Annotated in this window: 45 protein-coding genes (2 of these 45 cut by a window edge); 17 read left to right on the top strand and 28 right to left on the bottom strand. The window is 43.4% G+C overall.

The genetic code is table 11. The annotated features are described in order from the left end of the window. Both GO495_RS22110 and GO495_RS22105 read left to right on the top strand, forming a co-directional pair. On the top strand, positions 1–629 hold the 3' end of the coding sequence (locus tag GO495_RS22110; RefSeq protein ID WP_157301913.1) for a B12-binding domain-containing radical SAM protein. It extends 1,561 nt beyond the left edge of the window; 629 of the gene's 2,190 nt are visible here — the last part of the coding sequence; its start codon lies beyond the left edge, outside the window; the stop codon is at positions 627–629. A 47-nt stretch (positions 630–676) separates the two neighbouring features. Next, positions 677–1,858: a tetratricopeptide repeat protein gene (locus GO495_RS22105; RefSeq protein ID WP_157301912.1), complete on the top strand. Its 1,182-nt coding sequence runs from the start codon at positions 677–679 to the stop codon at positions 1,856–1,858. Between the two features lie 63 nt (positions 1,859–1,921). On the opposite strand, the gene GO495_RS22100 is transcribed toward GO495_RS22105, so the two are convergent. The 11 genes from GO495_RS22100 to spt form a co-directional block, all read right to left on the bottom strand. After that, positions 1,922–3,601 carry a RagB/SusD family nutrient uptake outer membrane protein gene (locus GO495_RS22100; RefSeq protein ID WP_157301910.1) on the bottom strand — a complete coding sequence of 560 codons (1,680 nt, stop codon included), beginning with the start codon at positions 3,599–3,601 and terminating at the stop codon, positions 1,922–1,924. Positions 3,602–3,622: 21 nt separating this feature from the next. Next, complete coding sequence (locus GO495_RS22095) at positions 3,623–6,907, bottom strand: SusC/RagA family TonB-linked outer membrane protein (RefSeq protein ID WP_157301909.1); 3,285 nt, start codon at positions 6,905–6,907, stop codon at positions 3,623–3,625. 646 nt (positions 6,908–7,553) lie between these two features. Beyond that, positions 7,554–8,537, bottom strand: a complete 984-nt coding sequence (locus GO495_RS22090) for a phosphatase PAP2 family protein (RefSeq protein WP_240915298.1) — start codon at positions 8,535–8,537, stop codon at positions 7,554–7,556. Positions 8,538–8,543: 6 nt separating this feature from the next. Beyond that, a complete protein-coding gene (locus GO495_RS22085) occupies positions 8,544–9,779 on the bottom strand; it encodes a DUF4833 domain-containing protein (RefSeq protein WP_157301908.1) in 1,236 nt (411 codons plus the stop codon). Between the two features lie 13 nt (positions 9,780–9,792). Further along, positions 9,793–12,348: a DUF5686 and carboxypeptidase-like regulatory domain-containing protein gene (locus GO495_RS22080; RefSeq protein WP_157301907.1), complete on the bottom strand. Its 2,556-nt coding sequence runs from the start codon at positions 12,346–12,348 to the stop codon at positions 9,793–9,795. Between the two features lie 9 nt (positions 12,349–12,357). Further along, positions 12,358–12,729 (bottom strand): GtrA family protein, encoded by a 372-nt coding sequence (locus GO495_RS22075; protein ID WP_157301906.1) that lies wholly within the window; start codon positions 12,727–12,729, stop codon positions 12,358–12,360. Continuing rightward, positions 12,730–13,188: a phosphatidylglycerophosphatase A family protein gene (locus tag GO495_RS22070; protein WP_157301904.1), complete on the bottom strand. Its 459-nt coding sequence runs from the start codon at positions 13,186–13,188 to the stop codon at positions 12,730–12,732. Then, entirely contained in the window at positions 13,172–14,509 is a 1,338-nt protein-coding gene (locus GO495_RS22065; RefSeq protein ID WP_157301903.1) for an inositol-3-phosphate synthase, read from the bottom strand. The genes GO495_RS22070 and GO495_RS22065 overlap by 17 nt, the downstream gene beginning before the upstream one ends. 19 nt (positions 14,510–14,528) lie before the next feature. Further along, on the bottom strand, positions 14,529–15,512 hold the full coding sequence (locus tag GO495_RS22060; protein ID WP_157301902.1) for an NAD-dependent epimerase/dehydratase family protein: 984 nt from the start codon (positions 15,510–15,512) through the stop codon (positions 14,529–14,531). Then, the gene (locus GO495_RS22055) at positions 15,509–16,669 is read right to left on the bottom strand and encodes a hypothetical protein (protein WP_157301901.1); all 1,161 of its coding nucleotides are present in this window, start codon (positions 16,667–16,669) and stop codon (positions 15,509–15,511) included. The genes GO495_RS22060 and GO495_RS22055 overlap by 4 nt, the downstream gene beginning before the upstream one ends. Then, positions 16,666–17,871: a serine palmitoyltransferase gene (spt, locus tag GO495_RS22050; RefSeq protein WP_157301900.1), complete on the bottom strand. Its 1,206-nt coding sequence runs from the start codon at positions 17,869–17,871 to the stop codon at positions 16,666–16,668. Before spt ends, GO495_RS22055 begins: the two co-directional genes overlap by 4 nt. A gap of 443 nt (positions 17,872–18,314) precedes the next feature. Between spt and GO495_RS22045 the strand changes: the two genes are divergently transcribed. Continuing rightward, entirely contained in the window at positions 18,315–19,355 is a 1,041-nt protein-coding gene (locus tag GO495_RS22045) for a hypothetical protein (RefSeq protein WP_157301899.1), read from the top strand. A 38-nt stretch (positions 19,356–19,393) separates the two neighbouring features. On the opposite strand, the gene GO495_RS22040 is transcribed toward GO495_RS22045, so the two are convergent. The 6 genes from GO495_RS22040 to GO495_RS22015 all read right to left on the bottom strand — a co-directional run bounded on the left by GO495_RS22040 (position 19,394) and on the right by GO495_RS22015 (position 26,808). Next, positions 19,394–20,623: a TCR/Tet family MFS transporter gene (locus GO495_RS22040; protein ID WP_157301898.1), complete on the bottom strand. Its 1,230-nt coding sequence runs from the start codon at positions 20,621–20,623 to the stop codon at positions 19,394–19,396. Further along, entirely contained in the window at positions 20,623–21,939 is a 1,317-nt protein-coding gene (locus GO495_RS22035; RefSeq protein ID WP_157301897.1) for a lysine N(6)-hydroxylase/L-ornithine N(5)-oxygenase family protein, read from the bottom strand. The genes GO495_RS22040 and GO495_RS22035 overlap by 1 nt, the downstream gene beginning before the upstream one ends. Positions 21,940–21,941: 2 nt before the next feature. Further along, positions 21,942–23,447: a pyridoxal phosphate-dependent decarboxylase family protein gene (locus GO495_RS22030; RefSeq protein WP_157301896.1), complete on the bottom strand. Its 1,506-nt coding sequence runs from the start codon at positions 23,445–23,447 to the stop codon at positions 21,942–21,944. Further along, entirely contained in the window at positions 23,448–25,253 is a 1,806-nt protein-coding gene (locus GO495_RS22025) for an IucA/IucC family protein (protein WP_157301895.1), read from the bottom strand. A 12-nt stretch (positions 25,254–25,265) separates the two neighbouring features. Further along, complete coding sequence (locus GO495_RS22020) at positions 25,266–25,886, bottom strand: GNAT family N-acetyltransferase (protein ID WP_157301894.1); 621 nt, start codon at positions 25,884–25,886, stop codon at positions 25,266–25,268. 172 nt (positions 25,887–26,058) lie between these two features. Continuing rightward, complete coding sequence (locus GO495_RS22015; protein WP_157301893.1) at positions 26,059–26,808, bottom strand: ThuA domain-containing protein; 750 nt, start codon at positions 26,806–26,808, stop codon at positions 26,059–26,061. A 220-nt stretch (positions 26,809–27,028) separates the two neighbouring features. Between GO495_RS22015 and GO495_RS22010 the strand changes: the two genes are divergently transcribed. From GO495_RS22010 to GO495_RS22000, 3 genes are read left to right on the top strand one after another with little or no spacing between them, the layout of a single operon-like run. After that, positions 27,029–27,931, top strand: coding sequence for an NAD(P)H-binding protein (locus GO495_RS22010; protein WP_157301892.1), 903 nt, complete (start codon positions 27,029–27,031; stop codon positions 27,929–27,931). Between the two features lie 12 nt (positions 27,932–27,943). Next, positions 27,944–28,681: an SDR family oxidoreductase gene (locus GO495_RS22005; RefSeq protein WP_157301891.1), complete on the top strand. Its 738-nt coding sequence runs from the start codon at positions 27,944–27,946 to the stop codon at positions 28,679–28,681. Positions 28,682–28,705: 24 nt separating this feature from the next. Beyond that, on the top strand, positions 28,706–29,620 hold the full coding sequence (locus tag GO495_RS22000) for a helix-turn-helix domain-containing protein (protein ID WP_157301890.1): 915 nt from the start codon (positions 28,706–28,708) through the stop codon (positions 29,618–29,620). Here GO495_RS22000 and GO495_RS21995 read toward each other — a convergent pair whose 3' ends face one another. Continuing rightward, entirely contained in the window at positions 29,621–32,836 is a 3,216-nt protein-coding gene (locus GO495_RS21995) for an AsmA family protein (protein WP_157301889.1), read from the bottom strand. Positions 32,837–32,970: 134 nt separating this feature from the next. Here GO495_RS21995 and GO495_RS21990 point away from each other — a divergent pair, with 134 nt between their 5' ends. From GO495_RS21990 to GO495_RS21975, 4 genes are all read left to right on the top strand, one after another. Further along, complete coding sequence (locus tag GO495_RS21990; RefSeq protein ID WP_157301888.1) at positions 32,971–33,837, top strand: AraC family transcriptional regulator; 867 nt, start codon at positions 32,971–32,973, stop codon at positions 33,835–33,837. 11 nt (positions 33,838–33,848) lie between these two features. Next, positions 33,849–34,265 carry a DUF983 domain-containing protein gene (locus tag GO495_RS21985; RefSeq protein WP_157301887.1) on the top strand — a complete coding sequence of 139 codons (417 nt, stop codon included), beginning with the start codon at positions 33,849–33,851 and terminating at the stop codon, positions 34,263–34,265. Between the two features lie 216 nt (positions 34,266–34,481). Then, positions 34,482–36,434, top strand: coding sequence for a tetratricopeptide repeat-containing sensor histidine kinase (locus GO495_RS21980; protein ID WP_170302706.1), 1,953 nt, complete (start codon positions 34,482–34,484; stop codon positions 36,432–36,434). After that, positions 36,431–37,054, top strand: a complete 624-nt coding sequence (locus GO495_RS21975; protein WP_089783733.1) for a response regulator transcription factor — start codon at positions 36,431–36,433, stop codon at positions 37,052–37,054. The genes GO495_RS21980 and GO495_RS21975 overlap by 4 nt, the downstream gene beginning before the upstream one ends. Here the strand turns inward: GO495_RS21975 and GO495_RS21970 are convergent. Together GO495_RS21970 and cobA are read right to left on the bottom strand one after the other, a co-directional pair. Continuing rightward, positions 37,049–37,735 (bottom strand): Crp/Fnr family transcriptional regulator, encoded by a 687-nt coding sequence (locus tag GO495_RS21970; protein WP_157301885.1) that lies wholly within the window; start codon positions 37,733–37,735, stop codon positions 37,049–37,051. The two genes, GO495_RS21975 and GO495_RS21970, sit on opposite strands and share 6 nt — an antisense overlap. Beyond that, on the bottom strand, positions 37,722–38,480 hold the full coding sequence (gene cobA, locus GO495_RS21965; RefSeq protein WP_157301884.1) for a uroporphyrinogen-III C-methyltransferase: 759 nt from the start codon (positions 38,478–38,480) through the stop codon (positions 37,722–37,724). The genes GO495_RS21970 and cobA overlap by 14 nt, the downstream gene beginning before the upstream one ends. A 136-nt stretch (positions 38,481–38,616) precedes the next feature. Here cobA and nirB point away from each other — a divergent pair, with 136 nt between their 5' ends. The 7 genes from nirB to GO495_RS21930 all read left to right on the top strand — a co-directional run bounded on the left by nirB (position 38,617) and on the right by GO495_RS21930 (position 50,943). After that, complete coding sequence (gene nirB / locus GO495_RS21960; protein WP_157301883.1) at positions 38,617–41,115, top strand: nitrite reductase large subunit NirB; 2,499 nt, start codon at positions 38,617–38,619, stop codon at positions 41,113–41,115. 20 nt (positions 41,116–41,135) lie between these two features. Further along, positions 41,136–41,471 (top strand): nitrite reductase small subunit NirD, encoded by a 336-nt coding sequence (nirD, locus tag GO495_RS21955; protein WP_240915297.1) that lies wholly within the window; start codon positions 41,136–41,138, stop codon positions 41,469–41,471. 100 nt (positions 41,472–41,571) lie between these two features. Continuing rightward, positions 41,572–42,930: an alginate export family protein gene (locus GO495_RS21950; RefSeq protein ID WP_240915296.1), complete on the top strand. Its 1,359-nt coding sequence runs from the start codon at positions 41,572–41,574 to the stop codon at positions 42,928–42,930. 20 nt (positions 42,931–42,950) lie between these two features. After that, on the top strand, positions 42,951–44,258 hold the full coding sequence (locus GO495_RS21945; protein ID WP_157301881.1) for an MFS transporter: 1,308 nt from the start codon (positions 42,951–42,953) through the stop codon (positions 44,256–44,258). A gap of 9 nt (positions 44,259–44,267) precedes the next feature. Continuing rightward, complete coding sequence (locus GO495_RS21940) at positions 44,268–47,792, top strand: nitrate reductase (RefSeq protein ID WP_157301880.1); 3,525 nt, start codon at positions 44,268–44,270, stop codon at positions 47,790–47,792. 1 nt (position 47,793) lies between these two features. Next, a complete protein-coding gene (locus GO495_RS21935; RefSeq protein WP_157301879.1) occupies positions 47,794–49,236 on the top strand; it encodes a rubredoxin in 1,443 nt (480 codons plus the stop codon). Positions 49,237–49,410: 174 nt separating this feature from the next. Continuing rightward, positions 49,411–50,943, top strand: a complete 1,533-nt coding sequence (locus tag GO495_RS21930; RefSeq protein ID WP_276611835.1) for a malate:quinone oxidoreductase — start codon at positions 49,411–49,413, stop codon at positions 50,941–50,943. 39 nt (positions 50,944–50,982) lie between these two features. Here the strand turns inward: GO495_RS21930 and GO495_RS21925 are convergent, their stop codons facing one another. The 8 genes from GO495_RS21925 to GO495_RS21890 all read right to left on the bottom strand — a co-directional run. Then, the gene (locus tag GO495_RS21925) at positions 50,983–52,032 is read right to left on the bottom strand and encodes an acyltransferase family protein (RefSeq protein ID WP_157301877.1); all 1,050 of its coding nucleotides are present in this window, start codon (positions 52,030–52,032) and stop codon (positions 50,983–50,985) included. Positions 52,033–52,127: 95 nt separating this feature from the next. Further along, positions 52,128–52,838: a hypothetical protein gene (locus tag GO495_RS21920; protein WP_157301876.1), complete on the bottom strand. Its 711-nt coding sequence runs from the start codon at positions 52,836–52,838 to the stop codon at positions 52,128–52,130. A 135-nt stretch (positions 52,839–52,973) separates the two neighbouring features. Next, on the bottom strand, positions 52,974–54,359 hold the full coding sequence (locus tag GO495_RS21915) for an undecaprenyl-phosphate glucose phosphotransferase (protein WP_157301875.1): 1,386 nt from the start codon (positions 54,357–54,359) through the stop codon (positions 52,974–52,976). A gap of 10 nt (positions 54,360–54,369) precedes the next feature. Next, positions 54,370–55,647 carry a WcaI family glycosyltransferase gene (locus GO495_RS21910; RefSeq protein ID WP_240915295.1) on the bottom strand — a complete coding sequence of 426 codons (1,278 nt, stop codon included), beginning with the start codon at positions 55,645–55,647 and terminating at the stop codon, positions 54,370–54,372. After that, positions 55,619–56,167, bottom strand: a complete 549-nt coding sequence (locus GO495_RS21905; RefSeq protein ID WP_157301874.1) for a WcaF family extracellular polysaccharide biosynthesis acetyltransferase — start codon at positions 56,165–56,167, stop codon at positions 55,619–55,621. Before GO495_RS21905 ends, GO495_RS21910 begins: the two co-directional genes overlap by 29 nt. Then, positions 56,164–56,589: a VanZ family protein gene (locus GO495_RS21900; RefSeq protein ID WP_157301873.1), complete on the bottom strand. Its 426-nt coding sequence runs from the start codon at positions 56,587–56,589 to the stop codon at positions 56,164–56,166. The genes GO495_RS21905 and GO495_RS21900 overlap by 4 nt, the downstream gene beginning before the upstream one ends. Continuing rightward, the gene (locus tag GO495_RS21895; RefSeq protein WP_157301872.1) at positions 56,586–57,494 is read right to left on the bottom strand and encodes a glycosyltransferase family 2 protein; all 909 of its coding nucleotides are present in this window, start codon (positions 57,492–57,494) and stop codon (positions 56,586–56,588) included. The genes GO495_RS21900 and GO495_RS21895 overlap by 4 nt, the downstream gene beginning before the upstream one ends. 4 nt (positions 57,495–57,498) lie before the next feature. Further along, on the bottom strand, positions 57,499–57,671 hold the final stretch of the coding sequence (locus tag GO495_RS21890; protein WP_157301871.1) for an XrtY-associated glycosyltransferase XYAG1. It continues 964 nt past the right edge of the window; 173 of the gene's 1,137 nt are visible here — the last part of the coding sequence; the start codon falls outside the window, past its right edge; it ends in the stop codon at positions 57,499–57,501.

The following is a 57,671-nucleotide window of genomic DNA, read 5'->3' as shown; positions in this document are numbered from 1 at the left end:
AATCTGCCTTCTGGCATCAGTTTACGATGACGGCACATAGTCCCGTAGGTATGGAACCGGAGAAGTTCAATGTGCGGAAAGAATCATTGACAATTGGCTCCTTTGCCAACAACGATATTGTTCATATTGATGAAACAGGTACAGAACATGAACTGTTCAGCTTCGGACTTAAAAAGTCCCTGCTGAATTTTATGCATGGCATCTGCTTAACAGACCCTTTACAGAAATGGTTCGATTTTAAAGTACCTAAAACAAAGATCTCTCCTGATTATATTGTGAATGCCTTAACAGAAGATCATCCTGGTACCGGTAAGCCTACAGCTAAAGTAGTATGGCTGGGTAGAACGCCTGCTGTAGAAAACTTTACCAAGTCTAAGAAAGGGAATACCTGGGAGATGGCTTCACTTACTTTTCAGAATAAAAAAGAGAAATACGCAATTAGTGTGGACCAGGCTCAGGGTAACTGGCTGGCAGGAATGCTGGAGAAATTATCTGTGGCTAACCCAAAGACTTATACGCTGAAAGAAGTTATGGATAGTTATACAGAAGCAGGGTTGGAAGACTTTGAATTATTCTGGGATAATAAACCGGTGAATACGTTGTATAAATTCGGGTTGCTGAAATTATAAACTGTTTATAACAATAATATTATAATTTTGCTGTATATTGAATATTAATGCTTTTCGACCCGTCCAATGAAATAAAAAACGCGTTATCCTATGCCAGGCAATTCTCCCTGGAAAAAGAACTCTTTTACATAGATAGCCAGATGATCCTGCTTGGGTTACTGGATTCTTTTACCAACACCCTTGAAATTGAAGATCCTGAAAAGGAAAGGATCATCACCTGGTTACAGGCACTGGACTGGGAAAGAAATACCTTTTTTAATATTCTTACGTCCATCCCTATTACACTGGAAGCGGAACGGATGTTGAAAAATGCAGCATATTATCAGAAGAAACTGAAAGATGAATACCTGCAGCCCTCCCATATTATGCTTTCCCTCCTGAGTATTGATAATCTTTGCCGGGTAAAACTGGAAACTTTAGGGATCACCTTTAGCACATATCTGTTACGGTTAGAAGCATCAAGAGGTGAGAAATTACAGGTACCATTCAGAAGTCCACGGATAAAGTCTTCCCGTAACTTCCCATATATACGCTGGTTCTATAAAGCCAGAGAAAGGATAACGCTGGCGAAAAAGCATCTCGCGGAAGCAAGGGATTTCCTCCAATACTACGACAGGAAGAGTTGCAGAAGGCTTTGCAGGTATATCCTGCAACTGGACCCAACACATACAGAAGGATTGTGGTTGATGGGAGTAGCATGGGCAGCAGACCGCCATTTTGAAAAAGCGGTCCCTTTTTATGAGAAAGTATTACAGAAGCATCCACAGCATATAGGCGTGCTTTCACAACTGGGAAATTGTTATAGTCAGACCGGCGACAAGAACCGTGCAATAGAATTGTACCTGCGTGCTTTATCTGTCAATCCATCCTCTCCCGAATTACTGAATGATGTAGCATTCGTACTGATTGATCTGCAGCAGTATGACAGGGCTATTACGTTGTTCGATCAGGCTATTGCAATTGATGACCAGCACTCCAATGCATATAGTAACAAAGGGTATGTATTAATGCGGCTCGGATATTTTTCACAGGCAAGGGAGCTGTTCAGGGAAGCGCTGGAGATGAACAAAGGGAACGCATATGCCTACAGGAATTTCGCCCTGCTCTATTTACAGGAACGGAATATTCCTGCTGCAAAGGAAATGTTGCTGAAAGCACAGTTGTACGGCTTTAAAGGTAAATATGGGAATGAGGTAGATGGATTACTCCGTAGTATCGATAACCTGTAAAAGCGAAGCAGGTCAGGACATTGCCCGACCCGCGCTCTCAACATGTCCCCCTTCTGAAGTCAATCAATAATTTGGATTTTTTGTAGCTGCACTTTCAGCAGAAGCAGGGTTTAATTCTACTTCATCAGCAGGTATATCCCAGTAATCCATGAAATTATAGTTAATTGTAACATTCTTATTCAGAACACTGGCAGAAGTGAGCAGGTTATTTCCATAGCTACCACCTCCGTTACTTATATCATAAGTCCAGCCCCATCTCCTGCTATCATAAAAAGATAATCCTCTGAAAACAAGCGCCACTCTTCTTTCCTTTACCAGCTCAGTAAGAGCCGCAACCTTTGTTAAGCCTGTTCCTGAAACAGCGGCAACGCCAGCACCTAAATATGTTCTTACTGCATCTATATAAGCCAGTCCCACATCTGTATTACCTAATCTTATATTAGCTTCTGCCAGCATCAATGCATTTTCTTCATAACTTCCGCCAATGAAGACTTCATATGCTCCTACCGTTTTACTTCCATAAACATATACACCATTTGTTCCCTTACCACCATCTATTATACTATAGCGTGTACCAAAGGTATAAACATCCTTGTAGGTAGTAGTAGTATCAAAATTGTTGGTGACGCGCTTGTCGCCGGTTTTAAAGTTCTGCATAAACCGTTCACTTAATTTGAAGGTTGAAGAGGTGTTAACATTTGTGGTTAATGCAGCAACTGATCCCCCTGAAGCGGAAAGGAATCCATTGGCAGCAGCACTTCTTCCGGTAAAAACATAATCTCCCTGCTGTATCCCATTTGTGACAAGTGTCAATACGCTGTTCCAATCAGCTGTAGTCATTACAGTGGTGGACGACTTTGTAATGGTTGCATCCGGATTGCCATTTATAAAAGGAGCCAGTTTATTCACCAGGATATTCCTCGCCAGCATTGTATTGATATTCCTGATCCACATAGTTGTTGTAAGAACACCACCATTTCCTACCTGGCAAAAAGAAGGAATCAGCTCTCCTAAAACGGTACTATAATCCGAGGTACTGGTAATGCCTGTCTTTAGTAAATCAGCAGCCTTATTCAAATATGTATTCGATTCAGCAATGATTGAATCCTTTATCAGATATTTATTGCTGGCTCCGCCGGCATCGTTGATGATCAGACCTGAATAATACATTGATCCGATAGAAGCATAGGCATATCCCTTCCACCAGTAGCACCACGCTTTGATAGTATTGGCTTTGGTAGTTGCATCTCCGGAAAAACTGATATTGTCAACCAGGCTTAATACAGTATTGCAGGCACCGTTAAGAGCATACATATTCAGCCACTGGTAATAAGAGGCGTTATTTCCGGCCCCTGTCTGGGCCCTGGTATTATTAGTCCTAAGCTGGGAAATGTTAGATACCGAAGTAGGTACTTTGGTATTATCATCCAGGATGTAATATTCCGGAATACTAATCGTACTTATTAACTGGTTAGCAGCCTCTGCTCCCACAACATCTCCCAATAATTCGCTGTAGCCATAGGGTAATGAGAAATAGCTGTTTCCAAGCCAGTCATCCCCATTATGAAACCCGTTCACATACACGGCACCAATTGACAGTGATATAATGCCGGATTCAGTATTCACGTTACTCGACACTGTAGGGAGATTAGGGTTCCCTACATTCAGTTCTTTCTTACAGGCAATTGTACTCAGTAAAAGTATTCCACTAAAAAGTACTAAAGCATATTTATAATTATTCATGATTTTCTTTTTAAATAAAAATTAGAATCCAACATTTAAACCAATCATATACGATTTTGAATTCGGCAATGTACTATGATCTACGCCTCTGTCGAAAGAAGAGTTCACGGCACCCGAGCTAACTTCGGGGTCAAACCCTGTATACTTGGTTACGGTAAGGAGATTTCTTCCTGTTAATACCAGTTGCAGTTTTTTGAAGTATTTAATTTTCATCACTTTGGCAAAGTCAAATCCAAGAGAAATGTTTCTTAGCCTTAAGAAAGAAGCATCTTCATAAAAATAATCTTTAGTTGCATTGTTTCCTGGTCCATGCAGGCTTCCCCACAGGCCGGAGTATGCACTGCCGTAATAAGCAGTATAGGCAGCTGTAGTGCCGTTAATCGTTACAGGTTTGGAAAAATCTCCGCTAATACCATCGCGGTACATCCACTCTTTTGTCTGATTGTATAAATGGCTTCCATATACCCAATCAAACTGGAATGAGAACGTAAGGAAATCTTTATAGGTAAATGCATTAATAAATGAGGTATTGAACTTAGGATTAGGGTCCCCGAACGCATAGGTCTCAGAACTAAACTGAATCCCTCTGGTAGCTGTATCTACAAGGTAACCATTCACAACCTGATATTTTCCTGCGTCCGCGTCCGAAATATATCTCGTACCATCTTTATAGGTAGCATTCGTGCTTGTTAAAGCTTTATATCCGTACAGCTGCCCGATTTTTTGTCCCGCAGTTAATACCAGTGCAGTGCTACCTGCTGAAGATGTCAGGATAATATCTGACCCTCCGTTAATCTTATCGATCGTAGAGGTCTGACGACCGAAATTGGTCGTGAAGTTCCATGTAAAGTCCTTATCATGATACACAGGCAGGTCTATCTGGAACTGGATACCTCTGGAAGACATATTTATTGCATTATTAAGGATCCCCGTAGAACCAGAAGAAAGCTTGGAACTCACTGTATAAATAACATTTTCACTCTTACGTTTCCAGTAAGTAAACGATCCGTTAACCGCACTTAACCATGCCCCCTTTCCTATATTAATTGTGAAATCCGTACCAGCCTCCAGTTCTTTGGAAACCTCTACCTGCAGAGCCGCGTTCTGTGTTGTTGTCGGCACTGAATATACAAGTGAAGAACCAATAGTACTCTGGTTTAAAGTTGGATATCTGTCAAATGGACCAGGTTGAATTCCAGCCTCCCCATAGGCCGCTCTTAGTTTAAAATAGGGTATTTTACCTTCTAACTTATCTCCCCAGAAGTTAAAAGAAGAAGGCAGGATATACCCATATGCGTGCGGGAAAGTAAAAGGGGCAGCACCACTGCCAAAAGCCGAAGACCAATCACTTCTGAAACCTCCTGCTAAACCACCATAATCCCCAAAATCAATTTTCTGGTTGACCACGTAACCATAAGTAACAAAAGTCTCTTCATAATTCCCGTTAGTATTTGTAACGGTCGAAGTTGGAGCAACATGTACTTCTGAAGCAGAAGATAAATTGATAGGGGATGTAAGCGGCAGACCTAAACCATACACATCATTTTCCTTGTATTTATTTTTTCTGTAGTCGAACGAAACCTGTGTGCTGGTCTGAATAGGTACATTTATATTGAAATCCTTTTTGAAATCGGTTTTAAAGTATGCACTGGCCAGGAAGTTCTGGAAAATGGTAGTGTAATTCCATTTATCTATCTCACCGGTACGATTGGCGGCAAAATTACCAGACCATGTGTCGTAATAAGTTGCATTTGTATTTTGCGTCTGGTTAAGATAGGTCCATGTGCTGCCTTCTGTTCTGTAGTTAATGCCATATTTCGCATCCAGTTCCAGGAAATGGTTCACTTCATAATTGGCATTGAAACTCTGAACGATATCAACCTTGTTATCCAACCCGGAAGCGTATTGTTTCACGTAATAAGGGTTAAATGCATTGATACTCAGAAAGTCCGCGGTCTGATATGCAGGTGAATTTCCATCTGCCAGTTTACTCTTCAGATCAAAGAAAGGAGAAGTATTTAAAAACCCAAAGACACTACCGACATTACCCGCAGTATTACCTTTACCATATAAATAGCCTCCGGCACCACCTAGTCCGGGTACAAGCGTATTCTTGGTATATATCACCTGCGTTATTGATCTGAGCTTAAAACCCTTGAATATCTGTGTACCCAGATTGGTCGTTAAATTGGAACGGTCAACGTATCCGTTATGCATAACGGGGCTGACTGTATGATTATTGGCAACAGATATATCGAAATCACTTTTTTCGCTTGCTCCTGAAATATTAATGTTGTTATTCACAGAACTACCCGTCTGAAATACCTGTTTGAAGTGGTCATAATATTTCAGGTTGGCATTATAGGATTTATTAGCAATGTTATTGGGATCAAGTATAGCATAACGTGTAGCACCACCATAAGTATAAGATATACCCTCAATGGACCCTACATTATCATAACTTAAAATATTACCCGACGCATCTACAATATTATTATTTGCATCTGTTAAATAAGGATGCAGTTTAGCTTTTTGCACATTACCATTGTTGAGATAACTATTTGCGGTATAACTACTGGAAAAATTAATAGCGACTGGTCCCAGCTTACCTTTTTTTGTGAAGATCTGCATCACCCCATTGGCCCCCTGTGCTCCATACAGAGACGCTGATGCAGCCCCCTGTACCACTTCTATTCTATCCACATTGCTCAGGTCCAGAGAATTGAGATCTGTAGCTGAAAGTTGCACACCATCCAGCATGATCAATGGTTTCGTACCATTCTGCACTGTATTAACCCCTCTCAGTAAAATATTTACAGGATCTCCGGGATTTCCACTGATAGAAGATATCTGAGCCCCGGGAATTTTACCGATCAGGGCCTGATCGACAGAGGTAGAAGAACCATTCACTAATTTTTCCGCCGTAACTGATTCAACTGCAATACCGAGTTTTCTTTTGCTGGTAGCAGTACCAACACCTGTTACCACCACTTCCGACAGCATTTTTTTATCTATACCAAGTTTAACATTGATTACGGAACCATTCACTATTACTTCCTGGGTTTCATATCCAATTGCCCTGAAAATAAGCGTACGTGCCTTTGAGACATTAATACTAAAAGCGCCGTTACCATCAGCAATTGTAGCGCCTCCTCCTCCTTTGATCTGAATAGTTGCACCCGGAACTGCAGCACCCGTTTCATCGAAAACGGTCCCGGTAATCTTTGATGTATTTTGGGCCAGCAAGGGACTGGTAACTGCATGGCATAGCAATGCCATAAAGCATAATAAACGCTTAATTTTCATAATTCTGTTTTAAAAGTTATTATTACCCGGAATAATCCTGCATAAGGAAGCCTGCTGACAGATTTCGCGAAAATCCAGTCAGTTCAGCGTATTATTCATTGTTCACATAAATAAAACTGCTTATCGCACTATAAGACACAGCCTTTTAATAGTACATATTGCACATACCTTTCCCTCTCTGATAGCTGAATTTTCATTCAGGTCGGCTACGATAAAAAATAGATTAATGGTAATAATAAGCGTGGAATTAAGGCTTCATAATACACTGAACATAAGTTTCCCTATAGGCATATTATACAAGGCATTCTTATGACAAGTGAATTATCATTTGACTTTAACAAACAACAGATCAAGAAAAATAAATTGGAAACCTGAACATTTAAAGAAATTGCAGAAAAGCAATTCCAAATCGTTCACTTACAATGCTATACGCAAGTTTTTATCACAATAAAGCTAATATTTCGATTTTGGTTGTATTTATCTAGTTGACTCTAATTTAGAGATTTTTTTTAATTATTACCAATATTTTAACAGAAACAATGGAAATAACTAATATATATTTAAATATAATATAATAGTAATTCAGGTTAAATATTCGTGAAGGAATAAGTTTACAGGGCAGGGACGCTACTTACTTCAGGATAGGCTACCTGATAGTATTCACCAGGACAAAAAACTTTGCTACCCCTTTTTTATACCATGTAGTATGCATTAATACTCTTCTGTAAAAAATGATAGTAGCAGCAGCACAGATAATACCCGCTGCAACATCCAGTACATAATGATGACTGTTATACACCGCAGAGAACCAGATACCCACGGCAATCACCGCAAACAAAGCCTGGAAAGCCACTTTCATATGATGTCTGGAATAGTATAATACCACCAGCGGATAAGCAGAATGCAGGGATGGCATCGCCGCAAATACATTGGAACTTTTGGAATAAAGCGCAGTGAATATATTCGCGTTCATATGCTGATCAAACCTTGTTAATCCTGCCGGATTACCAGGCGTGTGCGCAATGAAATCAAACCCATGTAGCTGTACATACCAGGGTGGTGCGGCCGGGTAGATATAATAAATCACAAAGCCCACAAGATTTACCAGTAAGAAGGTAGCTGAAAAGTGGATGAATGCCTCTCTGTCGTTATAGAAAAGATAAGCAGCAAAAATCAGCGGCACCGGTACCCAGCATAAATAAAATATCCCGGACATGATATCTATCCAGGATTGCGAATGTGATAACCAGTATTCGTTGGGTGTTACTTTTACGCCATTTACAACTACTCCGAAAAGAGATTTTTCTGCTTCGTAAAGGTCCTTAATATGCACAGTATTATACAGGTAATTAGGGAAGGCTTTCATGTAATCGAACAGGACCCAGTATACGATGAAAATAGAGAATCCTGTGATCAGATGACGGGTATGCCAGGAGAAATAATAACAGGCATTAAAAATAACCACAAGCCATAACTGGTCGGTTTTGAAGCCAACCAGCCAGGCTGATAGCAACAGGTAGGCAATACTTATAGTTGTAGTAAACAGTAGTGTTTTAATATCGAAACGTCCCTTGCTTGTCATGCTGTTTGCATCTTTAATACCCGCAGGACTATCACGCTGAATCATCATGCTCTCTTATGGCTTAATTTGCTCCTTTATCTCTTTTCCACTGGCAGGATCAATGCCTTTCAACTCTATGTATACAACATTCGGGAACCAGAAAGTCCCTCCTTCGATCTGCAAATAAATACGGTTAAGGATGGCCATTGTATTGCCGATCTTTGCATACACATGATAATCGCCCGTGGGAGATTTCATCAGGAACATCTCTTTCTTTGCATAAGCAACAGAATGTAATGAATACTTATCATTGCCCAGAGATTTCACTTTGATACCATAAGCAAATTTGCGCTGTATGTAGTTAAGGTCCTTTTTCTCTCCGCCATCTGCATATCTCATCCAGTAAACGCTCACCGGTTCATCTGTATCCAGTGTACCATCCTTTTGTATGTTCAGATCGTAGATAATGGTATTGATATTAGGCGTACGCTGCATATAAAATAACATATGCGGTATGTTACTGGGAACAGGGAATACCGGATCTCCAACATGCTTGCCTGTATCTTTACCATCTCCTGCAAAAGTCATCAGCGGTAATGCCAATAAAACCAGCCCTGCAGACAATGCTTTTTTAGCATCCATCAGGCGCCCTATAGCAGTGATGTTGGTCATGACAGCCATCACGAACAGCGGGATAGTGAAGATGGAGATCGTCTCGAATATATGGAAAGGGATACCTGGTACGAACAGTTTGTAATCCCCGCCGATGTAATGCGACGTAATACCACAGGCAATTGCCGATACAGAGATGATCACTACCCTCTCCGGACGCTGCATTAAACCTCCTTTACACTCTATTCCCAACCCTTCTGCACGTGCCCTGGTATAACTTACCATCATAGAACCGATCAGCGCTATAAAGGCAAATATGGAACTCAGGAAGTAGTGATGTCCTATCAGGTAATAACAGATACCAAAGAATAATACCATTTCGCTGTAGCGGTCCAGTACGGAATCGAACAGGGCTCCAAAACGGGAACCCATATTACCCAGGCGGGCAACCTGCCCGTCCAGCATATCAAATAAACCGGCAAACAGTGTTAATGCGCCTGCCCAGCCTACATAAGATAAATCTCCGCGATGTCCTTCCTCTACTCCTGATACGAATATGATCACTACACCTATATTTAATGCGAAACCTATAAGGGTGACAGCATTGGGAGTAAGTCCCATTTTAATCAACCCTTTTACTATCGGGTTGATCACCAGATAAATCAACTGTTGTAATTTATCCCTCCATTGCTTGTTCATGCTCAGTTACTGTTTAAAAATCAAATCTGAAACGTGCCCTTACTCCGTATTTGGATACTCCGGGATTGTCCAGGTACGTAAAACGCCTTACGAGGTCTACCCTCAAAAGCTTAAATATATTGGCAATACCTATACTACCTTCTATATAAGGCCGCTGACCCAGTGTATAAGTAACCGGTACGTTGGTGGTGTTATCCTTTGAGAACTGGATCAGTGAAGGATCTTTATTTGGATTGTTTTCAGGACGGAGCCCACCATATAAGACCTTGACTGCTGCCACTTCTCTGAACTTCAGCCTCTTGAACAGCGGAATTTTGTTAAAGATAAAACCGTTAAAGTTATGATCAATATTAATACTCGCATACCTGTCACTCACAAACTCCAGGAAGTTCATTAAGTTATATGACTCCAGCTGGTAAGCATATGACTGGTTAGCACGGTGTACGGTCAGCAGCGGATAAGGCAGCTTACCAAATATATACCCACCTTCCAGTACGATCTCACTATATCCCAACTGAGACAGATACGCCATCTTATAAATGTTCAGGGAGATATTCTGATAGTTGTAACCGCTTCCTGCTATGCCTTTCACCCCTGCAATACCCCTGAGTGTAAAGATAGGATACTTATTGGCGATAGGGATACGGTAAACTTTACCCTGGTAAAACTGCTCATGAGGCGCCCAGCGTAATTCCAGTGAGAACTCGGCTGTTTTGATAGGGTTCCTGCCATCTGATGTGATAGGGTCCGTATTTTTAAAATACTTCAGCTCACCGGCAGGTGTTTGAGTCCAGTGTTTAAACCCGGCATCAAAAGAGAAGTGATTATTATACTCGTTCAGATAATGCGCGATGTAAATATCATTGTACAGCCATTTATCATTGTTACCTCTTTTAAAGGATAAGAGGAAGTTATCTTCCTGTATGAACTGGAGTTCCTGACCGGGTATTTTGGTTTCACGCTGTGCGCTGACAGTGATAGACCGGATAGGGAATTCGTAAATCGATTTATGATTTAAAGCATAGGTAGCTCCCAGGTAGCCTTTCCATTGTTTGTCCTTAAAACCATAAGCGGCATACGTTTCCACGTAGAAACTCTTATTGAGTTTAGGCGTTGATCTTCCACCGAAACGCAACCTGAAACCTTCTACCGGGTTAAAGCTATAAAATGCATTTACCGGGCCTACTTCAAAAGGACCTACCGACTTATAACCTGCTAATAACAAGGTGGCTATTTCCATCGTTCTTTTGAACGATTTCATATGCTGCAGACTGTCGATATTACTATATACTTTGGATTCGGCGGTAGATAAAGTATCATGACGGTTATTTGCCCAGAAGCTGTCGGGTTTCTGTAGCTTCTCATCTTCTTCTACCAGTGATGGCCCTTTGTAAAAATCTTCCGGCTGGGGTTTGTTGATCTCCATGTTTTTGATGGAAACCACGCGTTCTCCATAAATACCGCTACGTCCCTTAAACACGCCAAAATCCGCACGCATGGTACTTCTGTTCATGAAATACCTGCCGTCCGGTGTTTTTTCAAAGTCAAGATAAAGATGGAAATCACGTACCCAGTTCAGGTTAATATCTTTGTTGGCAGTCATATCCGCTTTCTGTACGGCATAGTTGCCATCCAGCGTGATATACATTTTACCTTCCAGTAAGAGATCGGTTTTACTACGGGGATAAAACTCCAGTTCTATCAGCTTTTGTCCATCGGGTGTAGCGATCGTATCCGCGATATAGTATTTGTAAAAAGTTGGACCGGCATTGGCGATAGGGCTCAGGAACTGGTTGGTAAACAACATCATATTGTTGTCATACATGTCCACATCCTGGTAAATATGCCTCATGTAGGCATTCAGCCCCTGATTATCGATGTAATTCTCGAAATTCACTTTTTTATCAGCGGTCACGATCACTCTCTTTTTCTCGGGGGATTTTCTGTAGTAAACGTCTGCCAGTTTCTCTTCCAGGTAAACAGGCAAGAGGGATTTACCCTCCATTTTGGTAGTATCCTGGTTATCAAAGATAAACTTGTACTTTTTGGTAAAACGGCCATTCTGTACTTTGGAAGACAGGTTACTCAGCGCAAATTCCATCTTCTCGTACTGATTATATTGTGCGTAATCGTAGTGTGTCATCCGGTTCTTATCCCGGTTATCTATCACTAAGCGGATCAGTTCCACCGCCGGATTATCCTTATTGCGGTATTTTTCCTTCTTCTTTCTTACGACAATCTCGTTCAGTGTCTTACTGGTACTTTCCAGTCTGAAGTTTATTGTTTGTTCCGTCCCCCGGGTGATGCGTTTATCTACGGTCTTGTACCCCATAAATGCAACACGTATACTGTCTCTGGTAGCATCAAACTGCAGCTCAAAATGTCCACTGGCGTCTGTAGCCGTCCCAATGGAAGTCCCCGGGATGAATACATTCACGAAAGGCAGAGGTGACAGGTTTTTACTGTCGGTTATCTGTCCTTTCACTTTAGTGGTTTGAGCAGATGCTATATTAAAGCCAAAAGCGATCAGTAAAGCAACTCCCGTTATTATATTTTTAATTCCATTCATCTATCAAGATCATTTAAAAACGAATCGCTTCTGTATTATATAGTTATAGGTAAAACCTACGATTAAATTCACTGTAATTTTGGCGTAAACATAAGGCAATATTTCATAATTTACCAGTCCCCAGACACCCCCTGTATTCAGTAACATATTGCCTACCCATACAAGAACGTATTTGACCGCCTGTACGCTGACCGCCTTGTTTTCCTTCTCAAATACCCATTGTCTGTTTACATGAAAGTTGGTAATACCCCCTGCAACGCTACCGGCTATATTAGCCGCTATATACCAGCATTCCAGGTAGTTAAGCAAAAGAGCTGTTGAATAATCCACTCCTGTAGCGGCCAGTGAAGAGGCCTGCGCCTTTATAAACTTCCACGGCATCTACAGCAGATTAAAATAAAATACTACCTGTAAAATCAGGTTTGAATAAATTCCCGCCAGCACATCATCAAACATCACTCCCCACCCCCCTGGCAGTACTTCCAATTTCCTTATTAACAAAGGTTTACGAATATCGAAAAAGCGAAATAATACTAATCCCGCCAGCACATATTTCCAGTTTACGGGCAGGAAAAGTAAGCTGATGCACATGCCTGCCACTTCATCGATCACCACTTTTTTATCGTCTTTGCCCCAGTAGGGCTCTACTTCATTTCCAGACCAGACGCCCAGTAAGGTAATGGCAATGGTAAAAATTAAAGGGCCGTATCCCGGCTGATGCTGGCCAGCCAGCACCAGGTACCAGCAAAGTGCTGCAACTGCAGCTGCGACCGTTCCGCCGCCTTTACCGATGTACCCGATGCCGAGACTGGTAGCCATCATTTTATGTATTCTGATCATCCGTTGAAAATATTTCTTCGTAGTAGTCCAGTCCCAGGTGGGTGATCAAGTCTTCACCCATCAGGTAACGGAGCGTATTCTGCAATTTGGCTAATTGTTTAAAAATGTCATGTTCGGGGCGTAATCCCGGTGCTGTCTGAGGCGATTTAAAATAGAATGACAACCACTCCTGTATCCCACTCATACCTGCCCGTTTGGCAAAATCGATGAACAAAGCAAGGTCCAGCACAATGGGTGCTGCCAGGATTGAATCACGGCACAGGAAGTTTACTTTTATCTGCATTTTATACCCTAACCACCCAAAGATATCAATGTTATCCCAACTCTCTTTATTGTCTTTACGCGGAGGGTAATAATTGATCCTGATCTTATGGTACAAATCCCCATACAGGTCCGGTGAAAGTTCAGGTTGCAGAATGTCTTCCAGCACGCCCAGCTTGGAAACTTCCTTGGTTTTAAAGTTATCAGGATCGTCCAGCACCCAGCCGTCACGGTTACCCAGTATGTTCGTAGAAAACCAGCCTTCCATACCCAAAGCACGTGCCTGAATACCCGGAGCCAGGATGGTTTTCATTAAGGTCTGGCCTGTTTTAAAATCTTTCCCACCGATCGGAGTGGCCGTTTTCCTGGCCAGTTCGGTCAGGGCCGGGATATCACAGGTAAGGTTAGGCGCTCCGTTGGCGAAAGGAATGCCCATGCTGATGGCCGCATATGCGTAAATCATACTGGGAGCAATGCGGGCATCGTTGTCTTTCAGGCCCTGTTCAAATTTAGCCAGGGATGAATGTACGTCTGCCGCTTCGTGGTATATCTCCGTAGAGCCACACCAAACCAATACGATACGGTCGCAACCGTTCTTTTGCTTAAAGTCTGTAATGTCTTTTTTTACGGCCTCAGCCAGGTCATAACGTGTTTTAAACTCTTTTACGTGTGTGCCATCGAGGTTCTTAACAAAACTTTTGTCAAATGCGGCCTTCATCGGTACTATAGATTCCAGTTCAGGACGAACGGATTCCAGGAGAAAGCGGTCCAGTACCTCTGCTTTTACGGCAGCCGTGTAAACATTATCTTCATAAACGTCCCATCCACCAAATACTAAATCATTGAGGTTAGCTAATGATACGAAATCCTTGATGAAGGGGTTTCTATTTTCCGTTCTTTTACCCAGGCGGATATTACCCATCTGCGTAACAGAACCAACAGGTTTTGAGAGCCCTTTCTTAATTGCTTCTACTCCTGCGATAAACGTGGTGGCAACAGCGCCAAGCCCGGGCATTAATATGCCCAACTTACCCTGTGCCTCTTTGATTTGATGTTTCATTGGTTTGCTTTAATTTAATCTAAAACCATTTATTGTTGGTGTACCATTCAATTGTCTCTTTCATACCTTTTTCAAGGTTATAAGCGGGATTGTAACCAAGGTCCCTCTTAATTTGCTGTATGTTACAATTCCAGCTGGGGGCGCTCACTTCCAGCAGTTTATCGTTATTCAGCAATGGAATCCCACGACTCATCTTTTCTAAAAGGGTAATTGCAGGCTTTGCTAATGCAAGGGGCACATGGATCCGTAACATACGTACGCCAAAAATACGCCGGGAGATGTCTGCCAGCGCATATCTGCTATAACTATGCCCATCGGATATATTATAACCCGTTTGTATAGAAGGCGATGTTAATGCCAGCATCACAGCATCTGCAAGGTCTTTCACATATACAAAACTCAGTTGCTGGGGTTCCCTTCCCATATGAAATTCAAATCCCTTTTTAAATGTTTTGAACAGCACGAACAGGTCCTTCTCCAGGGGACCATATACTGCTGTGGGCCGCAAAACGATCCATGGCAGGGCAGTCATAGTGGCCAGGTACTTTTCTGCCCGCAGCTTGCTTTTGCCGTACAGCGTAACCGGATTGGCATCTGCTCCGTCGGGTACAGGCCATGCTGCATCATAGGCTACCGGGCCAAGAGCAGCCAGGCTGCTGATGAATACAAATTTCTTCAGCGGGATAGCAGCCTTTTGGGCTGCCTGTGCCAGATTCAGTGTATACATGGCATTTACAGCATCATAATCCGCTCCTGTACGCGCTTTGGTGGTACCCGCTGCATGAATGATGTAATCATACTGATGCTCTTCCAGGAGTTTGCATAAACTCTCCTGGTCCGTATAATCAGGAATAACATACCTGAGGTTAAAATGTTGCAGATGAGAAATGTTACTGGAAGATCTGATAGCAGCATGTACTTCCATACCGGCATCATAAGCTGCCGATATCAGATGATATCCTACAAATCCACTGGCACCGGTAATTAAAATCCTTGGTTTCATAATGATTTTTCATAGATCCTGTACCGCTTGTAGGGATCTGCATTTATATGCATCAGCGCTTTGTTCATGAGATCATTATGTTCCAGTATCCAGGAGGCTTCTGCAAACACGATTCCTTTCTGCCAGCTTCTTTGGATCAGTTCTCCGTAGAAACACGCTTCTATTCCCATTTTCCGGTAAGGCTCCAGTACCCCAAGGGCTATTACACGCACGGCCTTTACCTTTTTGCGGTTGAACAATAATTTGAAAATACCGGACGGTAATAAGCGTCCGCGTTTTATTTTAATAAAAACCTGGTTCATATCCGGGATACAGAGTGCAAATCCTATTGCTTTGCCATTCTGTTCTGCTACCAGGCAGAAATCCGGGTCCATGATCAGTTTCATATCATTGGCGAGATAGTCGAACTCCTTTTCTGTCATAGGAACAAAGCCCAGGTTTTCATTCCAGGCACTGTTATAGACTTCATGGATTTTCTTTACCTCTTCCTTATATTTTTTCATATTCACCTTGCGGATAGTGATATCCCGTTTTGCCAGCCTTTCCTTTAACATTGGCATCAACCGGTACGGTTTATCATCCAGCGCATTCACGGTGATCTTCCACGCCAGCAACGTTACTTTCTCGCGCAGTCCTGCATTTTCCAGCAGGTCTATATAATAGGGACGGTTGTACGTCATCATGATCACCGGCGCACTGTCGAACCCTTCTATCAGGAGCCCGCAGGTTTCGTTGGTGGAGAAGTTCACCGGCCCGATAATGGTTTTTAGTCCGTGCCCTTTGAGCCAGCTGGCAGCGGTCTTCAGCAGGGCATCACTTACTTCCTGATCATTAATACAGTCGTAAAAACCAAAAAAACCATCCTGTGCGTTATTGAAAGTATTGTGATTATTATTGTTGATGGCAGCGATCCTCCCCACTACAGTATCATGGCGGTAAGCCAGGAACAACTGTACCACTGAATGTTCATGGAAAGGATGTTTCTTCCAGGAAAGCATGTCCCGCTGTGCGATGAAGAGTTCCGGTACATAATTATCATCATACCGGTAAAGCTCATGGGGGAAATCTATGAAGAGCTGGAGTTCTTTTTTGGAGATAACACGTTGAATACGCAAACCGGTGTCTGACCTGGTTGGTTTCTCTAATGTCTCTATCATATTTTTACCTTTAAAGGAATTCCCGCCTGTATGAAGGCGTCTGATAATTTTTCGACCGCCGTTTCTATCTGGCTGAATGTATGACTGGCCATCAGGGAAAATCTGATCAGTGTTGCATCCGGGGATACTGCCGGGGGAACTACAGGGTTTACAAATACTCCTTCGTCCTGCAGTAAACGGGTGATATAAAATACCTTTTCTTCATCCCTGATATAAATAGGTATAACGGGAGTTTCGGATACTTCCCCCATATCGAACCCATATTCATTTAATAATGTGCGTGCATAATTGGTATTCTCCCACAGACGCTGAATATGTTCAGGTTCTGAAGTGATAAGGTCCAGCGCTGCTATCACACTGGCCGCGGAAGCGGGCGTCATGCTGGCGCTGAAGATGAGCGACCTGGCAGTATGTTTCAGATATTCGATCATATCAGTATCTCCGGCGATAAAACCTCCCAGGGAAGCCAGCGATTTGCTGAAGGTTCCCATGATGAGGTCTACCTGGTCTGTTAACCCGAAGTGAGAAGCCGTGCCTGCGCCCTGCTGTCCCAATACCCCTAAACCATGTGCATCGTCTACCATTACATGGGCGCCATATGCTTCTGCAAGGGACACGATTTCCGGTAAACGGGCGATATCCCCCTCCATACTGAATACGCCATCTACAGCGATCAACCTTAAAGATGACTGCGGAAGTACCTGTAATTTTGCTTCCAGGTCTTCCATATTATTATGACGGAACTTGATCACTTTTGAAAAAGAAAGACGACTGCCATCTATAATCGAGGCGTGATCCAGTTCATCCAGCAGAATATAATCATTACGGCCGGTAACACTCGACAGTACTCCGAGGTTAGCCTGAAACCCTGTACTGAACACAATTGCCGACTCTTTCCCTACAAACTTCGCCAGTTTGTTTTCCAGTTCCAGATGAAGGTCCAGCGTTCCATTCAGGAATCTCGAACCTGCGCAACCAGTGCCGTATTTTGCAATAGCCTGCATGGCTGCTTCTTTTATTCTCGGGTGATTAGTCAGTCCCAGGTATGAATTGGAACCAAACATCAATACCTTCTTCCCATCTATAAAAACCTCTGTGTCCTGGGAAGAGGTAATAGGCCTGAAATAAGGATATAAACCCTTTTCTTTTGTACTATTCACCCTGGCTAACATGGCCATTTTCGATCCTAACATTTTGCTCATCTCATAAATCTTAAAAGACATAACACTACCTCAGACTTCAGGCGAGTCTGAAGATCTATAGCTGTTGAAAACAACAGGGAACAGACCTGCAAATGCGCAGTGTCGAAATAATATAATTGCAGTATGCGAGTTGTAGTTTAAGCAGTTCTCTAATCGGGACGCCTAACAGTTTGAGAGTTGTGGTTCAAGCAAATAAAATGGCGGTACAAACAGCTTTGAAGTTGTAGTTTTAAGTAACTGCAGGAAGGTTTTTTGTCCAATTCCTGACTATGGCACGAAATTAGTCAAAAAAACTATATCACATACAAAAAAATATAAATGGACAATAAAAGATTACACATATACTACAATTGCCAGCCTGCTGGTCAATCTGTTATATAATGTAATTAAACCATTTGTAAATTGATGAGTCAAACTTAATACGCGTTCAAAAACCTTTATTTATGCAAATCCGCTATTTTTTGCCGGCCCTGTTCCTAACGCTGCTGACTGTTACTGTAAAGGCACAGGATCAGCCTGATCAGGATTCTACAGGCTTACCTGGCGATAACTTCAGTCTTCAGGGCGCCCTGGAGATGTTCAAACAATCCTCTTCCCCCGAAGCTTTTGAAAAAGCGCTGAACTCGGAAGAAAATAAGGTGAATAACCTGGACCTGAATGCCGATGGCAACATCGATTATATCAAGGTAATTAATAAAAAAGATGGTGATGTACAGGTATTTATCCTGCAGGCAGTGGTGTCTGAAAACGAAAGCCAGGATATTGCGGTGATCTCATTGCAGAAAACGGCAGAAGAAAATGCCGTGATACAGATTGAAGGGGATAATGATATTTATGGAGAGGCGAGGATTGCTGAACCGGCCCCGGAAGCTGATAATGCCTTCAATTATTCTCCGGCTACACATGGACCGTCTGCTTCCTCTCCCGACGGTATTATTGTAAATGTATGGTTCTGGCCTTGTGTAAGATTCGTATACGCTCCTGCTTATGTAGTGTGGGTCTCTCCCTGGAGCTGGTACTCACACCCTGTATGGTGGCGCCCATGGAGACCAATGCCATGGCATTATTACCACCCGTATTACTATCGTTATAACACCCGCTACATAGTGGTGAATACCCGCAGGATCCCGCCTGCCCGTGTGATGTATCGCCCTTACAGGACCAGCTCCGTAACTGTGATCAACCGCAACAGGGTGATAGTGAATAACTACCGCGCAACCCGTGGACCAAGGACTTACAATGGTAACAACTACCAGCCTTCAAGAGTAACGAATGGTAATCCTGGCGGCAGGACTTCCAATTATCAGCCTTCAAGACCTGGCAATTCAGGTGGCAGGACCTACCAGCCTTCGAGAATGGGTAGCGGTAATACCGGCGGCAGGACCTATCAGCCTTCAAGACCGGCCAATTCAGGTGGCAGGTCTTACCAGGGTGGCAGGTCTTCCGGTGGAAGATCTTCCAGAGCAGGAAGAAGTCGTAATTAATTATACGAAAGAGGCAGTCTTAAAGGCTGCCTCTTTTTTTATACTCTCTTTAATCGTAAACTTTTTGCGGCAAACCAGATACTCACCATCACCAGCAAAGCACTTAGAAAAAACGGTGCCCCCGGAAATATAAATGGTGCGCTCTGCCCGGTGAAATAAGCAAAGAGATTAGACATAAAAGGCGGGGCAATGATAGTCGTCACACTCATCAGACTCGTTAACCCTCCCTGCAATTCACCCTGTTCGGCAGAAGCTACCTGCCCGGTAATAATACTCTGTAAGGCCGGACTGGCAATATTCCCCAATGAATAAGGAATCAGGATAGCAAACATCATCCAGCCATCCGTAGCAAAAGCAAACAGCATCAGCCCGAAGGCGTAAAACAATAAACCCGCATACAGGCTTTTTACGGTCCCTATACGGGGAATGACAATACGTATCAACCCCAGTTGAACAATGCCCACCAGCAGGCCGCTAAAGGCCAGCGAATAGCCTACCCGGGCTTCATCCCAGCGAAACTTCTGTATCCCGTAAAATGCCCAGGTACTTTGCACCCCATTACTGGCGATATACAACATGATCAATGTAACTATCAGCCCATACACCATCGGGTATTTCTTTATCTGCACCAAAGCTCCTACCGGGTTGGCCCTTTTCCATTCAAAAGGTCGGCGGTCAGCTAATGGCAATGATTCCGGCAATACAAAATAGCCATACACCACATTCAGTAAACTCAAAACACCTGCGGCCAGGAAAGGCGCTTTTGTTCCAAACTGACCTAATAATCCACCCAACATAGGCCCCAATATAAAACCAAGACCGAAGGCCGCTCCTATCAATCCAAAGTTTTGTGTACGTTTCTCTGCTGTACTTACATCTGCGATATAAGCGGCAGCAGTAGTGAAACTGGCGCCGGTAATACCGGACAGGATCCTTCCGGCAAAAAGCCAGACGACAGAAGGTGCAAATGCCATGAAGAAATAATCCAGTCCGAAACCCAGCAGCGAAAGGAGTAATACCGGGCGTCTGCCATAACGGTCACTCAGGTTACCGAGCACCGGTGCACAGATAAACTGCACAATGGCATAAGCGAAAGTGAGCCAGCCACCATAGGCGGCAGCCTCACTGATATTGCCATGAATCAACTGCTCTATGAGTTTAGGCAGCACAGGAATGATAATCCCTAATCCCGTTACATCTATCAATAAAGTAATAAAAATAAAGCCCAGCGCTGCACGGGCTTTATTCGACCCAGAAATATTCTTCATTACAAATATGCTTTATCATGCTGCGTTACCGCCAGCTCTTCTTCAGAAACACCAAACTGCTGGAAGGCAATCCTTTTCTCTACTTTATAAATCTCCTCTCCCGCTATTGCATTAATAATACAGGAGTTTCTATACGCCCCCATTCCAAGGTCCGGTGTCACAAATCCATGTGTGTGTAACTCTGCGTTCTGCACAAATATTTCATCACTGTTAATATCAATAGTATAGTTGCGTTGCACATCATACAACTGATCGACCGTACGACAAATACGTTCACTAATACCTTTGATAAACGCTGGTTCCTTATACTTATAACCGGTAGCCAGAATTACAAAATCAGTGTCGCAGGTAAAAGACACTTCCTGCTGTAACTGCCGCAGTTGTAAGGTATAACTGCCATCCGCCTTCGCGCTGATATTATCCAGTTGTACATTAGGCCGTAACTGTATATTCGTCACATCCTGATCTACATTCATCTCATACAGCGTATCAAATATCTGGTTAATGAGATCGTAATTAATCCCTTTAAACAACGGATTCTGTTTAGATAATAACTGCTTTCTGCCCTCCGCAGGCATACTATGGAAATAGTCTACATATTCAGGAGAAGTGAGTTCCAGTGTCAGCTTTGAATACTCCAAAGGAAAGAACCTGTCCGGACGGGTAAACCAGTTCAGTTGCAAACCATCAGCCGCCACGGGTAACAGGTCATTGAATATCTCAGCAGCGCTCTGGCCGGAACCAATAATACTCACTGAAGCATGAGAACAGATAGATGATTTATAAGAGAGATATTCAGAGGTATGAATCACTTTAGGGAAGATGCCTTTTTGGGCAAATTCAGGAAGATGCGGTTGTGTTCCTGTACCTAGCACCAGCTTTTGTGCGTGGTATACAGTTGTTTTATTTGTTAACAGATTTTCTACTGTTACCGCATATACTCCGCTATATTCTATAGAAACAACTTTATGAGAGAATTTAAGAGAAGATAACTGTTCTGCTACCCATTTGCAATAAGCGTTATACTCTTTGCGCAGCATAAAGAAATCTTCGCGGATATAGAAACGATACAGCTTACCGGCCTGTTTCATATAATTAAGAAAGCTGTACGTGCTGGTAGGATCTGCCATCGTTACAAGATCTGCCATAAAAGGTACCTGCAGAGTCGCATTACTCAGCATCAGACCAGGATGCCAGTCGAACCCCGGCGCCTGATCAAAGAACACCGCATTCAATTTATTAACCGGTTGCAGTAACGCAGCAAGACCAAGATTAAAAGGTCCAATGCCTATTCCTATAATATCATATGTTTTCATAGTTATGCTATTTCCCTGGTTTTACTCAGTGCTTGTTTATGGTGTTTGAGATAATCAGCCCCGTGGTCTTTAATGATCTGTAATATCTTCGCTACATCTTCAGTAGTCGTCAGCGGATTGAGCAAGGTAAATTTCAGATAAAACGATCCATTGATCCTTGTACCCGCTACCAACGCAGCCCCTTCTTTGAACAGTTCTTTTTTGATATACTGATTCACCGCACAAACACTTTCCTCATCCAGTCTTTCCGGGTAATACCGGAATACCAGTGCACTGATATCGGAAAAACTCAGCAGATCAAAATCCACATCCTGCTGAATCATATCTGCAACAGCAGCAGATGTATCTATGATTGTTTCGATATAGTTACCCAGTTGCTGTTTACCCATTAAACGTAAGGTGAACCACAATTTCAATGCATCAAAACGACGGGTGGTCTGGATAGATTTATTCACCTGGTTAGGTAAACCATCTTCATCATGTTCTTTAGGATTCAGATAATCTGCATGATGTTTTAACAGGTCCAGCGAACGTGTATGTTTCACTAAAAAAGCACTGCTGCTCACAGGCTGGAAGAAAGATTTATGATAATCTGTAGTAACAGAATCGGCCATTTCTATGCCATTCAATAAGTGCCTGTATCTGGAACTTAGCAGCAGGCCACAACCATAGGCAGCATCCACATGGAACCATAACCTGTATTTAGCAGCTATCTGCCCTATCTGCTGCAACGGATCGATATTCCCAAAGTCGGTAGTACCCGCAGTAGCCACAATGGCAATCGGAATATTCCCTTCTTCCAGTTCTGATTGAATCGCCTCTTCCAGCAAAGTAGTATTCATACGGTATCCGTCAGACGGGATCGCCACCACCGACTGTTCACCCAGTCCCAGTAAAGCTGCATTCTTCTTAATACTGAAATGTCCCATCTCCGATACAAAAATCCTGAAGCGGGAAGATTCTGCCGGTAACCCTTTTTGTTTGATATTATAGCGCAGGTATTCCTTTGCATAATGATCACGCGCCAGCAATAATCCCATCAGGTTACTCTGCGTCCCTCCACTTGTGAACACCCCATCCCCGTTGCTGTCATAGCCTATCTCATTGCATGTCCAGGTAATCATACGCTGTTCTATCAGCGTACCACCGGCGCTCTGGTCCCAGGTATCCAGGGATGAGTTAATTGCTGTGATCAATACTTCTGCTGCAATAGCAGGTATCACTACCGGGCAGTTGAGGTGCGCAATATATTGTGGCAGATGAAATGCAATGGCATGATCTGAATACAGTTTCTCTACTTCTTCCAGCAGCGATGCATAATCAGGCAAAGGCGCGTTCAGGTCTATCGGGGCCATCACTGCTCTCAGTTGCGCAGGCGTAACACCGGAGAAAGGCTTTTTATTCTTCTCCAGAAAGCGTACGACTGATTCACTGGCCAGTTGGATAGCTTTGCTGTATTCGCTGCTGTTACCTTCGTAAAAGATATGTTTATATTGAGGAGTATTCATTTAATTTAGTTTTAAACCAGCCACAGGATTCTTTAATGTGCCTATAAACTGCAGGTTTTTAATAGGGTCTGACAGATCGACCATTTGCTGGTTATTACCGATCTGTAAACGGTTAAGACATGATCTTATAAATTCAGGAGCGAATAAATCGCAGGCTTTGAACTTAGCTTCCAGTTCAGGATGTGATACCTGGTAAACATTGATGCAGTCTGCTACCAGTTCCCAGAACTGTTCCTGTGGATAATCAGTATGTTCCACAAGGATATGACCGATGTAGCGGAAGATATAATCAAACACATCTGTGAAGATGGACAATACTTTTACTTCATCCGTTACCGTGATAGCCAGTCGTTTGATATTATCCGGCAGTACTTTATCATTATTCATGATGGCCACTTCTTCCGTAATATCTTTCATGATAGCACGTACCGGCACATTATTCTCCAGTATCAGGATCAGGTTTTCGCCATGCGGCATAAACACCATATCATGATAATAGAAACAATGTAATAACGGACTGAGATAACAATCCAGGTACCTTTCCAGCCAGCTGCCGGTATCTAAACCAGAGGAACGGATCAGCGCGGGTAATAAGGCTTTACCCTGCCGGTCTACATGTAACAACGCAGCCATTGTCATCAGTCGCTGACCAGATCGTAACAAGGATACCGGACTTTCTCTCCATAATGTTGCCAGCATTTTTTTATACGGACTATCCGCGGCCATTTCATAATAGAGATTGCGGTAACCGACAGTTGCCACTTCTCCCAGTAATACAAAACCTTTCTCTTTTAAATATTCATCCGGTCCCAGCTCTTCCCTGATCCATTCAGTAACAGGCGGCGTAGTTTTCATGTAATAAGGAGAAAGCCCACGCATGAAGCCCATGTTCAAAATGGACAGCGCAACCTTCACATAAAAACGTTGAGGCTGACTGATATTAAAGAAGGTACGGATAGACTGCTGCGCCAGGTAAATATCCTTGCTGTTACCTAACAACACCATATTACGGGTAGCAATATCCGCTGCAAAAATGTGCACCAGTTTATTATACCACTGCCAGGGATGCACAGGCATATACACATATTCAGCAGGATCAAGCCCTTGCCTGGTCAGCACCTCATCAAAGGCCACCAGCGTATCTTTATCCAGTTCCTGTGCCAGCAATGTTTTGTAAGGCAACTCACGCGTACCGGTATATACCGCTCTGCTTTCATGCCCCGCAATCCATATAAGAGACAAGGGAGCATCCGCTTCAGGTGCATATGCCTGGTAGTCGATAGCATCAAAGCCGATACGGCCGTTGTTGGCAACAAAAGAAGGATGTCCTTCCATCATGGCATGTTCCGTTTGCTGATAGTCTGCGCGGGTAAGATCTTCAGAAGAAAAGCCATCCTGTGCATGCATATAGGCGCTGCCGTATAAGGTACTACAGATCTCCTCCAGGTACTTGGGAAGGATCTCTGCACTGATACCTATGCTCGTCTGAAATTCCAGGATGAAGCTGATAGAATCCAGCGGCGCTTTTTTCTGCTGGTTGAACTTCTCCATAGAATCTTTATCTATATACCAGTGTTCCAGACTCAGTATCTGCGCCCGGAAATGGTATTCGACACCAGGTGTATCCGCCTTTAATATATAATGCCCCCATCCTTCTTTTTCGTAAGAAAGAACAGGTTGTATTAATAATTCATGCGCAAATTCACTGATGATTTTACGAAGATGCAAAGTGTTAACATGCGCCCATAGCTCCGGCTGCAGATGCATTATTGCATCTCCGGGGGAGAACTTGTTTGAGGGAATCATTATTTTGTTTTTTTAAATATTTTCCAAAGCAGTTTTGTAAGACTCCCTGGAGCAAAAGGCCAGGTGAGCGGTTTTTTCGGGCAATGTGATGAAGTGCTGGTATTCAAAGCCAGCGCGTTTATTCAGTAAGTGTATCTTCTCATTCCTGGCATCCGGTTCTACGATAAGTCTCTTTACGCTGGCATCATTAAAGAGAAAATCCATGATGATAGTAAACACATTCCAGGTAAAATTTTTGATGGGAGCAGCGGGAGGGGACATCAGGATATGAAATCCGTAATCACCGGGTTGTGCATCATAATATTTCCCGATACGATCTTTCTCTGCATCATAAAATTCAACCAGGAATGCGGGTTGATCATTATAAAATCCCATGAAGGGCTGTATATGTGGTGTCTTAATAAGATCGGCATACATGGCAGTCACCTTTTCTATAGTGCTGTTCTGCAATTGCCAGTATACTGCATACGCCTTATTCACCCATTCATGTATCAGGGGAATATCTTTCTCCAGTTGTAATGGTCTCAAATGAAAATGACCAGCAGCTGGAATGATTTTATCGAAGAAAGTGCCGTTTTCCGGACATAGGAATGCCGGTATGTGGTCACCACATTTGTTACGCTGTTGTTGCATACCTCTGTCGTTGTATATGGGTTCGTCTGTAGAATAGTTATAGATATGGTATCATCCTATAACGCCGGGTTTTTGTTTTTAAATTTCAGCGAAGCTATTGTAAAAAGGTTTGGAGGGATGATCAAAAACGGAATTTAATTTACGCAAGCGGGAAGACGTAATACCAGGTACATTATTTTTTAGAAGCCCAGCTAATTGCATTCCTGAAAATGGTCTGATAGGCGGTATTTTCAAATAAGTCCGGAGAATGCCCCATGAAAATATAAATATTCCGGGCTTTATATCTGAGGTTCGTCCATATTACAGGATGATCTCCCATCTTCTTTTCTGAAGCAGGTATATAAGAGGATTCATCTACATTGGCAATCACATGTACATTCGGACGGGGGCTCTTATCATAGGTATACCATTCTTCTGTTTTCACGGAAAAAGTAGCAGGTACCCCACGCATGACCGGATGTTTGCTATCTTCTACATGCACCTCTCCCACCGCAAAATCAGCGATATAATCTTTCCAGCGGATATCACCCATGAACTGGTGGAACCATTCCCATATGGGATAACCATCAAATTCACCCAGCAGGGTAGCATGATGGAATCCTATCCATCCACCCCTGCCTTCTGTAATATATTTCTCAAAAGCCTTCACCGCTTTTTCCTTCCAGGCATAAGGGGCATAATCCAGTTGTATAAAAAGCTGGTACCTGCGCAGGTAAGCATCATCAATGCTATCCGTGTTCTGAATATAGTCAATCGCGAAGCCGCTGTCTGCCGCCAGGTGGTTCAGCCATTCCTTAGCCGCTTTGGAATAAGCAACATGATGTCCGCCATTTTCATATAGCGCCAGTACCCTGAAGCGGGGCTTTGCAGTAGTAGTAAGAGACAGGATGGTGATACACACCAGTAACAGCATTCTTTTCATAACTATTCCTAATGTATAAATAATTTGCCTTTTTCTTTACTTTTTAATGATTAATCAGCCAATAACAGGGGTTCAGTGGTTAATAGCGGCTTTCGTGTTTTAAGCCGGGGCCGGCGCAAGGACATTACACTAATATTCTCATTTAGGTTACGAAAATCCTCAATTAGGTTAGATCTGCTTTTTGACAATAGCCCACCTTTGCTACAACAAAAGCAGCAATATGAACATCGTAATTACAGGTTCTATAGGAAACATAGGGAAACCGTTAACACAAGAGCTGGTTCAAAAAGGACATTCGGTAACTGTCATCAGCAGCAAAGCTGAAAGACAAACAGCAATTGAAGCATTAGGGGCAAAAGCAGCAATTGGCACCATGCAGGACACAGATTTTTTATCGGAAACATTCAAAGGAGCAGATATTGTTTACCTGATGGAGGCGTGGGAAGGTATTGGTAACATCTTTGACAAAGATGTGGATTTTGTTGCTGGTTTTAATAAGATCGGCAACAATTACAAAAAAGCGGTGGAGCTGTCCGGGGTAAAACACATCGTACATTTAAGCAGTATAGGCGCCCATACGAACAAAGGAAATGGCAGTCTCTTTCTTCATAATGCCGTAGAAAATATCCTGAAACAACTACCCAATGATGTTTCCATAAAATTCATGAGACCTGTTGGCTTTTATACCAATATATTCAGATATATGAAAAACATAAAAACGGAAGGTGCTATCATACAAAATTATGGAGGAGATCAAAAAGAGCCCTGGGTTTCACCGCTGGATATTGCGGCTACCATCGCTGAAGAAATGGAAAAACCTTTTGATGGCAGAACAGTACGTTACATAGCAAGCGATGAAGTTTCACCAAATGAAGTGGCAAAAATTATAGGCGAAGCGATCGGAATGCCAGATTTGAAATGGCTGGCGATTCCCGGCGAACAAATCCTGAATGGTATGTTAGCAGCCGGAGTGAACGAGTGGATTGCAAATGGCCTTGTTGAAATGCAAGCCGCACAAGGGAGTGGTAGTTTATACGAAGATTATTACCGCAACAAACCGACCCTGGGCAAAGTGAAAATGGCAGATTTCGCCAAAGAATTTGCATCGGTTTATAATCAATAAAATTAAACATACATGAAAAAAGCATTAATTACAGGAGCTAATAAAAGTGTCGGTTTTGAAACAGCACGCCAATTGCTGCAAAACGGGTATTACGTTTATCTTGGTAGCCGTAGTGTAGAAAATGGTTTGGCTGCTGTGGAAAAGCTTAAAGCCGAAGGATTAAGTAATGTCGAAGCTGTACAATTAGATGTTACCGATTCCGGATCAGTGAAAGCAGCCCGTGCCGGAATAGGCAGGAAAACCGAAGTACTGGATGTGCTGATCAATAACGCCGGCATCAATGGAGGCTGGCCGCAAGCAGCGCTTGATGCAAGTATCGATCAATTTAAAATGGTGTTCGACACCAATTTGTATGGTGTGGTAAGAGTTACACAGACATTTATTGATTTGTTGCAAAAATCTTCACAACCTCGTATCGTAAATGTATCTTCCAGTGGATGTTCGCTTACCTTACACAGCGATCCCACATGGAAATATTATACTCATAAGGCAGCCGTTTATCCGGCGTCAAAAGCGGCGCTTAATATGTACACCATAGATCTGGCTTATGAATTGAGAGATACTCCATTTAAAATTAACGCGGTTTGCCCTGGCTTTGTCGCAACCGATTTTAACAATCACCGCGGAACCGGCACTGTTCAGGAAGGTGGGGCTCGTATTGCTAAATATGCAATGATTGGTGATGATGGCCCAACCGGCAAGTTTATCAGTGAGGAATATAACCCGGAAACCGGAGAAACCCCCTGGTAAACGCTAACGCTATATATTTGTAATATGAAAAGGGAAGAAAATACACTGCACAAATTTGAATCCTTATCCGACTTTCACCGGGTGTTCGAGCTACCAAAGCCCGTGCACCCGCTGATAAGTTTTATAGATATTAAAAACATGAAGATCCCGCCGAAAGAATTCCCCCATTCAATAGTGCTGGATTTTTATAAAATCGCGTATAAGACAAATCTTTGTGGCAAAGCAAAATATGGGCAAAATTATTACGACTTTGGAGAAGGTGGTTTAGTATTTACAGCACCCGGCCAGATATTTGAAACTCCCGAGAGCAATGGGGCTTCAGGCTATTTATTGCTCATCCATCCCGATTTCTTTTTGTCTTACCCTTTAGCAAAGAATATCAGGCAATATGGCTTCTTTTCTTATACTGCCAATGAAGCATTGCATTTATCAGATAATGAAAGGACAACCATTATGTCTATTTTCAGCATAATTGATGATGAATTAAATAGTAGAATAGATGATTTCAGCCAGGATATAGTTATTTCACAGGTTGAATTATTACTGAATTATAGTAACCGTTTTTACAAGCGTCAATTCATTACACGGAAAGCAGCAAATAGTGACTTGCTGCAAAAGCTGGAAGAAATTCTGGACGATTATTTCAATAACGAAAAGTCATTAAGGCAAGGGATCCCAACTGTTCAATATCTTTCGGAACACTTAAATATATCAGCAAGTTATTTAAGTGATATGTTGCGTTCCTTTACCGGACAAAATGCACAGCAACACATCCATAATAAACTCGTTGAAAAAGCGAAAGAAAAATTGTCTATATCTAATTTATCAGTTTCCGAAATCGCATATCAATTGGGTTTTGAGTACCCACAGTCTTTTAGTCGTTTGTTTAAAACAAAGACGAACCTTTCTCCATTAGAATTCAGACAATCTTTTAAATAATTACGCTTTCTTCGCCTTCCCCAATCCCACTTTAAACTTATCCGGCGTACCGGATACTTTAATATTCATAAAGCGGATTTTCTTATCCTTGTCCCTGTATTCGATCGCATCTACCTGATCCGGATCTATCTCTTCCTGCCTCCTGCCAAAGAGGGATTTAAACCCTACCTGTGTGACCATCTTAAGCGGGATACGCAGGTAATACTCCATCTTCATATCCAGGTACTGTTTCCCCGAAACTTCCATAAATCCAAGAGAAGAGTTGATATTCATAGAGGGGATTTCCAGCACGCCATTCTTAAAGGTGAGTTTATTCCGCAGGGTATCAAAGCGTACATTACGCAGGTTCTTATCTTTGAAATAACCCGCCATCGCCTGCATAGGGCCAAAATCTATCAGACTTCCATTGTAGATCTGCACGTCCAGTTGTGCCTGTGAATCATTGATGATAGGCGTAAGGTCCGGATGTACCAGCAGGCGACTTTTAATCTCTCCGTTCAATCGTCCCTTTATATTCTTATTGATGGTATAATCCTGTCCGAAATTATCCAGCTTGATCATCATCTTTTCTATATCCACATCCACGAAACGGATACGGCTTCCGAAATAGATCTTCTTTGGATCACTGCCATTGAAATGGCCTCTCATACCTACCCATCCTCCCGCTACATTCATCCCCAGTGTATCTATATAAAAGTGCTGACTGGGCAGCATATGCACACTTGTAATAATGTTCTTCAGCCATAGACGATGATACTTTACCTTACCGATATTCACAGCACCCGTGAAAGTAGCAAAAGGAATAGAGAACACATTAAAAGCATTGGCATGAGCAGCATTCACGGTAGCAGTCCTGGTAGCTGCAGGCGTAACAGGTGCATCAGGTGTATTCGTGAATTTATAATTCGTCAGTTCATCTACATCCAGGAATTTCGAATTAAACTGCAAGAAATTCGCTTTCTTCCTCAAGGTAGTATCCTTGCCGGTAAACCAGCGCATGCTCAGATCAAAATCACTACGCCCTATTTTACCTGTCAGAGTATCTATCGCAATAAACTTGTTAGCGCCATACTTGATCGTTCCCTTTATACTGTCTACTTTGAAAGGATGTACTTTCAGCTGACCGGAAACATTCGCGATATGCAGTTTTGCAAATTTGAATATGGAATCATACTTCATATCCGCCTTTGCACGTAACCATAAATTACTACCTACTTCATGCTGATAATCTGCCGGTACAAACTTACCTGATCCGGGGCCCAGCAAATCATTCATGGCAAGATGCGTTGATTTCAGATCGAATGCTATCTGCGTTTTCCCTCTCATCACCTTATCAAACCATACCTGGTAATTAATCACACGACCACTGAAACGCAGATCACTGCTATCTATCTTTCCACCAAAATTCTTCAGTAATAAAGCAGTGTCGTTAATAGTCAGTTCTGCACCGAAATCATGCAATGCATGCGGGTATATCTTAAATCCGGCATACAGTTTCTCCATATGGAACTTACCTTTCGGTAAAGGTGAAGGATGCGTTAGCTGTTGTACAGATGTTTCCAGCGATAACCCTATATTAAACCCATTGATCTCTTCCTTTACCTTCTTCGCCATAGCTGTATCAAATGCCAGCAGCTCCTTTAAAACCATCCTGCGGCTATGTGCATTCAATGTAATCAGTACCGGCTTCTTATGTTGATGGAAAAGAGCGGGAAGATCACTCAGGGAACCATTCATGTAGAAGTCGGAGTTACCAAAACGGCAGGCCAGTGAATCTAATTTCACGTTCCCGTTCTTCATATTGGCATGTAAATCAAGATTACGTACTATATGCGGATAACCGGGAATCTTAAAAGTAAGGTTCTGTACCGTCAACTCACTCTGCACACCATCCTTCAGTTTGGACATAGATGCTTCCGGCAGGCTAAGGTCCACCATCTCCTTAAAATCCATTTTCAGAATGATATGCCCGGTGATACGCTCCAGGTCTTTAATGCCCAGGAAGGCCCCTATAAATTCCAGCTCCAGTTCAGAATCTATCTGCATGATGATCTTTGGATCTGTAAAATCACGCATAACAAAGTTGCCTTTGAAGATGCCTTTATCAGGCCGCGCAGTCATATTCAGCAAATGCAGTTCGGATGTTTTCGGGGAACGTTCCGCACCATTGGTATAATATCCTTTAAATCCTAACTGGTCCAGTTTTTTATCAGCAGCTTTATTTAAAAACCAGGCATCTTCACAACCAAAGGAAACATCAATTTTAGGTTGCTGCCCGTCTGCCAGTTTTCCTATGATAGTCCCGTTAAAATAGATACGCCCATCATAACTGAAATGCTTTAACTCATCTGCTACGTCTTTAGGCGCAAAAGCAAAAAGCAGGTTCAGATCGGGCCTGTCACCTGTTACTTTTATATTTGCCATCTTACCATGCAGCATATCGACGGTACCCTGTACCTTCAATGTAGCGGCTTCCAGCTTTACTTCACTGGACGAGATCTTCAGAAACTGTTCTTTACTATTGTAAGCGACTTTAATATTCACTTCCATGCACTTGTGACGGAATAACACAGTATCCCCCGGACTCGTTACATCCACTTCAAACCCGCCCTCAAGAGAGCCATTCATGAGCGTATCACTGGCACTAAAAGCTGTTTTGATCTTATCTATATGTGTAGACAAGCGTTGCCCATTGGTCTGATCATAATAAGAAACGTCTATATTCTTTAACACGATCTTCTTAATATCCAGGTCCAGGCTACCGGAAGAAGTTCCGGAAGAGATAACTGTATCCTGTTGAATCCTGTTGGCTTCCACCAGGTTTAACTTACCATCCGGCTCCCGGACCATATCCAGGTGACCATTCTTTAAGAAAAGCACCTTCACATTGTACTTCTCCCTCAGAATATCCGGTAAGCTGAACCCTGCATACAGGCGTTCCAGTTGATATAAAGGCTTTCCTTTTCGCTGTTTATTGGCATAAAAACGCACATTGCGCAACCCTATGGAGATATAGGGGAAGTTCTGAAAAAGAGAGATCTCACTGTCCGCCACCACCAGTTCCCCCGGCAACTGTTTGTTTAACTCTCTCACAGCGATAGCGGTAAGTCGTGCCTGCTGCGTGTATAATACCCCTACGGCAATAGCTGCCAGTAATAAAACCACCGATCCCAGTATCAACAATATCCGGAATATCCTTTTTCTTGTCTTCTTCATAGATATCCCACAAAAATAGAAATTATCTTTTATATGTTGTAATCAGTAAAAAACACCATAATAACTACAATTACCACCATACCCATACCCTGCTTTGCAGTAATTTTGTACAATCAACAACAAAAAGGAAAGCAATGGCCCGCACAACGATACCGGTTTATGATATATGTACCATCGATAAAAACGGTCATGAGCGGGACCTGATGATAGAACGGTTTGGAGGATACCTGGATAAACATTATCAGGCCCTCCATCATGCTCACCGGCATTCCTTTTACCACCTGGTGCTTTTTACCAAAGGCAGCGGCACGCATACCATCGATTTTGTAAAATTTGATGTAGCTCCCTACCAGGTCTATTTCATGGCACCCGGACAAGTACATAGCTGGGACTTTAAGGGAGAGACAGATGGTTATATCATCCATTTCTCTGCAGATTTCTTCCGGCCATTCCTTTTGAACCCTTCCTACCTGGAACAGTTCAGCTTCTTTAACGGTATCAGCAGTCAGTGCGTACGTCAGCTTACACCGGAAATACGCCCGGAAATCATACGGCTGTCTGAAGCTTTATTAACTACTGTAAATAAAGATCTGATTCGTGTAAGGCTGCTGGAGATGTTTATGATGGTAGAGAATAATGGCAACCGTCATGATCATGATAATCTGCCAAACCATACCTCTACCCTGCTGAAAAGTTTTCAACAACTGATCAATCAGTATTACCGCACCATGCGGTTACCGAAAGAATATGCAGAACTGCTATATATCACCCCCAATCATTTAAACGCTTTATGCAGGGAATTATTGGGAAAAACAGCCGGAGATGTTATTCGTGAAAGAGTATTGCTGGAAGCAAAACGTCTGCTCACCAATGCAGGTATGAATATTCTTGAAATAGCCTACGAACTTAATTTCAAAGATAACTCCTACTTCACAAGATTCTTTAAAAACTATGAAGGGATCACTCCTGAAGAGTTTAGGAAAAAATTTATTAATCAATAAAAAGATATTTTATGTGTGCCGAAAAAACAGGAAAAAGACACAACGCTTTGATCAGTGTATTACAAAATAAATGCCCGGCATGCCGTGAAGGAAAAATCTTCAAAGGCAACAATGCATATAACCTGAAACACTTTATGGAGATGAACGAAAAGTGCCCGGTATGCGGAGAGAACTTTGAAAGGGAGATTGGCTTTTACTATGGTACCGGTTATGTCAGTTATGCACTGACGATCGCATTCAGCGTAGCTACTTTTATAGCCTGGTGGGTAATCATCGGATTTTCATTATATGATAACCGCATGTTCTGGTGGCTGGGTACTAATGCCGTACTGCTGTTGCTGCTGCAACCACCTATTATGCGCGTGTCCAGAACCATATGGCTGGCGTTCTTTGTCCGGTACAGACCGGCTGCCGCCAGTCACCCGTAAAATAGTGTACCTACATCTGCAAATATCAGCCGGAAAGCTTCTTTCCGGCTTTTTTCATGCTATCTGAAAGCCCATTCACACAAAAGACATCAGCTATACAATCCCGCCCCCGATATCATACATTTGAGTAATTATTTATATATTTCAGGTAGATTATATATGATGCCGACACTGAAAAAAGTATCTAACGTACTGATATGCACTTTGTTAGTCTGGATGCAAGCACTTGCAGCCACTCCTCCTCATACCATAGATAGTCTGCAAAGAGCCCTTCGGAAGGTCAATTCGGATACTGAAAAGGCAGAATTATTGGTTTTACTGGCAAAAATGTTACCCCAGAAAGACAGCCTGCTGGCAGTCAACTGCTTTCAGCAAGCCCTGGAATTACAGCAAAAACTGGAAAATAAGCTGGCGATGGCCCGTACTTACCAGGCCATGGGTAACTGGTTTGGCAAAGAAGATAACCTGACGGAATCTCAAAAGAATTTCCTGCTTGCCAAAGAAATCCTGGCAAAGGATACTTCCAGGCAAAGCAGAAAACTGCTGGCCCTGACTAAAATAGCTATGGGAACAGTATTAGGGAATAATGGCCGTACAGAACAACAGGTAGAAGAATACCTTCAATCTATCCCCTTGCTGGAAAAACTGGATGAATTTATAATACTGGGTGATACTTATAACAATCTTGGTAATATCTTCTTTAATAAATCACAGTATAAAACGGCTACCACTTATTACCTTAAAAGTATAGAAACGTATAAAGATGCCCGGGCATACAGTCATCTCATCGCCAGCAGGCAAATGAGTATGGCCAGTTGTATGTATTACATGGATAGCCTGCCACAGATGCAACGCTACCTGATAGATGCAAAGAAAAAACTCGATCAGACAGGTGCAGATTCTATTAGTTTATGGGCTAATTATTACGAATACCAGGGACAGCTGGACGTAAAAAATCAATTGTATTTCCACGCCACTACCATGTTCAACAACGGACTTTCTATCGCCCGCCGTTATCATGATATACATGCTACCTGTAATAACCTTTACTCACTCGCAAAACTATACCAGCGGCTGGGACAAAACGATCAGGCCATGAGCCTGATGCAGGAATATGCAACACTGGCTTTAACCCTTAAAGAATATTCACTACGGCTGCATGCCTGGGACCTGATGGCAGAAATTGCCTATAAACAACACGACCCGGAAGGCGCCTATACCTATCTAAGGAACTATGTAACACTGGCCGACAGCCTGCAGGAAACAGAAGTAACACAGAAACTACATGAACTGGAAGCCAGGTATCAATCTTCTGAAAAAGAAAATCGCATCATGCAGTTACAGCATGAAAACGAACGGCAGGAATTTGCCCTGCAAAAGAACCGTTTGTTACTATCACTGATGGGCGTTATCATGTTGTCCCTGGTGATAGTCGCTTCTTTAAGTTACCAGTTTTACCGCAACGGACGCAAACTGCTGGAACAACAACAGAAGCTGCACCTCTTTGAAGTGGAACGCATCAGACAGGAACACCAGATCTCCCTCTTGTCCGCCATGCTGGAAGGACAGGAACAGGAACGTACCCGGCTGGCACGTGATCTCCACGATGGGCTCGGCGGATTACTCTCCGGTATCAAACTGGAACTCTCTACCATCTCTCCTTCGCAAGAGCCGTCCCGCACACAAACACAGGTAGAAAATACCATGCAGCGACTGGATGAAGCGATGGACGAACTGCGTCGCATTGCCCGCAGTATGATGCCTGAAATACTGATCAAATACGGACTGGGAGAAGCGACTGTAGAATACTGCCGCGGCTTGAAAAAGACCGGCGTAAAGAATGTGGTTTGCCAGGTGTTCAACTTCCAGACGACCACCATGGAACATACCAGACAGGTGGTATTATACCGCATTATGCAGGAGCTCGTGAACAATGCTATTAAACATGCAGATGCAGATCAGATACTTGTACTCCTGCAACAAACAGGAAATGATGTGTTCCTAACGGTAGAGGATGATGGAAAAGGATTTGATGTGGCGGCCAGTAACAGTATCAAAGGAGCAGGACGCGCCAACATACAGGCACGCGTGGATTTCCTGGGCGCAAAGATGGACATACAATCGGAAGCAGGAACAGGTACTACTATAATAATTGAATGTACAATATGATAAAGGTAATTGTTGTTGAAGACCACCCTATCATGGTAGAGGGCTTAAAGAATATATTGAGGAATGATGATGGCATCTCTGTAAACGGAGATTTCAGCAATGGAAAAAGTGTGCTGGCTGCATTGGAAAAAGAACAACCGGATGTAATACTGATGGATGTAAACCTGCCGGATGTAAGTGGCATTAATTTGTGCAAGGAGATCAAAAAGAAATATGAAGATATAAAGATCATAGCCCTCAGTATCCATGATGAACATCCCGTTATCCATAGCATGTTACAGAACGGCGCGAGTGGATACGTATTAAAAAATGCACTGGGAACAGAGATCATCCATGCTATTTATGCTATTATGGATGGAGAGCAATATCTGTGCAGCAGTACAAAAGAAGCATTGAAGAATGCTGATATGGAAGAGCTGAAAGCTATCCCCCGTATTACCAGGAGAGAAAAAGAAATATTACACCTGATAGGAAAAGGGTTGACCACGATGCAGATAGCAGAGCAGTTATTCATCAGTACACATACAGTAGAAAGCCACCGTAAAAACCTGATGGAAAAGTTTGGTGTGAACAACACTACTTCCGTTGTGAAAATGGCTACTGAATATAAACTGTTATAATTTTTCCAGCTCCTGTAATTTTTCGGCATTGAGAACAGCGATGCTTTTACCTGATACGGCAATCACATTTTCCTGTATCAGTTCGCTCATAACCCGGAATGCCGTTTCATAGGTAGTACCCGTAAAAGAGGCAAGGTCCTGCCGGCCCAGCGTCATATCAATAGCCCCATCTTCGGTGTTGCCAAACTTGTCACGTAATGTCAGCAAAGCATGGGCAATACGTGCTTTCACCGGCATATGCACCAGGTTGCGCATATTCTTTTCAGACTCCTGCAATTCACGCGCATAGAACATCATCAGCTCATGCAGCAGTGCATGATTTACTTTAAGGGAGGCCTGGAAAAATTCAAGATCGATGAAACAAAGTGTCACTGGCTCCAGCGCAGTAGCAGATACCGGGTACATCATTTCAGCCCCTACTCCGCGATGCCCTACGATGTCTCCTTTGCGGGCAAACCGTACAATAAGTTCCTTCTCTTCTCCCCAGTGTTTATGCACCTTTACAGTACCGGAGAAGATAAAATAGATCCCATTTACCGGATCTCCTTCCCGAAATAATAACTGCCCTTTCTTTAAGGAAAAATTCTTCCTGTGATTATCAACAGCAGGAAGCCATTCTTTAATACACAACCTGCATAACATACAGGTTTGTAAATCACAATCGTGCTTATCTTTCTTCATTCCGTTTTATTAATTCCTTTACCGTTCCGGTGAAATCCCGCAATCGTACCACTTCTCCTATTACGATAACAGCGGGGTTCGCCATTCCGGCATATTGCGACTTAAATATAATATCCTTTACAGTTCCGATGACCATCTTTTCCTTTTCAGTAGTACTATTTTGTATGATAGCGACCGGCATATCACCTTTACCATGACGGGTAAATATTTCCATGATAGCTTCCAGCCGGCTCATAGCCATTAATATAATGACGGTCGCAGTTGACTGAGCTGCCAGTTCAAGATCTGAGGATATACCCCCTGTCAGTGTAGTGCCGGTCGTTACCCAGAAGCTTTCTGTAATACCCCTGCTGGTCAGGGGGATCATCTGGCCTGCAGGAGCGGCCAATGCACTGGAAATACCCGGAATCACCTGTACTGGTATTCCCGCAGCCTTTGCAGCAGCAATCTCTTCACCCGCACGGCCAAATACAAAGGGATCTCCACCTTTCAGGCGTACCACATGCCCATGCGACTGTGCATATTCTACAATCAGGTGATTGATCTCCTGCTGGGACAGGGAATGACAGCCATAACGCTTACCTACAAACTTAAGCACCGCTCCCGGCTTCGCATATTGCAGCAATGCTTCATTTACCAGGGCGTCATATAATATAACGTCTGCTTCCCGGATCGTGTTGATCGCTTTCAGGGTGATTAATTCCGGGTCACCTGGACCAGCACCTACCAAAGATAAATAAGCCATATGTATATTATAAATAAATTAATATGAGTAAAATCACAGAAACCACTATAAAAATAGAATACTTATTGCTAATTTCATGATGCAGATCATAAAAGTCAACCAAAATTAAGCTCATTTTAAAATATCACTCATATATATGAAAATCGTAATAATAGGAAACGGCATGGTGAGCTACAAGTTTTGTGAAAAGATAATCGCAAAAGCGCCCGCCGGTACCTTGGAAATTGTGATTTTTGGCGAAGAACCTCGCCCGGCCTACGACAGGGTACATCTTAGCGAGTTTTTCTCCGGAAAAACCGCTGATGATCTCCTGATGGCCCCTGCCAGCTGGTATACTGATAATCATATACGTTTGCATCTCGGTGATCCTGTTCAACAAATAGACAGAGTACATAAAACCGTTCACTCCTACAAAGATATCACTGAAACATATGATTACCTCATAATTGCGACAGGCTCTTCTGCTTTTGTACCCCCTATTCCGGGTGTAGAAAAAAAAGGCGTCTTTATATACCGCACCATAGAAGACCTGGAACTGATGCGCGATTATGCACCAAAAGCGACCAGAGGCGTGGTAATAGGTGGCGGCCTGCTGGGCCTGGAAGCAGCTAAAGCACTCCTGGACCTGGGCCTTTCCGATACCCATGTGATCGAATTTGCCCCCAGGCTCATGCCCCGGCAGATAGATGACAACGGCTCCCGTATGCTCCAGCATAAACTGGAAAACCTGGGACTCCATATACATACCAATAAAAATACCGCTGCTATATTAGGAGAAGATACCATCTCCGCCCTGCAGTTCGCGGACGACTCCATACTGGAAGCAGATATGCTGGTGATCTCGGCGGGGATAAAACCCCGGGATGAACTGGCCCGCTTAGCCGGCCTGGAAACAGGGCACCGCGGTGGTATCCTTGTAAACGAGCAACTGCAAACTACCGACCCGTCTATTTATGCCATCGGCGAATGCGCCCTCTATAATGGTATGATCTACGGCCTGGTAGCTCCCGGTTATGAAATGGCAGAAGTGGCAGCATCGCATATACTAGGTGATCAGAAAGCCTTTACCGGCTTCGACATGAGCACCAAATTAAAACTGATAGGGGTAGATGTGGCCAGCTTTGGCGATCCATTTGCACCAGCAGATACCTGCCGCAGCATTGTATTTGAAGATACTATGAAAGGCACCTATCAGCGCATCAATATCTCCGGTGATGGTAAACTGCTCCTGGGCGGGATTCTCATCGGAGATGCAGATGCCTATAATATGCTGCTGCAAACCACTAAAAACAAAATCATCCTCCCTCCTAACCCGGAAGACTTACTAATAGGGCCAAGAGGTGGTAATACAGAAACCGGCGCCGGCGTTATGGGCCTGCCCGATGATGCACTGATATGTAGCTGCGAAAGTGTGAGCAAAGGTGCGATCTGTGCTGCTGTGGAAGCTGGTAACGAAACACTGGGCGATATAAAGAAATGTACCAAAGCTGGCACCTGCTGCGGTGGTTGCGTCCCCATGGTGAAAGACCTGATCAGCGGTACCATGAAAGCGCAGGGTAAATACATCCGCAATGTCATCTGCGAACATTTTACCTATTCCCGCCAGGAACTCTTCGACCTGATACATATTAAAGAGATCCGTTCCTTTGATGACGCACTGGACCATTATGGTCAGGGGGATGGATGTGAAATCTGCAAACCTGTAGTCGCTTCTATCATGGCCAGCCTGTGGAACGATATGATCCTGGAAAAAGGAAATGATACCGTACAGGATTCCAACGACCGCTACCTGGCGAATATACAAAAAGGCGGTACCTACTCTGTAGTTCCCCGCATTCCAGGTGGTGAAATCACGCCGGAGAAATTGCTGGTCATTGCACAGGTGGGATTGAAATACAACCTCTATACTAAAATTACAGGAGGTCAGCGTATAGATCTGTTCGGCGCTCATCTCAGCGATCTTCCCGCTATATGGGAAGAGCTCATCAATGCAGGCTTTGAAAGCGGCCATGCTTACGGGAAAGCATTACGAACCGTAAAAAGCTGCGTAGGCTCTACCTGGTGTCGTTTTGGTCTGCACGATAGTGTAAGTTTTGCCATTCGTATAGAAGAACGGTACCGCGGACTTCGCGCTCCTCATAAAATAAAATCGGCCGTATCCGGGTGTATCCGCGAATGTGCGGAAGCACAATCCAAAGACTTCGGCATCATTGCGACCGAAAAAGGCTGGAACCTTTATGTAGGTGGTAACGGTGGCTCCAAGCCACAACATGCGATATTACTGGCAGCCGACCTGGATAGTGATACCTGCATCAGTTATATAGACCGCTTCCTGATGTTCTATATCAAAACAGCGGATCCCCTTACCCGTACAGCTACCTGGCTCAATAAACTGGATGGAGGCATTACCTACCTGCGTAATGTAGTAGTGAATGATAGTCTGGGTATTGCCGGACAATTAGAAGCTGAAATGCAATCCCTGGTAGATAAATATAAATGCGAGTGGAAGGAAGTAGTAGAGAATCCCGAGCTGCGCAAGCGTTTCAATCACTTTGTAAATGCACCGGGAGCTAAAGATCCAACCGTGAAATTTAATCCGTTACGTGAACAGAAAAAAGCAGCAGAATGGAAATAACAACTTTAAAACCGTCAACTATGAACTGGTTCTATGCCTGCAAAGTCACTGACGTCCCTGCCAACGGAGGCGTATGTGTTAAATACGGAGAAGAACAGATTGCCTTGTTCCGCTTTGCCAGACGGGACACCTGGTATGCCACACAGAACCTTTGTCCGCACAAACAACAAATGGCGCTGAGCCGTGGTATGACAGGCACACAGGAAGGCGAACCGAAGATCGCCTGTCCGTTTCATAAGAAAACATTTTCTCTGTCAGATGGACGCTGTTTGTCCGATGAAACAGAGTGCGGTATTACTACATATCCGGTAAGAATCGAAGAGGATCATGTATACATTGGCGTACATGCAGGATGATGTATTTTCGAAGCTATTCATTAACTTACAAGGGAACCCCATAGTCCTTAGAGCCTAAGGTTCATATTGTTATGTGATCAGCTAATCCAAAATCAACCAAATGATGAAAAAACACATCCTCGGCGGAGCTATTTGCCTATTCATTGGCGTTTTATCTTACAACAACAGCCAGGCGCAATTTACACTAGGGGCACAATTAAGAACACGTACGGAGTTACGTGACGGACAAGGATCTCCTTTATCACTGGGAACAAAACCCGCCATTTTTACTTCGCAGAGAAGTCGTTTATCAGCAGGATTCACCGGTTACCGTTTTAAACTGGGACTAACAGTACAGGATGTACGCGTATGGGGACAGGATGTATCTACTATCAACAGAACTACCACCGCTGACAACAACGGGTTTATGTTGCAGGAAGCATGGGCGGAAATCATGTTGTTGGATACAACCGTAAAAAACAAAAGCCTGAACCTTAAAATTGGCAGACAGGAATTAAATTATGATGATGGCCGCCTCCTGGGTAATCTGAACTGGTTACAACAGGGACGCAGACATGATGCGGCTCTGATCAAGTACGAAAGCAACTCCTGGATGCTGCATCTGGGTGCGGCCTTTAACCAGAACAAAGAGAACGCTGCCGGTACCATTTACAACGCTACCCCTCCGGGTAATTACACGGCTACCACCAATGGTGGTACACAGTACAAAAGCCTTGAATTCCTGTATTTGGGAAAGAAGCTGGCAAAGGGTAACATATCCTTCCTCTTCCTGGCAGATCAGTTCAATAAGTTCCATACAGACAGCGTAAATGGCGCTGCTGTGAAAACATGGGATGAAGGTGTGTATAACCGCGCTACAACCGGACTGTTTTTCAATAACCAGTTCGATAAACTCGGCGTGACCGCTTCTGCCTACTACCAGTTCGGTAGCAATGCCAGCGGACAAACAATCAGCGGAGAACTGTTGTCTGCATGTTTCCAGTATGCTGTTTGTAAATCATTCAGCGCAGGTGCAGGAGTAGATTATACAACGGGAGGGCTCTCCTCTTCCGGCAGGACCAGCAAAGCGTTCGATCCTTTATACGGCTCGCCGCACGCATTCTGGGGACTGATGGACTACTTCTATGCTGCCAATGGTTTTGGTAATAAAGGTCTGCAGGACTACTACATCAAAACCAAACTGAAAGCTGGTCCGCGTTTCCAGATGACACTGGACGGACATGAGTTTTTCTCTTCCAGCTACATCCCCGGGGGCGTTACCCGCAGATTTGGTACAGAAGCAGATCTCGTAGGTACTTACGCCATGTCTAAAGTCATCAGTTTCGAAGCCGGCTACAGCCATTTCTGGAACACAGCGTCTTTAACCGCTCCCAGTGTTAAAAATATAACGAACGCGCAAAGCAATAGTAACTGGGCTTATTTAATGATCACATTAAAGCCCGAGTTGCTGTTGAAATAATAATCACTAAAAAAAACACTATGTCAGCAATCAGTAGTAATCAGCCACTTTCCAAACTACCGCTCTTTAGTCTGAACAATGTGCAGATGCGCACATTCCATACAACATGGTTAATGTTCTTTGTCTGTTTCTTCGGATGGTTTGGCCTCGCACCACTGATGCCGACCATACGCGAAGACCTCGGCCTTACTAAATCACAGGTAGGCAACATTATCATCGCTTCCGTATCAGGTACAATCATTGCCCGTCTCATTATTGGTAAATTATGTGATACATGGGGGCCGCGAAAAACGGCTATAAGGCTACTGATTGCTGGCTCTTTACCCGTTTTCCTTGTAGGCTTGTCCAAAGACTACACATCCTTTTTACTTTTCCGCCTGGCCATCAGTGTAATAGGCGCTTCTTTTGTAATCACACAGTACCATACATCCATGATGTTTGCTGCCAATATCAAAGGAACTGCCAACGCCGTTACCGGTGGATGGGGCAACCTGGGTGGCGGAGTAACCAATATGGTAATGCCACTTATCTTCACGGCTATTATAGGCTTTGGTTATACAAAAGCAGAAGCATGGCGTTATGCCATGATCGTTCCGGGAATAATGATGCTGATCGTAGCATTCCTCTACTCCCGTTATACAAAAGATACCCCCGCAGGTAATTTCGACGAGATAGGTCACCATAAAAATAAATCCCGCACTGACTGGTCCATTCTGGCCGACTGGCGCATCTGGGCGTTAACAATGGCCTATGGTATGTGCTTCGGTATGGAGATCACATTCGATAATGTGGCCTCTCTTCACTTCACAGACACTTTCCATCTTTCACAAAGCAGCGCAGGCTTCTGGGCAGGTATCTTCGGATTCATGAACATCTTTGCCCGTGCACTGGGAGGCTTTGTTTCCGATAAAGTAGGCGCCCGTTTCGGGATGAAAGGGAAAGGTTCCTTATTAGCATTGGTATTACTGCTGGAAGGATGCGGACTTCTACTGTTCGCACAGGCTGGATCATTGATATTCGCTATCATTTCCATGCTCAGTTTTGCCCTCTTCCTGAAAATGGCTAATGGCGCTACTTATGGTATTGTTCCTTTCATCAATGAAAAGAATGTAGGACTTGTAAGCGGCATCGTAGGTGCTGGTGGTAATCTGGGTGGTATGCTATTCGGTTTCCTTTTCAAGTCCGAATCTATTTCATACGTGCAGGCATTCACCTATATAGGTTGTATAGTAATCGCGGTATCGGTTATCGTAATGCTTACCAGGTTCATCAAGAAGCCAGCCGCAGCAACAAAAGAAATCACGCCACAAATGGCATTCGCAGAATAAACAGATCACATGTCAACTTCATTTAAAACAACCTGCTGTTATTGCGGTGTTGGTTGTGGGATAGTAGTGCATAAAGACCGGCAGGGGAAACTGCATGTGGAAGGAGATAAAGACCATCCTGTGAATAAAGGCATGCTCTGTTCTAAAGGAATGAACCTGCATTATACCGTTATGGATACCAGCGACAGACTGCTGTACCCTGAAATGCGATATAACCGGTACCTGCCACGGCAACGGGTTACCTGGGACCAGGCCCTGGAAAGGACCGCCGCAGTGTTCAAACAGATCATTCAGAAACATGGCCCGGATTCCGTAGCATTTTACGCATCCGGGCAATGTTTAACAGAAGAATATTATGTAGTTAATAAACTGATCAAAGGTTTTATAGGCAGTAATAATATCGATACCAACTCACGCCTTTGTATGAGCAGTGCAGTAGCTGCCTATAAAATGGCTTTAGGGGAAGATAGTGTACCTGGTAATTATGACGATCTTGAACTGGCAGATTGCATCTTTGTGGCAGGTGCGAACCCCGCCTGGTGCCATCCTATTTTATGGCGACGGATAGAAGCAGCGAAAGCTGCTAATCCTTCACTAAAAATAATTGTCAGTGATCCCCGTGTTACGCAAAGCTGTGCTTTAGCCAACCTGCACCTGCAATTGCACCCGGGTACAGATATCGTATTACATCATGCTATTGGCAGAATACTGATAGAACAGGGATTCACAGATCATACATTTATCAGTCAGCATACAGAAGGTTTTACCCGCTACAAAGAAACCGTCATGCAGCGTAGCCTTGCCAGTGCTGCTGCCATCTGTGGTATTTCCGAAACAGATATCATTGAAGCGGCTACATACATAGGCAAAGCCAAGCGTTTCATGACGCTGTGGACAATGGGCTTAAACCAGAGTGTAGTAGGCGTTAATAAAAATCTCAGTCTTATTAACCTGCATCTCATTACCGGCCATATAGGTAAACCGGGATGCGGGCCATTCTCATTAACCGGTCAGCCTAATGCGATGGGCGGACGCGAAGTAGGCGGCTTGTCGAACCTGTTGCCCGCTCATCGTCTTATGAACAATCCGGCGCATCGTAAAGAAGTACAGGAGTTCTGGGGGGGTGTTCCTCTCTCTGAAAAACCAGGACTTACCGCTACTGAAATGTTCACTGCTTTAAACGAAGGTAAACTTAAAGCCATCTGGATTCTTTGTACCAATCCGCTGGTGAGCCTTCCTGAGGCAAGACTGGCAGAAGCTGCGCTGCAAAAAGCGAAGTTCGTAGTGGTGCAGGAGATCTCTTCCAAACCGGAAACACTGCAATATGCAGATGTTGTCTTCCCTGCTGCTGCCTGGACGGAAAAAGAAGGTACCATGACGAATGCAGAACGTCGTATCAGTTATCTCCAAAAAGTAGCGGATGCTCCGGGAGAAGCATTACCGGATGCAGAGATTATCTGCCGCTTTGCACAGAAGATGGGCTTTCATGGTTTTTCTTATAATAACGCTGCTGAAATTTATGATGAACATTGCCGTCTTACGGCGGGTACTAATATTGATGTAAGTGGATTGAATTATGCTTTGCTAAAAGAGAAACGTAGTGTGCAATGGCCTTATCCCAAAGGAACAACAGACCTTGGTACGCCACGCCTCTTTACAGATCATCAGTTTTATACACCATCATCAAAAGCTGTTATTCATTCTTTTGATGATGATAACAAGTCTGCTCCGCCGGATAAGGATTATCCTTTAATCCTCACTACCGGCCGTATCCGCGACCAGTGGCATACCATGAGCAAAACGGGTAAAGTAAGCAAACTGAAACAACATATCCCCGCTCCTTTCCTGGAAATACATCCGGATGATGCAAAGGAACGCGATATCCGCGCGGATGATATCGTAGAGATCTTCAACAGCAATGGGGCCGTGCGGGTGAAAGCACAACTAAGTACTTCCATTAAAAAAGGTGTGGTATTCCTTCCCATGCATTGGGGCAAAATACTGAATAACGATTTAAGCAGGGCGAATAACCTTACACATAACCGCTTAGATCCTATTTCCAAACAACCCGATTTCAAATATGCGGCGGTACAGGTGTTACCTTACAAAAAGCCACAGCAACGCATCATTATTATCGGTGCTGGCGCCGGGGCCTATGGTTTTGTAAAATCATACCGTCCTTTAAATACTACAGACGAAATCATTGTTTTCAGCAAAGAAAATCTTCCTTTTTACAATCGTGTCATGTTACCTGATTATATCAGTGGCACCCAGCAATGGGAGCAGTTGGTTAAAATGAAAGATAGTGAAGAAAATGATTTCAATATTACGTTACACCGTGGCATCAGCGTAGTACAGATAGACAGGGAAAATAAAACTATTACAGATAGTAATGGCTTTGTACACCCGTATGATGTATTGATACTTGCAATGGGAAGCAGGGCTTCTACTTTAAGAGATACTCCTCCATTAAAAGGTATTTTCACTATGCGCAACCGCATGGACGCGGATGCATTCATCAAACATATTGATCCTGCCAAAGGTAAAGTAATGATAGCAGGGGGCGGACTGTTAGGCATAGAACTGGCAGCTTCCTTAAGAGAAATGGATATAGACGTTGCTGTTATACAACGCAGTTCCAAACTTATGGACCGGCAGTTAGACAGACTAGGTGGCCAGCTCTTATACGAAGAACTTACAGACAGAGGTATAGAGATTTTGTATAATGATGAGATAGAACGCTTCACCGGTTCAAAACAACTGGATGGTATCCGTCTCAAAAGTGGCAGACATATAGATTGCCAGGCGGTAGTACTTTCTATAGGAACAACGCCCAATATAGAACTGGCGCATGCATCAGAACTAACCTGCAAGCGGGGCGTAGTCGTAAACGAATACTTACAGACCAGCGATCCTGCTGTTTACGCTATTGGTGAAATAGCAGAATTCAATGGTACGTTATACGGTATCACAGCCGCCGCAGAACAACAGGCGGCCGTTGTAGCCCGGCATTTGTCCGGAGATATCACTGGTTATTACCAGGGCACTCTGTTCATGAATATCCTGAAAATGCATGGTACAGATCTCTGCTCATTGGGCATGGTAGAAACACCTGATGATCCTGCCTATGAAGAAGTGGTTTTCATTGATAAATCAAAACGTTACTATAAAAAGTGCCTGATACATAATGACAGACTGATAGGCGCTATTCTCATTGGTGACAAATCAGAATTCCTTGAATTCAAAGAGCTGATAGCTAATAAGATCGAATTATCTGATAAGAGACTGGAACTGTTACGTTCCGGTAAAAAAGGAGAACCGGTGATAGGCAAACTGGTATGTAGTTGTGGCAGTGTGGGAGAAGGAAATATTACAGGAAAGATCGCTGAAGGATGTGCAAGTCTCGAAAAGCTATGTCAGGCTACAGGTGCAGGCATGGGTTGTGGAAGTTGCAGACCGGAAGTACAGTCGATATTGGAAAGAACACTGCCTCAGCAGGAAAAAAAGAAAACGGAACAACTGGTAACGGTATAAAATGCTAAAGCAAACACATACAATAAGTATCAATTTTACAGGAGGGATTATCTCTCCCGGAAATCTGCATACTATCCTGGAAATAGCAACAGATGCCAGAGTAAAACAGGTCCGCTTTGGCTTACGCCAGCAATTATTGATAGAAGTCCCGGTAAAACAAATTAAACAATTTGAAAACGCCTGTAAAGAAAAAGACATCAGCTGCGCATACACACCTAATATCAGCAGCTCTTATCTTACATCCGGGATCTTCGTCACAGATACCTGGCTGACGGAAGGCATCTACAAGGATGTTTTCGAAATGTTCAGTTATGCCCCCTCTCTGAAAATAAATATCTGCGACAGCAAACAAACTTTCATGCCTTTCTTCACAGGGCATCTTAACTGGATATCTGCACAGCAACAACATTACTGGCATCTCTACATCCGCTACCCTAAAACAGGAGAACTGTTTTCATGGCCGGAACTCATCTATACGAACAACATCGGAGAAGTCAGCCACTGCATAGAATCTCTTTTATCCGCTAAAGAATCCTTACAAATTGATCACCTTTTCAAACAGGTAAAAGACAAACTGGAATACCTCTGCCGTCCGGTAGAACAGGAACTGGAATACCCGCATTTCCATCTCCCCTATTACGAAGGCTTCAATAAACACGAGGACAGCTACTGGCTGGGCATCTATCGCCGCGACGAAGAATTCTCCGTTGATTTTCTGAAAGACCTGTGTAATATCTGCCTGGAAACAAAAACAGGACAGCTATATGCTACTCCCTGGAAATCACTGATCATTAAAAATATTAAACACGAACACCGCCGCCTCTGGGATTATATCCTCGGCAAACATAATATCAACGTACGGCATGCGGCCAATGAACTGAACTGGCAGGTAGAAGATAACAGCGAAGATGGCCTTGTATTGAAACGTCACATTATCAGGTACTTCGACAGCGCTGATGTACGCACCTACGGATTATGCTTTGGCATACGCCTAAAACCGGGGAACAGCTGCTTTGGCTCCATTATCCTTAACAAACAGGAAAACAGGCAAAAAAGCCGTTTAAAAGGCCTGCAACGGTACGATATCCTGTATACTCCGGACTTCAGTCCTAATTCCGGTAACCTGATCCCCTACAGGACAGATGTGGCCAAAGAACACCTGGGGCCCTATATTTCAGCGCTTTGTAAACTTTTCTACGAAAGCAGCCATGATCCTTTACAAAAGACAGTACCACTGCCTGTGGTAACTGTGCCCGAAAAGCCTGTACATCAATGCCCTCACTGCTTTACGATCTATGATGAAGCCACGGGAGATCCTGCCCAGCAAATCCCTGCCGGTACGCTCTTTTCTGACCTGCCCCCTTATTATTGCTGCTCCGTTTGCGAAGCTCCTTTGCAGGATTTTAATATCACGCAGGTCACAAATTTTAATATACTATCTTAACCCGTTCATTTACTATCACCCCTGTTTTTGATCCCGTATCTTAACATTCTATTTGCACTTGCTGCATACCCGGTACTACAGCAGCTTATAAGGCTACACCCGTCCCTATAATCAGTAAAACCATCAAAACAAAAGTGCTAAAACGTTATACATCTAAGAGATTTAGTATTATTTTTGCGCTGCAAATCGTGTAAAAAAAATAATATGTCTCCTAAATCGGCGCCTGACATCGTTTTAATCGGTGCAGGCATAATGAGTGCAACGCTGGGTGTTCTGTTGAAAGAATTGCAGCCGGAACTGACCATTGAAATCTTTGAACGACTGGATGTAATTGCCGGAGAAAGTTCAGATGCATGGAACAATGCCGGTACTGGTCATTCGGCCTTCTGCGAACTAAACTACACACCTGAAAAGGCCGATGGTTCTATCGAAACGAATAAGGCCCTGAAAATTGCCGAATCTTTCGAAGTATCCAAGGAGTTCTGGTCATTTTTAGTACAGGAAGGCTGTATTAAATCTCCCGGAGACTTTATTCAAAGTGTTCCTCACATGAGCTTTGTATGGGGTGCAGAAAACGTGGAATACCTGAAAAAGCGCCAGCAGGCATTGGAAAGCAATCACTTATTCAAGGGAATGCAGTACTCGGAAGATCCCGCTGTACTGTCCGAATGGATGCCCCTGGTAATGGATGGCCGCGATCCCGCAGAGAAAGTAGCCGCTACACGTATGGAGTTGGGTACCGATATCAACTTCGGAGCATTGACGCGTTCCCTCATCGACTACCTCACAGAACAGGACGGAGTAAGCCTCAACCTGAACCATGAAGTACGCGACCTGGAACAGGATGAAGACGGGAAATGGCGACTGACCGTGAAGAACATGGAAACAGGCAAGAAGAGAAAACTCTTTACAAAATTCGTATTCATAGGCGCCGGTGGTGGTTCACTCCCATTATTGGAGAAATCAGATATACCGGAAGGAAAAGGCTTCGGAGGGTTCCCTGTAAGCGGACAATGGCTGATCTGTAAGAATCCTGAGATAGTAGAAAGACATGCGGCTAAAGTGTACGGCAAAGCATCTGTAGGAGCACCGCCAATGTCTGTACCACACCTGGATACCCGCATGATCGATGGTAAGAAAGCCTTACTGTTCGGACCATACGCAGGCTTCTCCACCAAGTTCCTGAAAAAAGGCTCCTGGCTGGACCTGCCTAAATCAATTAAGTTCAACAACATCCGCCCTATGCTGGCGGCTGGTCTCGATAACCTTCCATTGACCAAATACCTGATAGACCAGGTACGTCAGTCGCCCGAAGAAAGACTGGAAGCCTTACAGGCTTTCCTGCCTAAAGCGAAAATGGAAGACTGGGAACTGGAATTCGCCGGTCAGCGTGTACAGGTCATCAAGAAAGACCATGAACATGGTGGTGTGCTGGAATTCGGTACAGAAGTAGTAAGCGCCGCAGATGGCTCTATCGCAGCATTGCTGGGAGCTTCTCCCGGTGCATCCACCGCAGTATCCATCATGCTGGAACTCCTGGACCGTTGCTTTAAAGAAGAACTGGCTACTACAGCATGGAAAGACAAGCTGTTACAGATGATCCCATCTTATGGCCAGAAGCTGTCAGATACACCAGCTCTCTGCGATCAGGTAAGGGAATGGTCCAACACAGTATTAGAACTGAAAACACAGGGTGTACCTGCTTAAAATATAAAGGCCCGGCTACTCACGAAGCCGGGCCTTTTTCTAATTAAGATCTGATATCTTCTGTACCCATTTTATCCGGTACAAATATTCCAATATAGGATTGCAGATATACTGCCTTATCTTCTCTATACTGATCCCCACAATGAACACTACTATCGCCAATCCGAATATAGACAGCAACAATGTTGTATCATTTGGCATTACCGTACGTAAATAAGCCACCACATTATCCCGCAGATATAAACAAACATTCCGTTGTTCATGAAACAGATAAGTACCAAATACTAATCCTGCCACACTATTTATCAGGCCACTCTTAAAACTCAGATTCTTGAAAGTAAAAAAGAGGAACACTGCAGAAAGAATCAGTACCGGGTTATTATAATTATACACGGCCCAGGTAATCTTAGGCTTCCCGATATAATACGTTCCATAAGCCAGCGCAAAGACTACCAGAGAACATACAATATACCACAGCCATGCATAATCTACTTTCTTCACATAATTCCGGCAATAATGGGCAACGATGTAAATGAAGATGAAGTTGTAGATACCAAAACCTCTGTCCGATATAAAATTCCCCATCACAAACTTAATATGAGCCAGTATCAGTAACACGACTATCATACAGATGAGCTGCTTTTTATTCAGTCCTGCCAGCCCTTTATTTAACATCGGCGCTAATGCATACAGCGTTAAGTAGATAGGCACAAACCACCATCCTTTATATAAAAAATACAATGTCATTGCCAGCGTCTTCCAATCAAACGCAGCCAGGCCAAGCCATACAAATACCAGATACAGCACAATAGAATAGAAGGTACACTGGATCAGAAAAGAAATCAGCACTTTCATTTTAAATTTGATCTCAAAATACCCTGAAATAAATACATAGGTATTCACGGCAACAATCAAAAAGCTATTCAACAAAATCTGAAAAGTAGTAGACTCCATGGGGGTATACGTACCCGACCCCAGCTCTCTCAGTTTTAATCCTCTTGTTACAAGATGATGTACAATGATCATAAACATCAATACAATCCTTAGCAACTCAATGTTCGAATCCCTTTGTACCTTTTCAAGCTTCATATTATTGTCCTTTTGTTGTAATCAGATAAAAAAAATAGGGGATATAGATATATCCCCTTTGTTTTAACCTTATCTTATTGTTTCTAAGAGAAATTCTACCGCACACCTGCGGACTTATATGGTATCCTTACCATTACTACCACATTCTTTTCCGGTGCCGCACTGATTTCAAAATTGCCATCATGCAAAGCAGCCATGTAAGACATCAGGTAGCAAATGGGCTGGTTTAATAATTCACTGTCCGTAACGCGGTGCTCATTCGCTGATGATTTAAAAGGAGAAGAGAAAATATAGTTGGCGAAAAAATGCCCTCTGATCTCAAAATATCCATCCTCGAAAGAGAACACCAGTCTTGGTAACTGATAAGTAGATGAATGCCTGTTCATCCAGAAAAATAAATTCAGTATCAGCTGTTTGATTACGAATTCATCTATAAACGCATCTGTTGCCCCTTTGCCGGTGTGTAACTCTACTGCCGGTGACAACAGTTTTGTATACGGTTCCTCCCGGATGAACTGCGTCAGGAAGAAATGAACGTTGGTCATTTTCCTGTTCAATGTGAACGATTTGCTCAGTATCTGCTGAATGATACGTACATTCTGCAACTGGAAATCAAGTTCTATTACCTGTGATTTAATAGCTTCCGCCTGGCGGGTAATCTTTCCGGCCACAGCTTTCCCGTCGTATAATGCAATCAGCTCTACGCTTGAAAGAATGCTTGATATAATAGATTTCAGTTCATGAAAAATATCGTCTGCCAACCTGTCGTTATCAAGAAAATTTAATGCAGTTACAGAAGTTTTCATTTTCATCGCTGGTTTACAGGTCCCCGTCCTTATTTAAGATAGATAATCCCGGCATAACCGCTGCCGGAGCGCAAATGTAACATTTACCGTTCTTTAATTCCTATCAACTTCATTACTCATATTAGTAGAATATCATCAGAAAGCGTTTTTATCACCTCTTATTGTGTTAAATACTGTTAAGAAGATGATTCGCAGATCCAATAATATAGACCAGTTCTCCATGTACCAGATATCATGCTCTATGCGTTTACGCAAATGCACTTCTTCTGTAATCTCTCCACGATACCCGTTTACCTGCGCCCATCCGGTAATGCCCGGCTTCAGAAAATGACGGATCATATATTTCTGAATAATGGCCGAATACTCTTCCGTATGTTTCAGCATGTGTGGACGTGGCCCTACAATAGACATATCACCGAAGAATACATTCAGGAACTGCGGCATCTCATCCAGGTTCGTCTTACGCAGAATGCGTCCTATCCTGGTGAAACGGCGGTCGTTACGACTTGCCTGTTTACTGTTGGCATCATTGTTTACATACATGCTCCGGAATTTCAGACAGCGGAAGTTATTGTTGTTCCTGCCGGTACGGTTCTGTACGAAGAATACAGGACCACGGGATTCCAGTTTTACCAGCAATGCCAGCAAGGGTATCAGCCAGCTCAGAATAAAAACCATCACGAACGCACTGAACAGAATATCAAACATGCGTTTCCTGATCCTGTTCGCAATATCATCCAATGGCTCTGAACGTAAAGAGATGATAGGGATGTTATCCAGGTAGTCGATATAGATCTGTCTGTTCACGAACATCCTGAAATCAGGTACAAAACGGAAACGGATAAAATGCTTTTCTGCCTCATGCGCCAGCGTATACAGGTAAGGAAACTGCTCCGGGGAGAGCGTTGAATAAATTTCCCTGATGTTATTCGTCTGCGCATAGGTCACACATTCCTGCAAATTTCCGATAACCGGATAGTAAGACAACTCATGCACATTGCTGTATTCCTCAAAATAACCCTCAAAACGGAGATTACTTTTCCTTCCCAGCAAATTATCTACCAGTTGCTTAGACAGGTCATTATAGCCCACGATTACCACCTTCTTTTCGATCTCCTTACGACGCAGGATATAATTGGTGAGCATATAGAAGAAAAGCCGGTCTATCAGTACTACTATTATAAATAAAACACAATAGGTAGCTATGAATAACCTGTTATAGGCTTCCTTGTTCAGGAAAACGAAAAGGAGCATTAATAACAGATAGTATAAGATTCCCTGTATCGTCTTACGTGTTATTCTTTCATAAGACAATTGCTGGCTCATAAAATAGATACCAGTAGTATATAACGCAATTGCCCACGAGATATTGGATGCCAGCAAGAACATATCTCTGTCCATATGTACAGGTACACTGTACTGCTGCAACCAGTAATGAGTAAAAAAGAAAAATCCATTCAGGCTGATAAAATCAAACATCAGTATCTGGATGCTGCATATTTTTAGATATCTGTTCAGCATATATAAAATGTTAACGAACTATTACTGCTTCTTCAAACCGCGTCATTATTTCCCCTACAGACAGGTAGGTCTCTGCGTATGCCCTGCCATTGCTGGCCATCTCTCTGACATTGCCGTTCATCGACCGGATAATACCTTCATTCAGGGCATCCTGGTCTTCTGCATCTACCACTATCCCCATGTTATGCGTACTCACCAGCTTATGTAAACTGGTACCACTGTTGGCAGTAACGAGTGCCAGTCCGCCCACGGCCAGGATGGTAGTCAGCTTGGAAGGCATTACCAGGTCACTGGCATTCCCTTTCTGTATCACCAGGTGTACATCTGCCATATTCAGGAAGTGATTGAACCGCTCGAAAGGCTGCAATGGGAAAAAGATAACGTTCTGCAGCCCCATCTCTTCAGCAAGTCCCATCAGCTTCTCTTTATAAGGCCCGGAACCACAGATCAGGAACTTTAGCCCATCCTGTTCCTTCAGCCTGTCGGCCGCATGCAGGATGGCTTCCAGTCCCTGCTTCTCACCAATAGCGCCGGAATACAATACGATCTTGTCTGATGCGGCAAAACCGTACTCTGTTTTCAGTAACATTCTTTCTTCCAGCGGATGGAACAGGGTTACATCTACCCAGTTAGGAAAGAAGAAAATATCCTTGCCTGCCTTCTGCTGGATCTTGCTCATCATCCCATCGGAAATACTGCTCACCATATCAGCACGCTTTAAAATGTAACGTTCCAGTCCGAACAACATTTTAATCAGCCTGGGAGATCTGATCATATTCAGGTCTCTTGCAGCTTCTATCTGCATATCCTGTACATGGTACAGCACCTTTGCTCCCCGTAGTTTCTTATACAGCACTGCCAGTAATCCTAAATGAAAAGGCGGCACTACGCTGATCACCACATCAAACTTCTTACGCGGTAACAACTGCAGTAACTTAAAGAACGCAGACACCGCAAACGAAAAATCAAGCAGCATCCTTGTTTTACCGGAAGGTTTTGCCGGTACATACTGCGGACAGCGATACACCGTAATCTTCCCCTGCCAGCCTTCTTCCTTCATCACTTCCTTCCTGTACCAGTTCTTATGTTTATCATAAGGTGGCTGTACCTTCCATTGCGGATAATAAGGGTAACTGGTGATAACAGAACAATCATATCCGCCTGCTGCCAGCCATTTGATCATCTCCCCGTTGTATTTTCCAATACCGGTTTGCTCTGGTGAAAAATTGCCTCCAATCAGTAATAATCTTTTAGCCATATTATTCTGTGATCTCTCTTTTACGTACATGAATGGCAGGATTGCCTGCATATATACTCCATGCTTCCAGGTCTTTTGCAGCTACTGACTTTACCGTTAATACAGCATGTGATCCGCAAACGATACCCGGGCATACCACCGACTGTGCACCTATCCACACGCCTTCTTCAATCTTTATTCCACCCAGCCGGTAAGGGAAATCACTTCTCTTGTAATCATGGTTACCTGTCAGCAACATGGCTCCCTGAGAAATACACACATTATCACCCAGCTCCACCATATCCAGGTTATCTATCCATACAGATTCCCCTATCCAGCAATGATCTCCAATACTCAAACGCCAGGGATATTTAATCCTGACTTTAGTTTTGATGATAAGCCCTTTGCCTACAGATGCCCCGAAGGCACGCAGTAACCTGCTCTTAAAGCCGTAAGGCCAGGGAAACACACTATCGAAAATGTAATAATTCACGAGGAACCAAACCCCTATCTTCCACTTAGGACCAGCGGTATAGTTGCCTACACTGAATTTGGAGAGATCTGTATTCATTGTCTGTTGAAATATCTTTTACATAAATAAAATCCAATCGCTGCGCCGGCCGTATTCAATATCACATCATCTGCATCTGCCACCCCCAATCCCGTATAATACTGTGTTATCTCTATCGCTACACTCAATGCACAAGCCAGTAACACCACCCATATGAACCGCGATAACTTAAAGACCATGATCGCGATGAAAGAGAAAGGAATGAACAATACAATATTTCCGAACAGGTTGGTTAAAAAGTGAAACCAGTGTAACCACCAGCTACTACCCCTCGGGTACATGATATCTTTCAGCGAATCAACAACAGGATGAATTCTTAACCGGCTGTTCAGCGGGATAGGCTCTCTTATCCTCTCAGGATTCAGTAATACCAGAAATAATAACCCTATGAAATACCCTACTGTTAATATTACTTTCCTCACTGTAGCACTATATTGTAATCATTCTTCAACAAGGCTATCATGTTCTCTTTCCGCGTATCCCCTTTCAGTTTCAATTCAAACTCTTTCAGGTTTACATCTACCAGTAAACGGTACCAGTATCCCTGCATGAAATGGAAGATGAAACCATAGTAGCCGTCCATAAAACCAACACGCAGAATGTAGCGGTAGATAAAATAAAAGGAGGCTCTCATTCCAGGCGATAAAGCAGCATATACTTTCTCTTTCAGAAAACGTTTCGTTTTTGCCTGTGTGCCTTCTCCTTCCAGCAGGCGTTTATCTGCATGCAGCAGGCCGTACTTGATATTCAGCAGGTCTACCATTTCCCGGATAGCATAATTGTTATGCTTGTTCACCCACCAGTGAATCTCATTCAGATTATAGTCCACGATATGTTCTTTAAACAACACCGTTTTTCCCTCTGAGAGTACGATATGTTCATCCATCCAGCGCTGCTCTATACTACCGATCTTATTACGCCATATGCGCAGCAGTGTATGCGGATAAAAGCCACCGTGACGGATCCATTTGCCTTTAAAAAGTACCTTACGGCGGATATAAATACCGCTCACCTCTTCCGGCATCTGCGTGATACGGGTATTGATCTCTTTGATCAGTGCCGGCTCCAGATATTCGTCTGCATCCATACGCATCACCCAGGCGGCGCTACTGCCACAGTTATCCAGTCCCCATTGAAACTGTTGTGCATAATTGACCCAGGCATGCTGTAATACTTTAGCGCCATTTTCTTCTGCGATCGCTACAGTACTATCGGTAGAGAATGCATCGATAATATAGATTTCATCCGTTATCTGCCGCATGCTTTCCAGGCAGCGACCGATATGTTTTGCTTCATTATAAGTAAGAATGATTACCGCTATGCTCATCTGTTTATATCGCGTTTGTACTTTCGTATAGTTTCACATAATCTCCTGCCAGTTTCGCTTCATTAAAATCACGGTCAATGATCCTCCTGGCGCGGGAAGTAATTTCATTACGTTCCTTTTTGTTGTGGTATGCTTCTGTCAGCTTCTGCCTGATCTCCGTCACGCTCTCTATACCGG

Origin of the sequence: Chitinophaga oryziterrae (genome assembly GCF_009758125.1) — a bacterium.
Taxonomy (GTDB): Bacteria; Bacteroidota; Bacteroidia; order Chitinophagales; family Chitinophagaceae; genus Chitinophaga; species Chitinophaga oryziterrae.
Note: the sequence above shows the minus strand (reverse complement) of the source record. Positions and strands in the feature narration are given on the sequence as shown.

Coding starts and splice junctions, on each gene's coding strand:
- GO495_RS21935 (WP_157301879.1), top strand. CDS start 47,794: ATGCTAAAGCAAACACATACAATAAGTATCAATTTTACAGGAGGGATT.
- GO495_RS22095 (WP_157301909.1), bottom strand. CDS start 6,907: ATGAAAATTAAGCGTTTATTATGCTTTATGGCATTGCTATGCCATGCA.
- GO495_RS22045 (WP_157301899.1), top strand. CDS start 18,315: ATGCAAATCCGCTATTTTTTGCCGGCCCTGTTCCTAACGCTGCTGACT.
- GO495_RS22070 (WP_157301904.1), bottom strand. CDS start 13,188: ATGATCAGAATACATAAAATGATGGCTACCAGTCTCGGCATCGGGTAC.
- GO495_RS21940 (WP_157301880.1), top strand. CDS start 44,268: ATGTCAACTTCATTTAAAACAACCTGCTGTTATTGCGGTGTTGGTTGT.
- GO495_RS22055 (WP_157301901.1), bottom strand. CDS start 16,669: ATGATAGAGACATTAGAGAAACCAACCAGGTCAGACACCGGTTTGCGT.
- GO495_RS22100 (WP_157301910.1), bottom strand. CDS start 3,601: ATGAATAATTATAAATATGCTTTAGTACTTTTTAGTGGAATACTTTTA.
- GO495_RS21950 (WP_240915296.1), top strand. CDS start 41,572: ATGATGAAAAAACACATCCTCGGCGGAGCTATTTGCCTATTCATTGGC.
- GO495_RS22060 (WP_157301902.1), bottom strand. CDS start 15,512: ATGAAACCAAGGATTTTAATTACCGGTGCCAGTGGATTTGTAGGATAT.
- GO495_RS21895 (WP_157301872.1), bottom strand. CDS start 57,494: ATGAGCATAGCGGTAATCATTCTTACTTATAATGAAGCAAAACATATC.
- GO495_RS22025 (WP_157301895.1), bottom strand. CDS start 25,253: ATGATTCCCTCAAACAAGTTCTCCCCCGGAGATGCAATAATGCATCTG.
- GO495_RS22020 (WP_157301894.1), bottom strand. CDS start 25,886: ATGCAACAACAGCGTAACAAATGTGGTGACCACATACCGGCATTCCTA.
- GO495_RS22035 (WP_157301897.1), bottom strand. CDS start 21,939: ATGAAAACATATGATATTATAGGAATAGGCATTGGACCTTTTAATCTT.
- GO495_RS21980 (WP_170302706.1), top strand. CDS start 34,482: ATGCAAGCACTTGCAGCCACTCCTCCTCATACCATAGATAGTCTGCAA.
- GO495_RS21990 (WP_157301888.1), top strand. CDS start 32,971: ATGGCCCGCACAACGATACCGGTTTATGATATATGTACCATCGATAAA.
- nirD (WP_240915297.1), top strand. CDS start 41,136: ATGAACTGGTTCTATGCCTGCAAAGTCACTGACGTCCCTGCCAACGGA.
- GO495_RS22065 (WP_157301903.1), bottom strand. CDS start 14,509: ATGAAACATCAAATCAAAGAGGCACAGGGTAAGTTGGGCATATTAATG.
- GO495_RS21970 (WP_157301885.1), bottom strand. CDS start 37,735: ATGAAGAAAGATAAGCACGATTGTGATTTACAAACCTGTATGTTATGC.
- GO495_RS21910 (WP_240915295.1), bottom strand. CDS start 55,647: ATGTACGTAAAAGAGAGATCACAGAATAATATGGCTAAAAGATTATTA.
- GO495_RS22085 (WP_157301908.1), bottom strand. CDS start 9,779: ATGAACAAGCAATGGAGGGATAAATTACAACAGTTGATTTATCTGGTG.
- GO495_RS22040 (WP_157301898.1), bottom strand. CDS start 20,623: ATGAAGAATATTTCTGGGTCGAATAAAGCCCGTGCAGCGCTGGGCTTT.
- GO495_RS21975 (WP_089783733.1), top strand. CDS start 36,431: ATGATAAAGGTAATTGTTGTTGAAGACCACCCTATCATGGTAGAGGGC.
- GO495_RS22030 (WP_157301896.1), bottom strand. CDS start 23,447: ATGAATACTCCTCAATATAAACATATCTTTTACGAAGGTAACAGCAGC.
- GO495_RS21915 (WP_157301875.1), bottom strand. CDS start 54,359: ATGCTGAACAGATATCTAAAAATATGCAGCATCCAGATACTGATGTTT.
- GO495_RS22075 (WP_157301906.1), bottom strand. CDS start 12,729: ATGCCGTGGAAGTTTATAAAGGCGCAGGCCTCTTCACTGGCCGCTACA.
- spt (WP_157301900.1), bottom strand. CDS start 17,871: ATGAGCAAAATGTTAGGATCGAAAATGGCCATGTTAGCCAGGGTGAAT.
- GO495_RS21925 (WP_157301877.1), bottom strand. CDS start 52,032: ATGAAGCTTGAAAAGGTACAAAGGGATTCGAACATTGAGTTGCTAAGG.
- GO495_RS21945 (WP_157301881.1), top strand. CDS start 42,951: ATGTCAGCAATCAGTAGTAATCAGCCACTTTCCAAACTACCGCTCTTT.
- GO495_RS22080 (WP_157301907.1), bottom strand. CDS start 12,348: ATGAATGGAATTAAAAATATAATAACGGGAGTTGCTTTACTGATCGCT.
- nirB (WP_157301883.1), top strand. CDS start 38,617: ATGAAAATCGTAATAATAGGAAACGGCATGGTGAGCTACAAGTTTTGT.
- cobA (WP_157301884.1), bottom strand. CDS start 38,480: ATGGCTTATTTATCTTTGGTAGGTGCTGGTCCAGGTGACCCGGAATTA.
- GO495_RS21920 (WP_157301876.1), bottom strand. CDS start 52,838: ATGAAAACTTCTGTAACTGCATTAAATTTTCTTGATAACGACAGGTTG.
- GO495_RS22090 (WP_240915298.1), bottom strand. CDS start 8,537: ATGATGATTCAGCGTGATAGTCCTGCGGGTATTAAAGATGCAAACAGC.
- GO495_RS22105 (WP_157301912.1), top strand. CDS start 677: ATGCTTTTCGACCCGTCCAATGAAATAAAAAACGCGTTATCCTATGCC.
- GO495_RS22000 (WP_157301890.1), top strand. CDS start 28,706: ATGAAAAGGGAAGAAAATACACTGCACAAATTTGAATCCTTATCCGAC.
- GO495_RS21905 (WP_157301874.1), bottom strand. CDS start 56,167: ATGAATACAGATCTCTCCAAATTCAGTGTAGGCAACTATACCGCTGGT.
- GO495_RS22005 (WP_157301891.1), top strand. CDS start 27,944: ATGAAAAAAGCATTAATTACAGGAGCTAATAAAAGTGTCGGTTTTGAA.
- GO495_RS22010 (WP_157301892.1), top strand. CDS start 27,029: ATGAACATCGTAATTACAGGTTCTATAGGAAACATAGGGAAACCGTTA.
- GO495_RS22015 (WP_157301893.1), bottom strand. CDS start 26,808: ATGAAAAGAATGCTGTTACTGGTGTGTATCACCATCCTGTCTCTTACT.
- GO495_RS21985 (WP_157301887.1), top strand. CDS start 33,849: ATGTGTGCCGAAAAAACAGGAAAAAGACACAACGCTTTGATCAGTGTA.
- GO495_RS21995 (WP_157301889.1), bottom strand. CDS start 32,836: ATGAAGAAGACAAGAAAAAGGATATTCCGGATATTGTTGATACTGGGA.